Here is a 57,671-nt window from a genome sequence, read left to right as displayed (position 1 = left end):
ATCTACGGGAAATGCCCGGATTGTTTAGCTAAAGAAAAAACAGCGTAAAGCAGACTCGCTTTACGCTGTTTTCATTTGAATTGAGTAAACACTAAGAATTAAATTTATCGAATTACCTTTAAATAATGTTGTAGTTCAGCTCTATATACCATATGTGCCCACCCGCCAATAACTTTCACATCATAAAGTCCAGACTTCAAACCTCGTAAGCTAAAAGAAACTTTATAATTACCAGCACGATTAATATCAATTCGACGATAAAATTTAGGATCGCCTTTTTTGTGAAGTTCAACAGCAACTCCAACTGAGTTTGGTGATTTTCCTATTACATCAATAGTTGTCGCTTTTTTTTGAGTAAGTATTAGCATCTGTGTGAAAAGCTACTTTTGGATTTCCTTTGTAGTTCATTGCATTAGCTTTAGGTGCAAATGTTGTTGAGCTTAAAAGCTATCGATAGTAAAATGGTAAAAAAAGAATAAAAAAAATAGTTTTTTGATGTTAGTTGCATAATTCATGACGATTTTAACCTCTTTCTAAGATGTATTTTCTTGATAAACTAGCTGTATTCAAAAAAGAATACATAATACAGTTTATCATACTACTCGGAATAGAAAATGACATTTTTGTCACTTTTAACTTACAATAGTGTAAGCTAATGAGGATATTATACAATAAGTCGAAGAACAGCCATTGAAATAACGCCAACAATGACAATCGCGATCAAACTTTTGGTCAAAATAGCCGTTAAAATTGTTGGCAGGGAAGCAAGGAATGGCAACAATTTGACGCTTGGAAATTGTCCGGCTTCTTTTTGTAATAAGCTCTGTATAAAGAGGGCCGTCAAAATGGCAAGCGGAACATAGGACAAGTAACGTAGTAAGAACTCTGGCAGTTCCATTTTCCTGACTAAAAGAAACGGTAAGACACGTGGAATGAGTGTGACAAGGGCAGAGCCAAGAATCGCTAAAAGTGTATATTCATGAATCATCATTTTTCAGTCACCACTCCAATCAAGCACCCGATGAGGGTGGCGAGTAAAACAGCCAGTTCGGGGCTTAAATAGCGCATAAATAAGACGACAAGAAGAGCGACACTCGCCATGACTAGTAGTGCATGGCGTATCTTTTTGGATTTGTCGCTTATCAGCTGCAAGTAGAGCAGGCCAATAAACATAGCAGTTAAAGCGAAATCCAGACCAAAACTTTCTGGGTTTGGTAAAAAAGCACCAAGAACTGCACCAACGAAGCAAGCTAAAATCCAGGTAAGATAGGCCGTTAAATTTAAACCGTGCATCCAGGAAGCAGATATTTGATCACTTCGACTTATTTTATTCATCGCGACAGCAAAAGATTCATCCGTTAAAAGTGCTCCGATGCCGAGGTTATGTAACAAGGAATCTTTTTTGAAACTCGGTGCTGTCGCCATGCTCATCAAAAAGTGACGTGAATTAATTAGAAAAGCGGTCAAGACAATGGCAGAAATGGGAGTATGGAGAACGAGCATGCCGCAAATAATGAACTGAGCAGCGCCAGCATAAACGAGTGCGGCAAGTAGTGTGACTTCAAGAATAGAAAGTTGTGAGGCTTTTCCGACAACTCCAGCCGCGATACCAATACCAGCATAGCCAAGAACAGTCGGCAGGCATGCCTTTACTCCGGCGAGAAAGTTTTGCTGTTGATCCATCTTTTCATTCTCCTTTTTTTATTTTTTGCTAATCGTACCATAAATTGGCAAGAAAAAACAGATCGCGGCTGCGATCTGTTTCGTTTTGGCTACAGTGAATTTAATTAGCTGCTTGTTCTTCAGCAGCCTTTTTAGCAAAATATTCTTCAGCTAAAATATCAATTTCCTTCTTAAGTTCGTCAACCATAATTTCCTCAGGGACTTTTCGAACGATCTTTCCATGCCGGAAAAGCAAACCTTCTCCGCGAGCTCCAGCAATACCAATATCTGCTTCACGAGCTTCTCCGGGACCGTTTACAGCACATCCCAGTACGGCTACTTTAATTGGCGCCTTAATGCTTGAAATGTATTCTTCTACTTCATTTGCAATGCTGATCAAATCAATTTCAATTCGACCGCAAGTGGGACAAGAGATTAGCGTTGCTGCATTGGAAGATAAGCCAAATGATTTTAGTAGTTCACGTGCTACTTTTACTTCTTCAACTGGATCAGCACTAAGCGAGACACGGAGGGTATTCCCAATCCCGCGGCTTAAAATTGCTCCAAGACCTGCAGCGCTTTTAATTCCACCAGCAAATTGTGTCCCTGATTCTGTTATGCCAAGATGAAGTGGGTAATTAAATGCTCGACTTGCTTTATCATAGGCTTCGATAGCTAAGTTAACATCAGAAGCTTTAAGTGAAACGATAATATCATGGAAATCCAAGTCTTCCAAAATTTTGATATGATGGAGTGCACTTTCTACCATACCATCAGCAGTCGGATAGCCATACTTTTGAATGATTTTCTTTTCAAGGCTTCCAGCGTTAACCCCAATACGAATGGGAATTCCTTTTGCTTTAGCCGCATTCACAACTTTTTCTACGCGTTCACGACGGCCGATGTTTCCAGGATTAATCCTGATTTTGTCCACACCAGCATCAATGGCTTTTAGAGCAAGCCGGTAATCAAAATGAATATCTGCCACAAGCGGAATATGGATTCGTTTCTTTATATCACTTAAGGCATTTGCCGCGCGTTCATCTGGACAAGCCACACGAACAATTTGACAACCTGCTTCTTCCAGTCTCAAAATCTCAGCGACCGTAGCTTCGACATCATGTGTTTTCGTTGTTGCCATACTTTGAATAAATAATTCATTGCTCCCGCCAATCGTTAAGTTACCAACTTTAACTGGGCGAGTTTCAGTTCTTAAGGTTCTCTCGTTCAAGGAAATTCTCTCCTTTTACATTCACTATTCAGAATTTGTTTTCCTTAGTATCATATCACTTTTTTTTAAGGGAAAGCACTAACTCTTAGATTAAATTTTTCTAAGAAAAGAAGATGCCTCTAATTTAGTAGAGACATCTTTAACTTTTATTCAGGTTTATTTTGTGGAATCGTTCGAATCGCAAGGAAAATAACAATCAAGCTAACGGCCATATTGATTTCCATTCCAAATGGCACTTGAATTTGCAACCATTCCATAACCATGCTGAAGACTGTTGCGAGCGTGATGCCATAAGTTGCGATCATCCAGTTTTCTCGGTAGCTCACGCCGCCACGTCCAAATCCAGTCAAGATGTAGCCAAATAGACCATATATGGCAACGCGGAAGAACAGCATTCCAAGCATAATAATGAATAAAACAAGCAGAATTAAAGGAATCACATATTTAGTCACATCTGTAACGGAAGCATACATCTCTAAAAGATCATCTTTGTCGGAGATTCCAAGCGTTTTATAGCTAAAGGACTGAGAGAAACCGCCAGCAGTGATGTAGACACCATTTGATAAAAAGGCAAAAGCACTTTCATAAGAGCCAATTTTATTATCTATATCATCTTTATCAAGAGTTCCGCTTGCATCATAATAAATATGTAAGCTTCCTTCATCAATTGAAATTGGAAGATTGTCTGCTGTTTGATCTTTCGTTACTAATTTCCCGTCTTGCACATTAAAATCTGGGATTTGATTTTGCAAGGATTCTTTGCTCAGCTTAAGCACATTTTGTGTCGTTGTCGTCGTGTAGTAAGCGAGTGGTAAAAAGGCAAGAAAACCAAGCACGATAAGATAAGTTATGCTCTTGCTTATTTTATCTTTTCGGAAGGTTGCAATATCTTTCGGGGAATAAATACTTCTCCAAAAACGCTTAAAGATATTCATTTTCGTAGTCAGCACCTCACAATATTTGTTTGAAAATTTTTGAAGAGGGAAGAGAATAACGCATAGCGAATCTCAACCTTGTCTGTTCTTAATGATAGCTTGAATTTTGCTTAAAAGCAAAGAGAAATTGCTAGAAGCAGAAAAATTGCAACAGTTGTATAATCGTGTTAGGCTAAAAGGTGTAAACGATGGGACTAGAAAAGGCTTTTTTATATGTTCATGATTAGTACTATGGATGTATGTGCTGAGCCAATAGATACAGTCTTAGTTTCGCTTGCGACAATCAAATTTATTTTCGAGGAGGAATTGACAGTGGCATACGAATTACCAAAACTACCTTATACGTATGATGCGCTTGAACCAAATTTTGACAAAGAAACAATGGAAATCCATTATACGAAACATCACAATACTTATGTAACAAAATTAAATGATGCGGTGAAAGATTATCCGGAACTAGCAAGTAAATCAGTAGAAGATCTTGTAGCTGATTTAAACAGCGTTCCTGAAAGTATCCGTACAGCGGTTCGTAATAATGGTGGGGGTCATGCAAACCACAGCTTATTCTGGACGATCTTAAGTCCAAATGGCGGCGGAGAACCTGCTGGCGCTTTGAAAGAAGCGATCGACAGCACTTTCGGAAGTTTTGATGCATTTAAAGAAAAATTTGCGGCTGCAGCTGCAGCTCGTTTTGGATCAGGCTGGGCTTGGCTTGTTTTGAAAGATGGCAAACTAGAAATCATCAGCTTACCAAATCAAGATTCTCCACTTACTGAAGGTTATACACCAGTTCTTGGTCTTGACGTTTGGGAACATGCTTACTACTTGAAATTCCAAAATCGTCGTCCTGAATACATCGATACGTTTTGGAATGTTGTAAACTGGGATGAAGTAGCGCGTCGTTTTGAAGCTGCTAAATAATCCATAAAACTTTTAGAAAACCACAAGAGAGGATGAAACTCCTCTCTTGTGGTTTTCTTTTACTTTTTTTAATGAAATTCTTATTTGGATAAAGTGGAAAAGTTGATGGTTTTCAGATACAATAGGAAGAGGCATTAAACAAAGAGAGGGTTTGTGATACGTGAAACTGAATTTTAGAAAAAAGAAAGATCCAATCAAAAAGAAAAAAACGTGCCGTGATTCCACTCCGTCTCAATATTTTATTTTTTGTTATCTTCATTTTGTTTTCTGTTTTAATTTTGCGACTTGGAATTGTCCAAATTGTTCAAGGTGATACGTATAAGCGGCAACTCGAAGAAACAGATAATGTTACGGTTTCAAAAAACGTACCTCGTGGCGTTATTTTCGATCGAAATTATAATCTCTTAGTGGGAAATACTGCTGTAAAAACGATCACATACACACGCAGTGAGAAAACGAAAACATCTGAAATTTTACAGGTTGCTAAAAAGCTCGATAAAATGATTAAAGTAGAACCTGAAAAGTTAACAGAACGGGACTTGCAAGATTACTGGATTTTGACGCATGAAAAAGAGTCACTTAAACGTCTCTCTGCAAAAGAGCAGAACTTGGATTCTTCTGCGATGTACAAGAAACAAGTGGAAGATGTAACCAAAAAGGATTTAGCTGATTTATCAGTCGATGATAAACGAATCGCTACAATATATAAAAAAAATGACTAGTGGCTATGCAATGACAGAATCGATCGTCAAAGGTAAAGACGTTACTGATGAAGAAATTGCCCGTGTAAGTGAGAATTTAGAAAAATTACCTGGTGTCGATACAACAACAGACTGGAATCGTTTTTACACATACGATGAAACGCTTCGTTCTATTCTTGGCTCGGTTTCTTCTGCCAAGGAAGGTCTACCAAAAGAAAAAGCTGAGTACTATTTATCGCAAGGGTATAGTCGAAATGACCGCGTCGGGAAAAGCTATCTTGAATCTGAGTATCAAAGCATTTTAGCCGGGCAAAAATCCCAGTCTGAAAGTGTGATGGATGCGCAAGGAAATATCATTGAAACTGTACAGAAAAATGAAGGTTCCAAAGGTAAAGATCTTGTTTTATCTGTAGATGTGGACTTTCAGCGGGCTGTAGAAGAAATTCTTCGAAATAATATCAAAAAAGGGAAGGCATCGAGTGGTTCCGACTTATTAGATCGTGCTTTTGTGGTTGCGATGGATCCATATAGTGGCGAAGTTCTTTCTCTTGCTGGGCAAAAGCTAAATAGTGATGGGTCATTTGAAGATTATTCACTAGGTAGTTTTACAACGGCTTATAATATGGGTTCTGCCGTCAAAGGGGCAACCGTCCTTGGTGGTATTATGAGCGATGCGATAACAAAGAATACTTATTTTACAGATAAACCGATTAAATTTAAGGGAACAAAAGCGAAAAGTTCTTGGTTTAACCGAAATGGAGAAGGTACGCGTACACTGAGTCCAGTAGGAGCTCTTGAAATTTCATCAAACTCGTATATGTACCAAGTTTCCATGAAAATGGCTGGAGCAAAATATGTCTATGATGGACCGCTTCGGGCACCGTTATCTACTTTTGATAAGATGCGTTATTACTATAATCAATTTGGGCTGGGTGTCCAAACGGGGATTGATTTACCTGGGGAACAAATTGGATATAAAGGTTCTGACGATACTGCTGGTAAAATTCTCGACTTTGCTATCGGACAATATGATTCTTATACTCCTCTCCAACTCGCACAATATTCATCTGTCATTGCGAATGGTGGATCGCGAATTGCTCCGACGATGTTAAAAGAAATTCGCAATCCAAGTACAAGCGGGGATACGGTAGGGTCACTTGCGACGAGCACACAGCCAAAAGTTATGAACCGATTAGGTGTGTCAGAATCTGATATTGAGACAGTGCAAAAGGGCTTTTATGCAGTTACACATGGTTCTAGCGGAACGGCTCGTACAGTTTTTACTTCTTCTGATTACGATGTAGCTGGGAAAACAGGTACTGCCCAAGCGTTCTATGATGGACCAAAAGAAGGAAATAACATGGCTGATGTTTGGAATACGACTTTTGTTGGTTATGCACCTGTTAAAAAACCTGAAATTTCGATTGCTGTTGTTGTGCCTTGGGAATATCGCAATGGATACAGTGATTCGAAAATTAATATGAGCATTGCAAAAGAAGTGTTTGATAAATATTTTGAACTCAAAAAACAACGTGCGGAACAAAAGAAAGAAACCTCCCATGTGGATCAACCAGTTAATAATGTAGCGCAAGCGCGTGAAGCGCAATCTAAACAAACTGAGAAGTAAAAAGAATCTTGTCCATGATGGACAAGATTCTTTTTTGAATGACATACTAAAAGAACTGCGAAGCAAGAGCTTTTATGGTATGATAAGAAGAGTTTAAAGTGAACGAATCACTTTTCCCAAGGAGGAGGAAATAGATCATGGCAAAAAACTATCATGTAGCAGTTGTTGGAGCGACAGGAGCAGTTGGAACACAAATGGTCAAATTATTAGAAGAAGTTACTTCGTTTGAAATTGGAAAAGTTTCTTTTCTTTCGTCAGCTCGTTCAGCGGGCAAGAAAAAAACTTTTCGCGGGGAAGAAATCACAATTGAAGAAGCTAAACCTGAAAGTTTCTTGGGTGTAGATATTGCGCTTTTCAGTGCGGGAGGAACGGTTTCTAAAGCGCTTGCGAAAGAAGCGGTAAAAAGAGGTGCTATTGTAATTGATAATACGAGTGCCTTTCGGATGGATCCAGATGTCCCACTCGTTGTGCCAGAGGTGAATGAAGAGGCTCTTAAGGGGCATGAGGGCATTATTGCTAATCCGAACTGTTCGACCATGCAGATGGTCACTGCGCTTGAACCTATACGTAAAAAATTTGGGTTGAATCGCGTTATTGTTTCTACTTATCAAGCTGTTTCAGGATCGGGTGTTTCCGCGATTCGGGAACTAAAAGATCAATCGCGTGCAGTTTTAAATGGCGAAAATTTCACACCGCAGTATTTACCTGTTAAGGGGGATAAAAGACATTATCAAATTGCCTTTAATGCACTTCCTCAGATTGACGTGTTTACAGATAATGATTATACATATGAAGAAATGAAAATGATCAATGAAACGCGAAAAATCATGGAAGATGATGCTATTAAAGTAGCCGCTACTTGTGTTCGTATCCCTGTTGTAACAGGACACTCAGAATCTGTTTATATCGAAGTGGAAGAACCAGGTGTTTCTGCTAAGGCTATTCAAGAAGCTTTAAAAAATGCGCCAGGAGTTGTTTTGGAAGATGATCCAGCCAATCAAGTTTATCCGCAGGCTACTTTAGCAGAAAATAAAAAAGAGGTATTCGTAGGACGGGTAAGAAATGATCTTGATGATCCTAAGGGATTTCATATGTGGATTGTATCGGATAATCTGCTAAAAGGAGCTGCCTGGAATTCCATTCAAATTGCTGAAAGTCTTGTGAAATTAGAAATTATTTAGAGGTGTTCTTAAAAATGAATTTGATCGTGCAAAAATTTGGCGGAACTTCCGTCCAAAGTGAAGAAACACGAAAAATGGCTTTTCGCCACATTAAGCGTGCGACAGAATCTGGTTATAAAGTAGTGGTCGTTGTTTCAGCTATTGGTCGACTTGGGGATCCTTACGCAACTGATACACTACTTGAATTGATCGGCGCTAAGGAAACGAAACTTTCTAGTCGCGAAGAGGATGTGCTTCTTTCTGTTGGAGAGACGATTTCTTGCGCGGTATTTACCAATATGCTGAAAGAAGCAGGGATAAATTCTGTTGGCTTTTCTGGTGGTCAAGCAGGAATTTTTACGACAAGTGAGCACTTAAATGCGAAAATTCTCGAAGTGGACCCGAAACGAATTCTTGCTGCTTTTGATCAAGTAGATGTTGTCGTTGTAGCAGGTTTTCAGGGTGTGGATGAACAGGGAGATATAACAACACTTGGTCGCGGGGGAAGTGATACTTCGGCAGCCGCTCTTGGTGTTGCGCTACAAGCAGATTTCGTGGATATTTTTACCGATGTAGATGGAATGATGACAGCTGATCCGCGCATTGTTGAACATGCGCGTAGCCTTCCACGTGTCAGTTATGCGGAGGTCAGTAACATGGCTTACCAAGGGGCGAAAGTCATTCATCCGCGTGCTGTTGAAATTGCGATGACAGCAAAAATTCCGATGCGGATTCGTTCTACTTATTTAGACGGGGAAGGAACGCTTGTTACGTCACTTTCAAATGAAGAAAGTCATTTTGACATCAAAGAACGCCTCGTTACAGGGATCGCTCATGTGACTAATTTAACCCAGATAAATGTACGAGTGGAATCGACTGATAAGCAACAAGAAGCTTTTAACCTTTTAGCAGAACATGGAATTAGCCTCGATTTTATCAGTATAGGAACTAAAAATATTGCTTTTACTGTTCCGGAAGAAAAAATGAAACAAACGGTTGCACTTCTTGAAGACCAAGGGTTTTCGGTTTTTGTTACAGAACACTGCGCAAAAGTGTCAATTGTTGGGGCAGGTATTACTGGTGTTCCAGGTGTCACGGCCAAAATTGTTAGTGCGTTAGCAGCACGGGGGATTCAAATTTTGCAGTCGGCCGATAGTCATACAACAATTTGGGTACTGATTAGCGAAGAAGATTTAATTCAAGCAGTCAATGCTTTACATGATACTTTTTGTTTAGAAATAGACTAAAATGCGAAATCAGGAGGGAATAGATATGGATTTTGGAAAAGTGATTACAGCCATGGTGACGCCCATCCATCCAGAAAAAGATGTTGTTTGTCGTAAAAGGATCCACCGGCTAGTCAATCATTTGATTGAAACCGGGTCAGATGGATTAGTTGTTTCAGGAACAACAGGGGAATCGCCTACTTTGTCACACGACGAAAAAATCAAGTTAATGACGGAAGTAGTTAAAGCAAATGAAGGACGAGCAAAATTAATCGCTGGAACGGGATCCAATAATACAGCAGAAACGATTCGTTTTACAAAGGAAGTAGCGGATTTAGGTGGTTATGATGCAGCACTTGTTGTGACCCCTTATTACAATAAACCAAATCAGCGTGGGATTTATGAACATTTTAAAGCGGTAGCAGAAAATAGTCCGCTACCTATTATGATTTATAATATTCCTGGGCGTTCTGTTGTGAATATTGAACCGGAAACCATTATTGCACTTTCAAAATTAGAAAATATTGTCTCGGTAAAAGAATCCAGTGGGAATTTAGAAAATATCTCGCAAATCATTGAAGAAACAGCGGATGACTTCACAGTTTATAGTGGGGACGATAGCTTGACCTTACCTATTTTATCGGTTGGTGGCCGAGGTGTGGTATCTGTACTAAGCCACGTTTCTGGAAATGAAACTAAAGAAATGATTGAAGCTTACGAGAATGGGGAAGTGAAGAAAGCAGCAGAAATTCATAGAAGACTGCTTCCACTAATGCGTGGTTTATTCAGTTCACCAAACCCTGCTCCGACGAAATTTTTATTGAATGATATGGGCGTTGATGTTGGTCATGTTCGTTTGCCACTGGTTGATTTAGACGAGGAACAAGGCAAGAAACTCAAAGCGATTTATGAAGAGTCGCAAAAAAGCTAAAGGAGGTTTACGCTTTGCCACTAAAAAAAGCGAAACAGATTAAAATTATTCCGCTTGGCGGGGTAGATGAAAGCGGGAAAAATATGTATGTCGTCGAAGTTGACGATGAAATTTTTGTCTTAGATGCGGGACTGATGTTTCCAGAAGATGAACTTCTAGGCATCGACGTTGTTATTCCTGATTTCAAATATTTAGAAGAAAACAAAGATCGCGTGAAAGCAATTATTCTTTCTCATGGACATGAAGATGCTATAGGAGCTTTACCCTATTTGCTTCAAAAGGTAAAGGCTCCCGTTTATGGAACTGAATTGACCATTGCGCTTGCTAAGAATTCTGTAAAGGAATACCGAAAAGTGCGGTTTAAAAAATTTCCATGTAATTGATGAAAAAAGTGTGATCAAATTTAATAAAGTGAACATCCAATTTTTCCGGACGACTCATACCATTCCAGACTCTGTTGGAATTGTTGTAGCAACGAGTGAGGGTTCCATTGTTTATTCAGGTGATTTTAAATTTGATCAGTCTGCAAATGAAGGTTATGAAACAAGTCTTAGTGCCATTGCTGATATTGGGGAATCCGGGGTTTTAGCGCTATTATCGGATAGCTCGGAGGCTGAACATCCTGGGACAACGTCAAGTGATAGCGAGATTGAAGCAGAGGTTCGCCATGCATTTCGAACGGCTGAAGGACGGATTATTGTTGCATGTGTGGCATCCAATGTCATTCGTTTGCAGCAAGTCTTAGATGCATCTGCAGCAACGAAGCGTAAGGTTGTGATTGTCGGAAAAGAACTGGAACGCGTCGTCGAGATCACAAGCAGCTTAGATAAACTGAAAATGGAAGATGATTTGATTATTCCATTCAAAGAAATGAAAAAATATCCTGACGATGAAATTACGATCATCGAAACAGGAAATCTTGGGGAACCTATTCAGTCGCTTCAACTAATGACAAAAGGAAACCATCCGAAAGTCAACATTAAAGCAGGAGATACAGTTTACATCACAACAACACCAAGTCCTTCTTTAGAAACGATGATGGCAAAAACGATTGATATGTTATACCGTGCTGGTGCGCGCGTGCTTACGATGAGCCGTGACTTGTTTGTTTCTGGACATGCAAGCCAAGATGACTTAAAACTTTTGCTTAACTTATTGAAGCCCACTTATTTTGTGCCCGTTCACGGAGAATACCGGATGCTAATTGCTCATGCCAAATTGGCCCATAGTGTTGGTATTCCAAAATCCAATGTTTTTGTGGTTGGAAAAGGAGAAGTTGTCGAGTATAAAGCGGGAAGAATGTCGGTTGGGAACCGTGTTTATGCGGGGAACACGCTGATTGATGGACTGGGCGTTGGTGACGTTGGAAATATTGTATTAAGAGACCGTAAGCTTCTTTCAGAAGATGGTATTTTCATTGTTGTTGTCACGCTGAGTCGTCGTAGCAAAAAAATCATTTCAGGTCCAGAGATGATTTCTCGAGGTTTTGTCTACGTTCGTGAGTCGGAACGCTTAATTGAAGATTCGCAAAAACTAGTAAGTAAAATCGTGGATAAAAACTTGCAGGATAGCGAGTTTGAATGGTCGAAATTGAAGCAAGATATTCGAGATCAACTGAATCGTTTCTTGTTTGAACAAACGAAGCGACGTCCGATGATTTTGCCGATTATTATGGAAGTCTAGAAGTTTTGAGTTAGCTTTTTAGCTAACTCAAAACTTCTTTGTTTTTATCCAGCGAAATCCGGGAAAAGGGATAGAAGACAAAGAGAGAGGATGAAAATCATGGATTATCGGTTTGATGCAATTGTAATCGGAAGTGGCGTGAGTGGCACGTCAGCCGCTTATGCACTCAATGAAGCAGGCAAAAAAGTAGCTATTATTGAAGAGCGTGAATGGGGTGGCACATGTGTGCTTCGTGGATGCGATCCTAAAAAGGTGCTTGCAGGTGCGATGGAAGCTCATAATTTTTCGGAGCGGTTACGTGGAAAAGGAATTAAACAAGTTGCGGAAATAGATTGGAAAGATTTGCAAGATTTTAAGAGAAGCTTTGTTGAGCCAGTTCCAGAAAGTCGCTTAGAGGGTTTTCAAGAAGCAAAAATTGAGACGTTTAAGGGGAGTGCTGCTTTTTTGGATGCTCACACGGTGCAGGTTGATGCGGATACGTTAGCTGCTGAGGATATTATTATCGCAACTGGAGCACGACCAAGTATTCCAGACATTGAAGGAAACGAAATTTTTCTCACAAGTGACGATTTTTTGGACTTAGAAACGTTGCCAAAACGGATTGCCTTTGTTGGAGGCGGGTATATTGCTTTTGAATTTGCTGCGATTGCTCATGCGGCTGGAAGTGAAGTGCATTTGATTCATCACAATAGCCGCCCGCTAAAAGGATTTGATGAGGATCACGTGGCGATGCTTGTCAGTTCACTTAAATCAGATGGTGTTCATTTTCACTTTGATACCGATGTGGAGCGACTTACGCGAAAAGAGTCAGGGATATTGCTTTCTGCGGCAAACTTGACGCTTGAAGTGGACGCTGTTTTTGCAACGGCTGGCCGGAAGCCAAATATTGAGCGGCTTAATCTTGAAAAAGCAGGGATTAAGACGAACCGGCACGGTATTATTGTGAATCAATCGCTTGAAGCTATCCCCCATGTTCTAGCGGTGGGAGATGTTGCTATAACTCCTGGTCTTCCGCTTACACCAGTAGATAGTTTTGAAGCTGACTTTGCAGTTTCGTATATTTTGGGCAAGAAACAAGAGATTCATTATCCTGCAATTCCAAGCGTTGTCTTTTCGAGTCCCAAGCTTGCTGAAATCGGTTTGACGGCAAGAGAAGCGATGCAAGAAAAAGACGGCTATCATGTGAATGAAATAGATATGAAAAACTGGTATACGTACCGAAGAACTAATGAATATCTCAGTCATGCGAAAATTATAACCGAAAAAGGCACAGAAAAAAATTGTTGGCGCGTCTTTTATCAATGAAGAAGCAGATGTCATGATCAATTATGTTGTCCTTTTAATGAAAGCGGGACTAACGCTTGCAGATCTTGACTCAGTTATTTTTGCTTACCCATCCCAAGCATCGGACTTACCTTCATTGCGCTAACTTGTGACAAATGGTATGATTAAACCAATTATTAGCAAGAAGAAGGAGTATTTTACATGTTACTATGGATTATTTTAGGCGGCATCTTAGCCTTCATTTTGTTTGTGATTGGGCTTGTTATCTTGTTTTTCCCGAAACAAAGAAAAGTGGGTGCGATTTTAGTCGGTGCGGGGATGATACTCATGATCGCATCGATTGTCGGCGTGTTCTTTCACTTTAAACAGTTAGATGATGTGAATAATAAAGTTTTAAATTATTCGGCAGGAAAATCAACTACTGAACCTGGAACACAAGAAGCAAAAACGTATCAAGTAAATCATAAAACCACTGAAAATAATATTGACCTGCTAGTTAAAACGATCAAGGTGGAGAAAAAGCCAGTTTACTCTACGATGGAACAAAAAGAAATGCCGGGAAGTATTTCCGTTAAGCTATCTATAAAAAACAATGGGAAAGAAAAGCTTACGACTTACCCAAATCAAGGAACATTGAAAGCTTCTAACATAGAAGTTGATGGTGGGGATGTGCTACTTTCAGAATTTGATGCGAGTACGGTTGAAGCAGGGAAAACCATCGAAGGAACGCTTGTTTTTCCGTTAGAAAAGCTAAAATTTGTATCTTCCATTCATTCGGTCGCGCTTTCTTGGCTTAGCTATTTTGGATCAGATTCTGATCCCGTTAAAACCGAAACAGGCACAATCAAATTAACAAAATAAAAGAATCCGCTCAAGAGCTTGAGCGGATTCTTTTTCATTCTGCGACGTCTAGCACTTCTGCTAGGTAGCCATCATAACTAATTTCTTTATTATAAAAGTTTTCTTTTGAAAGGTTGATGATACGCGTTGCGATACTTTGCAATAATTGGTGATCGTGACTTGAAAAAATCATCGCCCCATCAAAGGCTACTAATCCATTATTCAAAGCTGTGATAGACTCTAAATCTAAGTGGTTCGTCGGTTCATCTAGTAGAAGGACATTAGAGCCAGAAAGCATCATTTTAGAAAGCATACAGCGAACTTTTTCGCCACCAGATAAAACTTTGACTTTTTTGAGCACTTCGTCTCCACTAAAGAGCATGCGCCCTAAGAAACCACGTAAGAAAGCTTCGGAATCATCTTGTGGAGAATACTGGCGTAACCACTCAACGAGGTTTAAGTTGTTGTCTTCAAAGAACTCTGAGTTATCTTTCGGGAAATAGCTTTGGCTCGTTGTGACACCCCAACGGAATGATCCAGAATCAGGTTCCATCTCACCCGCTAAAATTTGAAGAAGAGTCGTTTTTGCGACTTCATCGTCTCCGACAAGAGCAACTTTATCGTTGCGGTTAATGGTAAAGGATAGATTATCGAGCACTTTTACGCCATCAATTTCTTTAGTCAGATTTTCAACCGTTAATAAATCGTTGCCAACTTCTCGGTCAGGCTTAAACTGGATAAAAGGATAACGTCTGCTAGAAGGTTGAATATCCTCTAGCGTGATTTTATCGAGCATTTTCTTCCGACTTGTCGCTTGTTTCGATTTAGAGGCATTGGCACTAAACCGCGCAATGAAGTCTTGCAATTCTTTGATTTTTTCTTCTTTTTTCTTGTTTCGATCGCCCATCATTTGTTGCGCTAATTGACTTGATTCGTACCAGAAATCATAGTTTCCGACGTATAATTGAATTTTGCTGAAATCGAGATCGGCAATATGTGTACAAACTTTGTTTAAGAAGTGACGATCATGAGAAACGACGATAACGGTGTTTTCAAAGTTGATGAGAAATTCTTCGAGCCAGTGAATCGCACGGATATCTAAGTGGTTGGTCGGTTCATCTAGGAGCAAAATATCAGGCTTTCCGAAAAGCGCTTGTGCAAGTAAAACCTTGACTTTTTCACTTCCGGTTAAGTCTTTCATGTATTTATCATGTAAATCTTGCGAGATACCTAACCCTTTTAGTAAAACGGCTGCATCTGCTTCTGCTTCCCAACCGCCAAGTTCACCAAATTCGCCTTCAAGCTCTGCAGCCCGAATTCCGTCTTCATCACTAAAATCAGGTTTCATATAAATAGCGTTTTTCTCGGTCATAATGTCATAAAGCTTTTTGTGTCCCATAATCACAGTATTTAAAACGAGTTCATCATCATACTGGAAATGATCTTGTTGTAAAACGGCAAGTCGCTCACCGGGTGTGATATGCACACTTCCAGACTGTGAATCTACTTCCCCAGAAAGCACTTTTAAAAATGTAGATTTACCAGCGCCATTTGCTCCGATTAAGCCATAGCAGTTGCCGGGTGTAAATTTAATGGAAACATCTTCAAATAATTTTTTATCGCCATAGCGTAGTCCAACGTTACTAACAGTTAACATTTTTTTCCTCCTAAAAAGCACATTACTCTTATCATAACATGCTCTGAATTGTAAATAAAGTTTTTCTCATGTTAAAATGGGAAAGTAAGGGGGAATGGCTATGTTAGAAAAAGACCCATTTAACCTAAAGAAACGTATCGATTTTTGTTTAACGTTAAAAGGCGCAGTGGAAACATTTCCATTTGGAGAGAATTTCCATGTGATGCGCGTCGGCGAAAAAATGTTTGCGCTCATTCACTACAAAGAAGGGCAATTGCTTGTGAGTGCGAAATGTGAACCTGATAAAGCGGAGCGTCTTCGTGAAGAATATAAAGCAATTATTCCAGGGTATCATCTCAATAAAACACACTGGATTTCAGTGGTGACAACACAAGATCAACAGATCGATTTTGAATTAGAGAAAGCCATTTTAACAAATAGTTATCAGCTTGTTTTATCGAAACTTTCCAAAAAGAAACAAGCCGAAATTCGCAGTTTCTAGCTGAAAGAACTTTACTTTCTGGGGCATTCACCTTATAATAAATTTGTTCAAACTACATAAACGTTACCACAGGGGGAGCTTCTAGCTGAGATTGAGTCTTCGAGACTCTGACCCTTTGAACCTGTTCGTTAAAACGAGCGTAGGGATTGTGGCGATTGCACTTTTCTAGTTAGTTCGGAAAACTGCTTTCTTCTGGGGTACGTTTTTGACCAAAAGAAGAAGGGAGTTTATTTTTTATGGTAAGTAAACGATTATTGGTTTTGATTGAGTGCGCTATTTTTGCAGCCATTGCAATGGTGCTAAGTTTCATTCCACTTGATTTTGGCTCGAGTTTCTCTATTTCGCTTGGAATGATTCCGATGTATGTGATTGCTTTGCGGCGCGGCTTTTTTGCAGCTGGTTTCGCTGGCATACTTTGGGGATTACTCCATTTTTTAACTGGAAAAGCCTATATTCTAACTTGGAACCAAGCCTTAATTGAATATATCCTCGCTTTTGCTTTTGTTGCTTTTGCTGGAATATTTGCTAAAAATGTCCAGGCAGCGCTTAAACAAAAAAATATGAAGCAAGCTCAGTTTTATGCTTGGAGTTCCATGTTTATTGGAGGCATAGCTCGTTATTTTTGGCACTATGTTGCTGGGGTTGTTTTTTTGGGGCGCTTATGCATTTAAGGGTTGGAGCGCTCAACTCTTTTCACTTGTTATGAATGGTGCAAGTGGCTTAGCGACGATCCTTGTCGCAGGGGCTGTTGTCTCAATTATCCTCCAAATCAAACCGCAACTTTTTTTGCCTAAATAATGGAAGGATTGAAGAACGCTTCTCACTTGAGAAGCGTTCTTTTGCGTAATGGTTGAATTTCTATCTAGAAAGCATAGAATAAGAATTGTGAGAAGCGAGCGTAGAGGAGGAAGAAGAATGCACGAAGGAATTTCCATACAAGGCGCCAAAACGAATAACTTGAAAAATATTTCCGTCAGTATTCCAAAAGGACAGATTACCGTTGTAACCGGTCTTTCAGGATCGGGAAAATCTTCACTCGTGTTTGACACTTTAGCAGCTGAGTCACAGCGTCTACTAAACGAAACCTATTCGAGCTATATTCAACAAATTTTACCACACTACGAGGAACCAGATGTGGAACGCATTCAAAATTTACCGGTTTCGATTGTTATCAATCAAAAGAAAGTAGGGGGGAAATGCCCGTTCAACAGTTGGAACGATGACAGATATTTATACTGGACTAAGACTCCTTTTTTCAAGGCTTGCACAACCTTTTATTGGTTATTCTATGGTGTATTCTTTTAATAATCCTCAAGGGATGTGCAAGACGTGTCAAGGAATTGGTGAAGTGACAGATTTCAATATTTCTGCTTTGATTGACTTTGAAAAATCGTTGAATGAAGGGGCCATTCAATTTCCAACCTTTCAACCTGGAGGGTGGCGTCTTTCACGTTACACGGAATCGGGTTATTTTGATAATCATAAAAAGATCTCAGATTATTCAGCGGAGGAATTAAAGAAACTTCTTTACGATACGGGGAGTAAGCCGGAAAATCCTACAGAGCACTTTCCAAAGACTGCAGAATATGTCGGTGTGATTGAGCGAATTCGAAAATCCTTACTTGAAAAAAATGGGGCAAAATATCAAGCTGATTTGAAACGTGTAACGAACACCGTTGAATGTCCGGATTGTCACGGGACACGTGTTAACGAAACGGTTCGCTCTGCCAAAATTTTAGGTCATTCAATTGGAGATTGTGCCAAAATGTCAGCGGAGGATTTGCTTCGTTTTTTGAAGAAGATTAAAGAGGATCAAACGGCCGTTATCCAAAAAGATTTGCGAAATCGGCTTGAAAGCATGTCCGCTGTTGGGCTAGGGTATTTAACGATCGACCGGAAGACAGCTACTTTATCTGGCGGGGAATCACAGCGCTTAAAAATGACGAAACATTTAAACAGCGCTTTGTCTGATGTTCTTTACATTTTTGATGAGCCAAGTGTCGGGCTTCATCCTGAAGATTTAGTCGGAATTGGAAAGGTATTTAAACGCTTGAAGCAAAAAGGAAACACTTTGGTTCTTGTCGACCACGATCCTGACATCATTGCACTTGCAGACTCAGTTATAGAAGTGGGACCAGGCGCAGGGAAAAAAGGTGGCGAAATTACTTTTTCAGGTAACTTTTCTGAATTTGTAGCAGCAAACGTAGTAACAGCAAAAGCACTTTCAAGAAGACCGGCGCTCAATTCAAAAAGGCCACATTTTACAAAATTTTATTCTTTAGAAGAAGTCAGCGCTTTTAATATTGAAAAGCAATCTGCGAAGTTTCCTGAAAAAGCATTGACGGTTGTGACGGGACTTGCTGGTTCTGGGAAAAGCACGCTTGTGCGAAAACTATTCACGGCGAAATACCCTTATTCTGTTGTTTTTGATCAATCGGCTATTCGTGGGAGTCACCGCTCCAATTTACTGACTTATTTAGGGGTTTTTGATTTTCTTAGAAAAAAATTTGCAGAAATCTCGGGTGAAAGTGTATCGCTATTTAGTTTTAACGGAAAAGGGGCGTGCCCGGAATGTCACGGGAAAGGCTTTATTAAATATGATCTTGCTTATATGGGTAATGTAACCGAACGTTGTGAAAAATGCCACGGGAAGCGTTATAACGAAGAAGCCTTGCAAATTAAGTGGCATGGGAAAAGCATTGATGAGCTGCTAAATTTGACGGTGGAAGAAGCATTAACTTTGATTGATATTACTGAAGTTCAAGAAGCTTTGGGTGCTCTTCAAGATGCCAACTTAAACTACGTCCAGCTTGGGCAAAGTTTGGATACACTTTCAGGAGGAGAGCTGCAACGGCTTAAAATTGCGACGAAGCTACTGGAAGATACGGAAAAACAAGCCAATTTATTTATTTTAGATGAACCCAGTACAGGATTGCACGAAGAGGATGTTGCTCATTTACTGGAATTGCTCCAAAAGCTTAAAAAACAAGGGAAAACGTTGATTGTTTTGGAACACAATTTAACGATTATTAGCCAAGCTGACTGGATTATTGATATGGGGCCAAGAGGTGGGAGTCTTGGGGGCAAGGTTTTATTCCAAGGCTATCCAGCCGATCTGCTGAAAACAAAGGAATCATTTACGGGCACTCATTTTAAAAAAAATATTTGCACTTGGAATAAAATGGCTAGGCTCATTATGCTGTTAGCGCTGGTGTTTTTGTTCAGATTTGAAATAAATATTACTTATTGAAAATCTTGCTTTTAATAAGTTTTTCCTTAAAAATGTTTCATACCAGCGCAACAAGGGAAAAAACAGGATAGAGTTTCATCAAAAATGATTAACGGAGGTGCTTTTAGTGTTACGATTTGAACACGTTTCGAAAACCTATAAAGGTGGAAAAAAGGCAGTTGATGATCTCAATTTAGATATCGATAAAGGCGAATTTATTTGTTTTATCGGTCCGAGTGGCTGCGGAAAAACAACAACCATGAAGATGATTAATCGTTTGATCGATCCTACAGAAGGTAAAATATTTATTGATGATAAGGACATTTTACAAGAAGATCCAGTTAAACTAAGACGCTCGATCGGCTATGTAATCCAGCAAATTGGGTTAATGCCTCATATGACTATTCGAGATAACATTGTGTTAGTTCCCAAGCTGTTGAAATGGTCAGATGAGAAAAAGCAAGAGCGGGCGAAGGAGCTAATTAAGCTTGTTGATTTACCAGAAGAATATCTCGATCGCTATCCATATGAACTAAGTGGTGGACAGCAACAACGGATTGGGGTTTTACGTGCATTAGCTGCTGAACAAAACTTGATTTTGATGGATGAACCGTTTGGTGCACTGGATCCAATTACACGGGATTCTTTGCAAGAAGAATTTAAAAATTTGCAACAAGAGCTTGGGAAAACGATCATTTTTGTTACCCATGATATGGACGAAGCACTGAAACTTGCTGATCGGATTGTGATTATGCAAGCAGGGAAGGTCGTTCAATTTGATACGCCAGATGAAATTTTGCGGCATCCAGCAAATTCATTTGTCGAGGAATTTATAGGAAAAGATCGTTTAATCGAAGCGCAACCAGATGTCACACAAGTTCGTCAAATCATGAATACAAGTCCTGTTTCCATTACAGCAGATAAATCACTTCAAGCGGCTATTCAACTCATGAAACAAAAACGCGTAGATACACTTTTAGTTGTTGATGAAAAGCAAGTGCTAAAAGGTTATATCGATGTTGAAAAAATTGATTCTGAGCGTAGAAGAGCAACTTCTGTTGTAGATATTCTTGAACGGGATGTGTTCTATGTAAAAGAAGACGCCTTACTAAGGGATACAATTCAGCGGATCTTAAAGCGTGGATATAAGTATGTTCCAGTTGTTGATGATGAAAATCGTCTTGTCGGAATTGTTACACGCGCAAGTTTAGTAGACATGGTATACGATTCCATTTGGGGAGAAGAGCAGGAAGATACTGAGCAAACTGATACCAAAGAAACAGTCGCCACTTCTGAAGGAGGCGAATAATCAATGGATGCGATACAAAACTTTTTTCAAGAAAACGGACATAATTTGCTTGTTCAAACTTGGCAGCATTTATACATATCGCTAGCTGCAGTTATTCTAGGGATTGTTGTGGCGGTCCCACTTGGGATTGCCTTGACTCGTTCTCCGAAGATTGCAAACTTTGTCATTGGTGTGGTTGGAGTTTTGCAAACGGTTCCGTCCCTTGCCATCTTGGCTTTTATTATCCCAATCCTTGGTGTAGGGACTTTTCCAGCGATCATTGCCTTATTCATCTACGCATTACTTCCGATTCTCCGTAACACTTTCATCGGGGTAAGGGGAGTTGATCCGAACTTGATTGAGTCTGGAAAGGGGATGGGAATGACGAACTGGCAACTCATCACCAATGTTGAAATTCCGAATTCCATTTCTGTTATCATGGCAGGAATCAGACTTTCCACTGTTTATATTATTGCGTGGGCAACGCTTGCCTCTTATATTGGAGCAGGGGGACTTGGGGACTTTATCTTTAACGGCTTGAACCTTTATCGTCCAGATTTAATTCTAGGTGGAGCTATTCCAGTTACCATCCTCGCGCTCATTGTTGAGTTTTTCTTAGGTAAACTTGAAAATGCGTTGACACCAAAACCACTTCGCGACGCAAGAAATAACGGATAGGAGGAAAAATAGAATGAAGAAAAAAAACACTTGCATTACTTGCTGTGATTCTGTTATCCTTCGGTACCTTGCTTTCTGGCTGTTCGTTACCTGGACTTGGTGGAGGGTCAGAAGGGACAATCCGCGTTGGATCCCTTTCGACAACAGAATCTCAGATTGTATCAAATATTGTGAAGCAGATGATTGAACATGACACAGATTTAAAAGTGGAGCTAGTTAATAATCTCGGTTCGTCGGTTGTGCAACATCAGGCAATGGTGAATGGAGACGTTGATATTACAGCTACACGTTATACAGGAACAGATCTTGTTGGACCGCTTGGTGAAGAACCAATTAAAGACCCTAAAAAAGCTCTTGCTGCTGTAAAAAAAGGGTTTAAAGAGAAATTTCACCAAACCTGGTTTGATTCCTATGGATTTGCGAATACTTATGCCTTTATGGTTCGAGCAGATACAGCTAAAAAATATAACTTAAAAACCATAAGTGATATGCGTCCTGTTCAGGGTGAGCTTACGGCTGGAGTAGATAATTCATGGATGCAGCGGAAAGGAGACGGGTATAAAGCTTTCTCGAAAGATTACAATATTGAGTTCAAAAAAAATCTTTCCAATGCAAATCGGCTTAATTTATACTGCATTAAAGGACAAACAAATGGACGTTGCACTTGGCTATTCAACTGATGGTCGAATTCCAACTTATAACTTGAAAGTTCTCGAAGATGATAAAAAGTTCTTTCCACCGTATGATGCTTCACCGCTTGCAACCGATAAAATTTTGAAAGAGCATCCTGAAATCAAAACGACATTAAATAAACTTGTTGGAACCATTTCAACAGAGGAAATGCAGCGTCTGAACTATCAAGCTGATGGAAAACTAAAAGAACCTTCTGTCGTTGCGAAGGAATTTTTAGAGAAGCATAATTACTTTGAGGATAAAAAATAAGGAGGGAACGGACCAGTGGAAACTCTAAAACAATTAATCGACTATTACGCAACCAATGGAAGCTATGTCATGGAAGAGTTTTGGCGCCACTTTCTAATGAGTATTTATGGCGTACTCTTTGCAAGCATTGTAGCTATTCCACTTGGGGTTTATATAGCAAGAAAGAAACGACTGGCGAATTGGGTGATTCAAATTGCTAATATCATCCAAACTATTCCTGCCCTTGCTATGCTCGCTGTCCTAATGCTTGTGCTTGGTCTTGGGACAAATACCGTCGTCTTGTCACTCTTCCTTTACTCACTCCTGCCTATTCTAAAAAACACATACACAGGCATTCAAAATGTTGACGGAGCGTTGTTAGAATCAGGAAAAGCGATGGGGATGACTAAGTGGCAGATACTGCGCATGGTAGAACTTCCGCTTTCGCTTTCGGTTATCATGGCAGGGATTCGAAATGCCCTTGTGATCGCAATTGGTGTCGCTGCAATTGGGACATTCGTTGGTGCAGGTGGACTCGGTGATATCATTGTTCGTGGGACGAATGCGACTAACGGGACAGCGATTATTCTAGCAGGAGCGATTCCAACTGCTCTGATGGCGATCATTACTGACTTGCTACTCGGCTGGGTGGAAAGAGCAATTAATCCTGTGAAAAAATAAAAAAGAAAAAATTATCAGAAGCGCTATAACGTTATAACGTTGGGCGGGCAGGAGAGAACTCTCGCCCGCTCTTTCATTAGTTCAAGGAGGGAACAACGTGGCAAAGCATAAACGGGAAGCTTGGCGAGAGGAACAAACAACAGAGAGTCTGAGTGAGGTGAATAATTCCATAAAAGTCCCTAAAAATGCCTCATTTTTTCGCAAACTGCTTGCTTTTATGGGGCCTGGGGCTTTAATTGCCGTTGGGTACGTTGATCCAGGAAACTGGGCGACATCCATTGCCGGAGGCTCTGAGTTTGGGTATACACTGCTTTCAGTAATTTTGATTTCCAATTTAATGGCCATTCTCTTACAATCGTTGGCAGCCAAACTGGGCATTGCAACCGGTCGCGACTTAGCGCAAGCATCACGAGACAGCTTCTCCAAAAAGACATCATTTATTTTATGGATACTGGCCGAACTAGCGATTATTGCGACGGATTTAGCAGAAGTAATCGGGAGCGCGATCGCTTTAAATTTACTTTTTGGTTTACCGCTTATTGTCGGGGTAGTGATTACGGCGCTTGACATCTTTCTTGTGCTCTTGCTTCAACATCGCGGGTTTCGGTACATTGAAGTCATTGTCATTACTTTGATGGTTACTATCCTTGTTTGTTTTGGTGTCGAATTATTTATGAGCCGTCCCGAGATAAAAGAAGTGCTTTACGGTTTTATCCCACAAAAAGAAGTGGTGACAAATCCTACCATGTTGTATATTGCACTGGGAATTTTGGGCGCGACAGTCATGCCGCATAATTTGTATTTGCATTCTTCCATTGTACAAACAAGACAATATGAGCGCAGTCTAAAAGGGAAAAAAGAAGCAATTAAGTTTGCCTTTATTGACTCTACTTTTTCTCTAACGGTCGCGCTATTCATTAATGCAGCCATTCTTATCTTAGCTGCATCCGCATTTTATTATTCTGGACATACTGAAGTTGCGGGGATTGAAGATGCCTATAAATTGCTTAATTCCGTTTTAGGGAGCGGTATCGCTAGTGTCATTTTTGCAGTAGCCCTTCTTGCTTCTGGACAAAATTCTACATTAACTGGGACGCTCGCTGGTCAAATTGTGATGGAAGGCTTTTTGAATATTCGTCTTAAACCATGGATCAGACGACTTATTACAAGAATTCTTGCAATCATTCCTGCGGTTATTGTGACAGCACTTTATGGAGCGAGGGGCACGAATGAACTTTTGATTTTAAGTCAAGTCGTTCTCTCCATGCAGTTATCATTTGCGGTCATTCCGCTTGTTATGTTTACAAGTGATAAGCGAAAGATGGGAGTTTTTGTAAACCGTCTTTGGTTAAAAGCGCTAGCTTGGATAGTGGCTGTTTTTATTGCGATTTTGAATATTTATCTACTGATTCATACTTTTGTTTGACGATAATATGATTATGTAAACTATAAATGAAAAGAATTTTAATTATTTCCCTCGAATTTTTTATCTAGATTCGTTATAATTGAATTAGCGAATAACCGTAGTAAAGGTGTGGAGTAGGATGGAGGATAAAGCAGTAAAACAACAAAAACGATTACTTGAGCAAGAGCATCTTTTGCCTTATACAATTGAAGCTCAAAATCAATCTTTTCACGTTATGATTTATACAAAACTTGGAAAAATTTCTGGAGTTGCCGTGCTAAATGCTGATAAAAGCCTTGCAGATAGGAAAGTAGCAGAAGAAGTGGTACTTAAGTTACAGCGCTATAATTTTTACTTTGAGTATCTTTCAAAACGTTCAGATGTTGTGAAAGAACGTGATAGCATTGTAGCAGAACGAATCGAGCAAACACAGCTTATTTTAAATGACGGTGATTTATTTGATGACTTCATGCAACCAACTGTTGACAAGCTTAGCTTAGCGCTTGAAGTTTACAAACAGCAACAGCATAAAATGGATATCTATCAGGAAGATATCAGTTTACTAAATGAAAAAATCAAGGAACAAGGTCAAATTCAACCAGAAGACTGGAAATCTGCGGAAGATTTGTCCGTTTTATTTATGAGTGCTGCTTACGCGCAAACGATCTATCTTGAGGCAACTAGAAAAAATCGTCAAATGCTTGCCAAGTGGGTTCATGATCATCAAAAACAACTTCCTGCCTCTAAGCGAAAAGCTTTACTGAAACTCGTTGCGCTTTTAAGTGATACGAGTGCCGGTCTTATTTTTGATCAAATCATTTCTCTGTTACCGCTACTTGAAAAAGGTTTATTAATCGACCATGATGAGGATTTACCGAAACGCGCACAGGAATTCAACAAAGAATATGAGGCCTTATGTCGATTTTACAAACCGAAACTTGAAAAAATGGTTAAATTGATCCGAAATTAAAAAATACCCGCTGAAACGGACTTGTTTCAGCGGGTATTTTTTATTTTTTTTAATAAATCATGTTGAACAAGGTAATTTTTGGCAACGATTTCGGCAGACTTACCATCAACGTTGACTTGATAATTCATTTTTCGCATTTCTGCATCCGTAATTTTCCCGGCCAGTTTATTTAGTGGGGCTTTCAGTTCAGGATACTTTTGCAATGTCTTAGTTAACATTAGAGGAGCGCCCTGATATGGCGGAAATAATTTTTGATCGTCTTTTAGAACTTTCAAATGATATTGCTCCAGTTCACTATCTGTTGAATAGGCATCTAAAACATCGATATCGCCAGCTTGGATCGCTGTATAGCGAAGCTTAGGCTCCATTTTTTCAAGATGATTAAAGGTGATTCCATATTTTTCTTGCAGTCCCTTATAGCCATCGCCGCGATCAGCAAATTCTGCCGTAAAGCCCACTTTTACTTGTTGCTCCACTGGGCGCAGATCAGAAATCGTTTTAAGCCCGTATTCTTTAGCAAGTCGTTCGGAAACTGCGATGGCATAAGTATTATTGTATTGCATCGGTTTTAGAAGTGTCATCTTAAACTGAGAAGCCAAACCAGTTCGAGCTTGTTCGTAAACTTCGCTAGCAGAATGAGATTTTGCTGGTTCCTTCGTGAACGTTTCAAGAACGGTCCCGGTGAATTCTGGATAGATATCGATATCACCAGACTTCAGCGCATTAAATAAGAAGCTCGTTTTCCCCATGCTTGGCTTTAGTTCCACTTTCAAATCCGTCTCATCTTCAATAAGTAATTTGTACATATTAATCAGAATTTCCGGTTCTGCTCCAAGTTTACCAGCAATTGTAATGTCTTTTTTATCACTTGTAAAATGTGGAACAATCAGCAAGGCTGCAGTTAACAAGATGGCTAAAGATATCGTAATCACAGTGCTTTTAAAAGAAGCTTTTTGGAAAAAACGTAACACGAAATCAAATAGAATCGCAAGTAAAGCAGCAGGTATTGCCCCAAGCAAGATCAAACTATTATCATTGCGGTCAATTCCAAGCAATATGAGATCTCCAAGGCCACCTGCGCCAATCAATGCTGCGAGCGTGGCCGTTCCAATAATCAGCACCGTAGCCGTTCGAATTCCCGCCATGATGACTGGTAAAGCAAGTGGAAGTTGTACTTTATAAAGTCGTTTCCATTTATTCATTCCCATGGCCCGAGAAGCTTCAATCAAGGCAGGGTCTACTTCATCAATTCCTGTATAAGTATTGCGCAAAATTGGCAAGAGTGCATAAACAACGAGTGCGATAATCGCGGGCACGATGCCAATCCCAACAAGTGGAATAAGTAAGCCTAATAAGGCTAGTGATGGAATCGTTTGGAAAATGGCGGCTACTTGAATAATTGGTTCTGCGATGCGTTTATGACGCGTTAAGTAGATGCCTAGTGGTAAGGCGATTAAAACGGCGATGAAAAGAGAAATAAATGAAATTTGGATGTGCTCAATTAAAGCGGTAAGTAAATCGTCTTTTCGGTCTAGGAATGTCTCGATGAATGTATTCATGGAGTGACACCTTCTTCCAAGTTACTCGATAAGAAGGCCAGCAAATCATTCGTTGTAATAGTTGCAACTAGCAAGCCTGTTTCATTTTCGATAGAGACACTCTTAGCATCTGAGAGCGCGGTAACGAGTTTTTCGAGTGAATCGGTGATCTTTAAATGGCGGCTTTCCTCACTTGCGTTTCCTGCTTGTGCCTGAGTACAGAAATTTTTAGTGATTAAATCAGAAATCTTGATTGAACGGTCAAATAATGTTTTTGGTAAAAGATTGCCAGACTCAAGAAAATTACGAACAAAATCAGTTTCAGGATTTTTTAGTATATTCTCCGGTGTATCACATTGCACGATTTTCCCATCTTGCATGAGACAAAGGCGGTCACCAAGCGCCAAAGCTTCTTGCATGTCATGAGTAACAAAAACAATGGTTTTTTTTGATTTTCTTTTGGAGCTCAGAAATATCTTGTTGTAATTTCTGTCTAGAAATGGGGTCGAGCGCGCTGAAAGGTTCATCCATTAAAATGATGCTCGGGTCAGCTGCAAGAGCTCGAACAACGCCAACACGTTGCTGTTCGCCACCAGAAAGTTCCTTTGGCTTGCGATCACGATATAAAGCGGGGTCGAGTCCAACCATTTCAAGTAATTCGGTTGTTCGTTCGTAAATTTTTTGTTTATCCCATTTTTTTAATTCAGGAACAATCGCAATATTTTCTGCAATTGTCATATGTGGGAATAATGCAATTTGTTGAAGCACATAGCCAATATCATAGCGCAGTTCGTGAATATCATAATCACTAATGCGTTTTTCGTTGATATAAATTGTCCCTGTTGTAAGCGGGATAAGCCGATTGATCATTTTTAAGGTGGTCGTCTTGCCACATCCACTTGGACCAATAAAAACGAAAAATTCGCCATCTTCGATATTGAGGTTTAAGTGATCAACAGCGACTGAATCATTGTCATATTTCTTTGTCACGTTTTCAAAGCGAATCATATTATCCTCCCGGTTTCTATTTTTTAAGGTTGACATCTCTGTTTATATCCTATAATTTACCATTTTTTGACGACAAATAGAAATTATAATGATTTATTTTGTAAAATATTGCTATCATGTTAAAATAGAAGGTGAGATTGCAAACAATCCTAGAAGTAAGAACTGAAATGGAAAGGTTTTGAAAAGAGTGGAAAATCTAATGCAAGATTTAGGTGTTCAAATACCGGATCTTTTGATCAAACAAAATGAATCCCTAGCAAAATACACGTACACAAAAACAGGTGGGGAAGCTGATTTGTTTGCTATGCCAAAAACGATCGATGAAGCTAGAGCGCTTGTTCATTATTGTCATGAAAAAAATATTTCATTAACTGTCCTTGGAAACGGTTCAAATTTGATCATAAAAGATGGGGGTATTCGTGGTGTTGTGATGCACCTTGATTTGTTGGATGAAATCGTGAGAAATGAAACCCGCATCATCGCTGGAAGTGGAGCTAAAATTATTGATGTTTCAAGGTTTGCGCTTGAATCACAGCTAAGTGGTCTTGAGTTTGCTTGCGGAATTCCTGGTTCTGTTGGTGGGGCACTTTATATGAATGCAGGTGCTTACGGAGGGGAAATTAGTGATGTACTCGATGCAGCTACAGTTTTGACACGCTCAGGGGACTTATTACATTTGAAACGTGAAGAATTAGCAGCTAAATACCGGAAAAGCACGATTGCGGATAAGGATTATATTGTACTCAGTGCTGAGTTTACGCTTGAGCTTTCAGAAAGACAGCCTATTGAAACAAAAATGGCAGAACTTACAGAAGCGCGTGAAGCTAAACAACCGCTTGAATATCCGTCTTGTGGGAGTGTTTTCAAACGACCACCTGGTCATTTTGCTGGGAAATTAATTCAAGACAGTGACCTACAAGGATTCCAAATTGGTGGCGCGCAAGTTTCGATGAAGCATGCAGGCTTTATTGTGAACGTTGGCTCTGCAACAGCAACCGATTATATGGAAGTTATTCATCATGTTCAGGAAACGGTGAAGCGCAATTTTGATGTGGATCTGGAGACTGAAGTGAAGATCATTGGAGAAGACAAGTGATTTTAATGGCTTGTCTTTTTATGTTTGAATCAAGTTAGAATAGGAAATAATGGGTACTGAGAGATGCTTTATTCGAAAGGAAGTTGATATAATATGAAGGCTATAATTATGAATGAATACGGGGACAGCAACGTGCTTCAGTATGTAGATGATTTTCCAGATCCGATATTAAAAGATGATGATGTACTAATTGAAGTGAAGGCATCAGCTGTTAATCCCATTGATTGGAAATTACGTCAAGGTTACTTGAAACAAATGATCGATATTCCTTTTCCGTTTATTCTTGGACTCGATGTTTCGGGTATCGTGAAAGAAGTTGGAAAAGAAGTCACAATGTTTCAGCCTGGCGATGAAGTTTATGCACGTGCTGATACAAGTCGTAACGGTTCTTATGCAGAAAAAGTTGCGGTCAATCAATTATTTGTTTCTAAAAAACCTAGCAATTTGAATTTTGAAGAAGCAGCTTCTGTTCCTCTTGCAGCGTTAACTGCGTATCAAGCATTAAGGGACTTCGCTGGACTGGGTGAGGGAGAACGTGTCTTTATTTCTGCTGGCTCTGGTGGTGTGGGTAGTTTTGCTATTCAAATTGCAAAGATCCTCGGTGCCTATGTTGTGACAACGACAGGACCTAAAAATATCGATTATGTAAAAAGCCTCGGCGCGGATGAAGTGATTGATTATACAAAAAATGATAGCTTGGATACGGAACCGGTCGATGTCGTTTTCGATTTGATCGGGGGCAAAAGTCAAATAGAAAGCTTTTCGATTCTAAAAGAAGGTGGGCGAATTGGTTCTATTGCAGGAGCCCCGGATCCAAAACTTGCTAAGGAAAAGCGAGCAAATGCAAAAGGGCTTTGGGTGAAATCTAGCGGAGCCGATTTAGATGAGCTTCGTAACTATATTGAAGCTGGTAAAATAAAAACAGAGATTGCCGCAAGGTTTCCACTTGAAAAAGTGAAGGTTGCCCATGAATTAAGTGAAACGGGGCATGTGAGAGGTAAAATCGTCATCGAAGTAGCTAAATAAAATTGATGAAGCAAAACTCCCGGTTTCTTGCCGGGTTTTTTGTTGTGTTGGAACATGCAACGAACCGAGTTATTTGGTACAATGAATTTAGGCATTTTAGAATGGGAGGATTTCACCTTTTGGACAGTTTGATACAGTTTTTTTAAAAATAGAAGTGTGCGGCGTGTAGCAGTTTTCGTTCTTGTCGCTTTTGTATTGTATTTACTTCGGAGCATGATGGACATTATTTTGCTGACTTTTATTTTTTTCGTTTTTGATTACTCGACTTGAAGGTTTTATTTTACGGAGAATTTCGATTTATAGGCAAATTATTGTGTTGATTCTTTATGCGGTTATCGCACTAGCTCTTGTCTTTGTTGTCGTAAAATATGTACCATTACTTACGGAACAAATTAAACAGTTAGTGAATTTTATCAACCAATTTTTCACAACAGATGATAGTAATAACGAGTTTATTAATTATATTGTAAATCTTGCTAACCAAGTGGATGTGATGAAATATACCGAGCAAGGCGTACAAATTATCGTGACATATTTAACCAATATTGGGACTGTGTTGTTCAATGCGTTTATTGCATTAATGTTGAGCTTGTTTTTCTCTTTAGGAAAAGACCAACTAATTCGATTTACGAATCAATTTGCAACCAGTAAAATTGGATTTATCTATGAAGAAGTAAAATACTTTGGCCAAAAATTCGTAGCGACATTTGGTAAAGTTATTGAAGCGCAATTTTTAATCGCCATTGTGAACTGCGTATTAACAACGATTGCCCTGTGGATACTTGGCTTCCCACAACTTATGACGCTTTCGATCATGGTCTTTTTACTAGGGTTAATCCCTGTTGCAGGTGTCATCATTTCGATGATTCCACTTACGATTATCGCTTATACAATTGGCGGAGTTCAGTATTTGTTCTATATTATTTTGATTGTCGTCGTGATTCATGCGCTTGAATCCTATGTCCTAAATCCAAAATTAATGTCTGCAAAAACGGATCTGCCTGTTTTTTACACGTTTATCATTTTGATTTTTGGAGAACATTTCTTCGGCATTTGGGGACTGATTGTTGGAATTCCTGTTGTCATGTTTTTCCTAGATGTGCTTGGAGTCACTGATCAAGCTGAACATCTTTTAGAAAAGAAACCGAAAAAAAACACCTAAACAAGATCCAGAGAGCTGACTCTGGGTCTTGTTTTATATTAAATGAGGGGGAGAGAAGGGGAATTTTACACTTTTGCAAGAAGATTTTTAAGTTTTCTTTCTTGCTGTTTAAAACTTCTTTAACAAATTTATTTTATAATGGAAACAATCATTAGTTAAAGGAGGAATTTAAATTGAAAAAAATACTTACATGGACAGTATTACCAGTAACCTCCATTTTACTAGCCGTTTTTCTTTATTTTCATTTTTTCGAAGGCTGGATGTACTTTTATTTGAATCAACTCATGAGGAATTATAGTTTTATGGACTATATAACGATTGCTATCACAGCAGCACTTGTTTATTTAGCAGCTGTACAAATAATGAGTTTAGAATTAAACTTAAAATTATTAGTCATTTCCTATTTGATTTATTTTGGATGTTTATTCTTTTTGCTATTTGCAAAAGATTCTCATACACGTGGACTATCATTTGATACATTCGGCTTTATTAAACCTTTCGTAGAGGGGAATTTACGAGTTATTACGGTAGGGAATGTTGTAGCCTTTATCCCAATTGGGTTTCTGATGTGGAAATTAAAAGGCTATCAAGCACTAGTTCTGGCGCTAGGTTTGATTACAGGCGTGGAATCGATGCAATATTATTTCGCTGTCGGTTATTTTGATACTGGTGATATCTTCTTAAATGTATGTGGGATCATGATTGGTTATTTAGTATTGCGTTTAGCTATTTTGATTATTAACCGTAAACAAAAGCACGTTTCTAGCTGAGACGTGCTTTTGTTTAGGCAAAATATATGCTAATCTTCCATATATTTACGAATGACAAGCATTTGATCTTCCATTTTTGAAATACTAGTCGCAGCATCTTCAAGCTGTTTGAAAGCTGCAGGAGGGACTCCACCTTTGTAACGTAAGGAATGTTCGAGGCTCGCCCAAAAATCCATCGCAATCGTACGAATTTGAATTTCAACTCGAAAAACCTCGCTTTTTTCAGATAAAAATATTGGAATGGCGACGATAATATGTAAACTTCTGTATCCGCTTTCTTTTGGGTTTTTAATATAATCTTTTGCACGAATTAATTCCACATCATCTTGAGAAACAAGCATATTGACAATATCGTAGACATCATCGACATAAGAACAAGTCACACGAATACCTGCAACATCGTTAAGTTCATTTCGAATATTGTCAATAGAAATCGTTTTACCACGCTTAATTAGTTTTTCGCCAATACTTTTTTGGTTTTTTTAATTCTGGATTCAATAGTATGAATGGGACTACGTTTTTTTTTGCAGTGAGAGCTCATCAGCAAGAATTTCGAGTTTAGTTTGAACTTCTTTAATGGAACTACGATAGCACATCATCAAATATTGAAATTCCTCGAGAAAAGCCATATTTTGTTCGAATTGAGGATTATCTCCAAGCCAGCGTTGTAATTCACGCATAACTTCTTTATTTTCCATAAAAAATCAGCTCCTTAAAAACATTTAGATGCACCCATGTGTATAATTCCCGAGATAAAAGCCGCTGAAACGTCTTAGAAAATGATAATGCGTAGTATATTAGGTTTAGTATAGTTGAATATGCTATTTGAAGTAAGTCTAGTTTTTATCATTACTTCCTATAATATATATTATGTAAACTAGAAAAATTAAAACTTAAGTATAGGATAATCTGTTGCCTTCCCCAACATAAAACTTCTCTATTCTTTAATTGTTGTTTTAAGATAAGAACCTTCGTAGCTAGATATTATTTGCTTTGCTCTCCACAAGCGACTAATAAACTATAAACTGAGCCAACTGACTAATAAACCTACATTTTATCTCTTATTCTTCTAGTGAATTGATCATTTCTTGTAATTCAAGTACAGCATCTTCAACTCGCCGTGTGACTTCTTCATTCCAAAAACGGTTTCCACCAGATAATTCATTAATTAGGTTAAAGATAGATACAGCGTCTGAAACCGGTATAAAGCTATTCGATCTCCACTCCGTAAGATGCTCACCAACATAGTTTATAATCTCTGCAAAGGTTCGCTCATTAAAAGTGTTATAGAAACGTAATTCGGCCAACAATCCGTTTTCTCCCACGATCATATTAGAAAAACTCATTTTTATGCTACCTCCAAGACTTCTAATTTTTCTTTTATGGAGATTATATCAAAAATGCTTTCTTATTATAAACCAAAAGACAATTGACGCATTGTTAAGTAGAGAAAACTTTTTTTATATTTGGGGGTCAAACGTCATAAGAAGTTTAAAGAAAAAGCTGTAAAACAAACTGAACGGTTCACTAAAATTTAATTTTAATGAACCCGTTCAGTTTGAGAAGTTATCATTTTATTTTTATCAGAACTTAGCTCCTTAGTCCGCGTCCTTTGCTAATTAAGTACCAGCAAAGCGAATAAAGAACGGCAATGAAAAGGACAAGGATGAGCATGGAAACAACCGTTGACATGTCTGTTGTTCCGAGAAAGCCATATCTAAATCCTGAAATCATATAGACGATCGGATTAATTTTTGAAACAACTTGCCAGAATGGTGGCAACATGGAAATTGCATAGAAAACACCACCTAGATAAGTTAAAGGCTGCAAAACGAAAGTTGGCACGATGGACACATCATCATAAGATTGTGCAAAAATCCCGTTTAGTAATCCTGCTAATGAAAATAATATCGATGTCATTAATAGTGTGATGATGATAATCGTCCAGGAAAAAACATGAAGTGGGACGAAAAAGAGCGAAATGAGCGTCACAAGTGCACCAACTAAGATACTTCTTCCCATACCACCGATTACAAATCCCCAGATGATAACATGTGTTGGGACTGGAGCAACTAAAAGTTCTTCAATATTTTTCTGGAATTTTTGTGAGAAAAACGACGAAGAAACATTGGCGTATGAACTTGTAATGACAGACATCATGATGAGCCCAGGGACAATAAATTCCATGTAGGAAAACCCGCCGACTTCCCCGATTCGTTTTCCAATTAAATTTCCAAAAATGACGAAATATAAGGATGTTGTTATAACTGGAGGTACCAGTGTTTGCACCCAAATTCGTAAATAACGATTGGTTTCTTTGACTGCAAGACTTTTTAAAGCCGTAAAATAAAGACTAAACATTTTTCTCCTCCACTCGGTGTTCTTCTTCTGTGATTTTTAAGAACAGCTCTTCTAACCGATTTGACTTATTGCGCAAGGAAAGGACTTTTATTCCTTGTTCGGTCAACTGCTCAAAGATTTCATTCACGCCTTGGTCACGTTCAACTTCAATGGCTAAAGTCAGTTCATCTTCAAAATAACTCTTATAGCCTTTGATCTCTGGTTTTTGAGCATAAGGAGCCAGGTCAAAAATGAAAGTTTCAAATTGAAGTTTTGCAAGAAGTGCTTTCATACTGGTGTTTTCTACAAGTTCTCCAGCTTGAATAATCCCGATATTGCGGCAAAGCATTTCTGCCTCTTCTAGGTAATGAGTGGTCAAAATAATGGTTGTGCCACTTGCGTTTAATTCACGTAAAAATTCCCACATTTCACGCCTTAACTCAATATCTACCCCTGCTGTAGGTTCATCAAGAATAAGTAAACGAGGTTCATGCATTAACGCTCGAGCGATCATCAGTCGGCGTTTCATTCCACCAGAAAGCATTCGCGCTCGAACATGGCGTTTCTCCCATAAATTGGATTGCTTCAGATACTTTTCGCTGCGTTTTATGGCTTCTTTACGCGAAACACCATAATAGCCCGCTTGGTTGACCACAATTTGTTGAACCGTCTCAAATGGGTTGAAATTAAATTCTTGTGGAACTAAGCCAATTTGTTGTTTCATTCGCACTAAATCTTTATCTAGATCGTAGCCAAAAACTTTTACTTGTCCAGATGTTTTATTCACTAGAGAAGTAATAATTCCGATTGTAGTTGATTTTCCAGCACCATTTGGACCTAAAAGGGCATAAAAATCGCCTTCTTCAACATTTAAATTGATACCACGCAAAGCTTTAACTCCTGTAGCATATACTTTCTTTAAATCTTTTATTTCAAGTGCATAGGTCATTTAAATTCTTATCTCCTTATTGGTGAATTCACGGTCTGTTTCTACTTTAGGAAATTACTGATATCAAGCAGTTAAGACCCTTTTTATTCTAACATGCAAAAAGCTAAAATGTCCGATTCTGAACTTACCGAATGCGTTAAACATTATACTTGAGAAAAGAAAAACCAGCAAACTTTCTGCCTGCTGGTCGTGACTCTTATTTGTCGCCTAGTGCTGAACCGAAAACAGCTCCTGCCACATTTTTTGTTTTAATCACAAGTTTTTCTGGATCATGTTCCAAGTAAATGACTTCAATAACTTTACCAGGCTGAACTTGGTCTAAAGCCTCTTGTAATACCGTTTTCTTAATGGAAACTGGCTGTGTGGTATTATCTTTTAATGCTACTTCAAGGTCCAACCAAACATTTACCTTTGCATCTGACATGCTATTTTCGGGACGCATTCCAATGACAGTCGCGTAACTTGTGATGCCTTCTTTACTAATTTTAAGTGCTTCCGAATCCATCATCCCAGTTTTTACAGCAAACTCTTCAAACAATTCCTGCATCTCTTCTTGCGTAAGCGTCGGCTCTCCAGCTTTAGGAAGTGCTACCTTTTGCTGTTCATTTGTCACAACGGGAATAGGTGCCCCTATTTGTAGTGCGGAAAGTTGCGTGAGTGGGATGATCGCTTTTAAACTGGATTGGAAGCTCTCTCCTGTCTTTTTAATAACATCTACTTGCATTTCAACTTGAGGCTGTTGATTAATATATGTTCCCGTTTGAGCGAGGCTACGAATAATCCCAAGTGCTGCTTCACCGTTTTTTATACGCATCATGTTACCAGTTCCTACGAATGACATAATAGAGCTAATCACGAGAAGCCCAATCCCCCCATAAATGCCAATCCTGAAGATCGAGTTATCAAAGAAGTCTACACTTGTTGTATCTCGGAAAAAAATAAGATACATAATTGTTCCAAAGATCATAATAAAGCCTAATGTCCATAAGATACGAGATAAATTTTTCATTGTTTTTATCCACCTAACTTTCTTTTAATAATTGCACGATTTTTTTATACATATCAGAAGACTTTTTGTATTGCCTCTTTTGTTCTGCGCAAATGCCAAGAAGTTCATATAATGCCACTAAACGTTCTACAATTGGATTATGTTCAAAATAATCTAGGCACAATTCAGCTTGATTCTGAGCGGTTTGATAATCTTCTTTTTGAAGCGCAGCTTGTGCCTTGTAAAAATATAACGCATAGCTTTGATCATTCGTTTTAGGAGCAAGTTCGAGTTTTTGAATGAGAGATGATAAGTGTTCGAACTGTTTCCCTAAAAGCGCAATATCCGCTTGATAAAGCATAATAAGCGTGAAAAAAAGTCTCCTCAATTTGTTCTTGTTGCTCTAAAAATTCATAGAATCTTTTACTTTCTCTTTCGGCTTCAATCAATTGCTTTGTTTTAATCAGCATGACAATGCGATTATTAAAAATCATTACCTGATAGTCCCCCATCTGAGTACTATCTAGATAAATCAGATTTTCTTCTGCTTTCGATAAGCTAATGATCGCCTCTTCAAAAAGTCCCAAATAAAAGTAATAATTACTTTGCAAAATATAAAAACTTGGGAGGTGTGCTTTAAGATTTTTTAATTGGACTCGGTGCAAAGCTTTATTTAACTGTTTTTTCGCTAATTCAAAGTTTTTTTAAAGTGAGAAGAATTTCAATTTCTATTTTCTTGACAGCGATCCATGCTTCCGCATTTTCTGTGAGTAATGGAAGTAACAGATGACAATAATTACTTGCGGCTTCATAATCATTTTTTGATCTAAAAACTTGCATTTTATAAAAATAAAAAGCTTTTTTTAGAGGAGCTGGTAACTGTCCGATTGTACTGTCGGGAAATTCTTTTAAATAAAAGTTCAAATAATGAATATGTAAACGATTATAGTTTTCTTGATCTTGGGTCAATTGATAAAAACAAGCCGCCATAAGCTTCGAAGATAATTCAAGTACAAGTGCGTCCGCGCTTTTAGGAAGCGTAACTACATAAGTTTCGTCAATATCTGAAAAGGCAATCATCTGGTTCACAATTTCATCTGCGCCTTTTAAGATTTGACTAGAAACATCTTCGGCTTTGAGTAAATAATTTGTGGAAACACCTAGCTTTTCAGCAAACTTAACAGCTAAGTCCTCGGCCAGAATGTAGCGTCCTGTTAAAATATTTGAAAAATGAGGCAAAGTAATTAGTCCACTCACAAGTTCTTTTCGAGTCATCCCCTGCTTTTCTACTAGAAAATTAATTCGCTCTTTTAGCATCTCTTCCCTCCTTTTCGCTATGATTATTGGCTATACTTGTATAGTATCATAGAAAAAATTACAAATATAGTGATTAAACGTAATGCAAAAGATTTCTTTTGAAATAAACTTAAGTCATTGGATAAAAATTTATTTTGTAATAAATTACTGTTTTTAACAAAATAAAAAGAAGTTTGCCTGTTAGAGCACCCCTCTTCATTAATAAAGTGAAATCATTGAAGTAAATACTTACTTAGATCTGTGATTAAAAGATGCGTTTTCTCAACGAAGAGAAAACGCAAAAAAAATTTATTCTGTAGCTTCTACGGTTTTCGTTTGATGTTCAGGAATGATTTTTAAGAAGAGTAAAGCCATTCCTACAACTGCCAAAATAGCAGCAACGATGAACGGATAGCTTGTCCCGAACATTTCGCTGATAAGACCTGAAACAATGGGTGCAAATGCAGCGCCAAGCCAGCGAACAAAGTTATAAGCGCCACTTGTCACGCTTCTTGTATAAGGAGAATGTTCCATAACGGTTGTTGTAAATAAAGCATTGTTAATACCAAGAATAAGCCCAGAAAGAATGATTAAAACAATTCGAATCCACAAGATAGGAATAACGCCAAGTAAAACCAAAATAACGGCACAAGAAGCTAATGTAAACTTGAGAACGTGTTTCGAATTAAAACGAGCTTCCAACCCATGAGCAATTTTGGCAGAACCGAGTGCGAGACAAAGTCCCCAAGCAAAAAAAAACAAAACCAATTTGAATGGCAGATAATCCAAGAACGAGTGGCGAATACGCTAAAATCGTGAAGAAGCAATAGTAATAGAACATGCCACTAGTTGCGATTTGTAGAAAGGGCTTATAAGTAAAAAGGTGTAGCATCTGCTTAATAGGTACTTCTTTTTTGGAACTGCTTTTTTCTTTGGCTGGTGCTTTTACTTTAAACAATACAAGCAAGCATGCAATAAAAATTAATGTTGCCGTTGCGAAAAATGGATAGCGCCAAGATAAGTTTCCTAATACGCCCCCTAAAAGTGGACCAAAAGCCATTCCAAGTCCCATTGCAGATTCATAAAGTCCGATGGCATGTGAAGGTGTATGCGATAGTGCAATCAACATGGTCATAGCTGTCGCGAGAAACATAGAGTTTCCAAACCCCCATCCAGCACGGAATATTGAAAGTCCTGTAATACTGTTTGAAAATCCGCACAGTAATGCAAAAATTGTTACAATCGCGAGCCCAGCAACAATAAGTTGCTTATCGCCAACCTTACTAGCAACAATTCCAATCGGAATCATCATGATCGCCATGACAAAAATATAAGAGGTAAATAAAAGTTCTACCTGTGAGTGAGTTGCTCCGATACTTTCAGCAATGCTTGGTAAAATAGGATCAACAATCCCAATTCCCATAAAGGCAAGTAAAGATGCAGCTGCTGTAATCCATTTACCCGCTGCTTTTTGTTTTTCGGTTAACATAAATAAAGTCCACTTCTTTCCCTAATTTATCGACCTTTTTATTCTATGCCAAAAAAATATTTATGTCAATATTTACATATATAAAAAGTTACTTATGTATAAAATTGCATTTCGGTTAAATATCGTTTAGAATGTAGAGGAAATCACCATCTAGGGGAGTGAATCAGTTGACTGGATCCATCAATTTACTGGGCTATACCTTACTCGAAATGATCGCCCGAGAAGCTTCAAGCGGATATGATTTGGCCTACCGTTTAAAAATTATGCAGAATACGCACCACAGTCAAATTTATCCGATGTTAGCGAAACTCGAAGAAAATGGCTATCTCCTTTCAACTACGCAATTTCAGGAAAGAAAGCCTAATAAAAAGATCTATGCAATTACTCTTCAGGGACTTGAACTTTTGCGAGAATGGTCAAAAACGCCAGTAAAAGTCCCTGTGTCACGTGATGAATTTATCATCAAGCTACAGCTAGACTGGTTAAACCCGAGTCGAACAAGCGAATTGCTCGAAGAACGAATCCGTTACCTTGAAGAGCAACTTCGTGAGACAGAAAAAACTTTAGTCGCGATTCAAGAAACGCTTGGTCTTACTTCCACCAATGAAAAAAAAATCGAATAATGCCCTATCAGATTTATCAAAGAAAGTATCAATTGACATTAACAGAAAAAAACTGGTGCTTAAATTTGTTAGGCAAATAAAAAACGCTTCCGCATAAGCTTACACGGAAGCGTTTTTTATTTTATAGATAAGATTTTATTTTTAAAATTTCGTTGGCCATTTCAACGGTTTCCTTGTCTGGTGTTTCAATTCCTTCGAGTGGATAACGTATCCCGAGTTTTTCCCATTTATAAACGCCCATGGTATGATAAGGAAGCACTTCGACACGTTTCACATTTGGAAGCGTCGCAATAAAGTCGTGAAGCGCATGCAAATCAGTAGGATCATCCGTTTTTGTTGGAATTAGAACATGACGAACCCAAATTGGCTGGTCTTTATCCCGCAAATAATGGGCAAAATCAAGAATAGGTGCATTGGGTCTACTAGTCAATTTAAGATGCTTTTCTGGATTCATTTGCTTGATATCTAGCAAAATTAAATCTGTGAGTTCCATTAGCTGATCTAGTTTTTGAATGAATTCAGGATCTCTTGTAAAGCAACCTCCACAGCTATCAATAGTTGTATGCACGCCTGCTTCTTTACAAAGTGTAAATAATTCAATTAAAAAATCAATTTGAAGTAGTGGCTCCCCGCCACTTACTGTGATCCCCCCGCCAGTTGCATCCCAGAATTCTTTATACTTAATAGCTTCATTAAAAACCTCTTGTGCGGTGCGTTCATTTCCAATCCCAATTTTCCAAGTATCTGGATTGTGGCAAAATTGACAGCGAAGCAAGCAGCCTTGTAGAAAAACAATAAAACGAACCCCTGGACCATCTACCGTTCCCATGGTTTCCGTTGAGTGAACATGTCCGATAACCTTTTCCATTTCGCTCTTCCTTTCAAAACTTTTATTGGTATTTTAAGATAAAAAATTTGTGCATAAATGAACTTAATAATTTAAAATAATTTCTTCTACTGTTATCTTAACATATTATTGAAAAAATACTACAGTTTTGAATAAAAAAAATTAAAACGCTACCAAAGGCTTAGATGAGGGAATCAAGCAAATAAAATAGTAGTCATCCTGTACTACTAAAAACACTTTATTCTGTTATAAAACAATAGATACATGACTGCGCTTTGTACTAAAAAAGGATGCTTCTAATGGAAAGCACCCCTTTTATAGACTTTATTAACATTAGCCAAGCCACAATTTCTTATCAGAAGTAGTAATTGCAGTGGCTCCTGCCAGAAGTGCCTGTTGAACCTGCTCTTCTCGTTCAATTAACCCACCAGCAATAACCGGAATCTTCATTTCGCGAATCATGTTCTCTATTTGTTCTGGAAGTATCCCAGGCAAAAGTTCAATCGCATCCGGTTGTACTTTTTGAATTAGCGCTTTCCCTTTTGTATTGGCACTGGAATCAATCATGAATAATCGCTGGATGGCGAGCACTTTATGCTGCTTAGCCTTTAAGATGACGTTTCCACGAGTCGAAATGATACCAGCTGGACGAATTTCCTGACAAAGAAAATCAATCGCATAGTCGTCATTTTTAAGTCCATTAATTAAATCAGCGTGAAGTAATACCTTTTTTCCTGTGGAGGATGCAAAAGTGACGAGTGATTTAAGCTGAGCAACATGCGTTTCGAGCATAACCATATAATGCCCACTGTTTTTTAGTTCTGCGATTTTTTCAATATCCTTTTGATTATGTGCCGCAGGAATAATTCGCTGGCGAGCAAATAATTCTATCATAATTGTTGTTCGCTCCCTTTTGTTTACATCACTCGTTTAAACATTTTTTCGAGTTCATAAGTCGTATATTTAATAATTACAGGCCGACCATGCGGACAAGTAAACGGATCACTTGCTTCACGCAAAGTATCCAGCAAAGCTTCCATATCTTGCATCGTCAAATAGTGATTCGCTTTAATAGATTTTTTACAGCTCATCATAATAGCCGTATCTTCACGAAGCTTATGAATGCTGATATTTGGCTCATGAAGAGCCTCATCAACAATTTCACGTAAAGTCTCCTCTTCTTCTCCCTTTGGAAACCAAGTAGGATGAGCGCGGATAATAAAGCTATTTTGACCAAATGGTTCCATGAACACGCCCACTTCTTCAAGTTTTTCGCGTTGTTCAGTGAGCCTTACATATTCATCATTTGAAAATTCAAGTACGATGGGTACAAGTAATTCTTGAAGTTCACGGCTTACTTCACCGATTTTTTCACGGAAAAACTCATATTTGATTCGTTCCTGAGCAGCATGCTGATCAATAATATAGAGCCCTTCTTCATTTTGAGCAAGAATGTATGTCGCATGCATTTGTCCAATGGGATACATTTTTGGAATTCGAACTTTTCTTTCCTCAGCAACAGGTGTGCTATCGTTAACCTCATAACCGACTGTTTCTTCTTCGATCATAGCTTCAGAGTCAAACATTTCCTCTTCAGGAGAAGAAACATATTCCGGAACAGAAGGTTTCTCAAACAGAGTAGGCGGATTTTCTTGTGCCTGTGTCTCCTCGTAATCTGGAGAGTCTGATCTCTTCGGTATATTCTGATTGGAGTCAAAGGACATTTGCAACTGTTCAGATTGAAGCTTTTCTCGCTTAGAAATCGCTCCATCTGGAATCAACTGCAACTTATGGAAAGCTTCTTTAAGAGCTGCTGCAATGAGTTCACCGAGTTCTTTTTCCTTACTCAAACGAACTTCAAGCTTAGCTGGGTGAACATTGACGTCCACAATAATTGGATCCATTTTTATTTCGAGAACAATGATTGGAAACCGTCCAATAGGAAGAAGTGTATGATAACCATTTAAAATCGCCTTGACAAGTGCAAAATTTTTAATGTAGCGACCGTTGATAATAGTCGAGATATAGTTTCGATTTGACCGATTTACTTCTGGAAGAACAGCATAACCGCTAATTTTAAAATCAAGGGATTCTGCTTGAACAGGCACTGTTTTCTTAGCAATTTGAACACCATAAATGGCTGCTATTACTTGGCGCAAGTCGCCGTTTCCACTTGTTGAAAGAAGAGATTTTCCGTTGTGAGATAAACGAAAACTGATATCTGGATGTGAAAGAGCCAATCGATTCATTACATCCGTGATATTTCCAAGCTCAGTTGGTAAAGTTTTTAAATATTTCAAACGAGCGGGTGTATTATAAAATAAATCTGTGACGGTAATTTCTGTACCACGACGAGCAGAGTCACTGTGCTTTTCGATCTCTTTTCCGCCTTCAATAACAATCGTTGTACCCGTGTCTCCAGCAGAAGTCGTTAATTTCACTTTTGCAACAGAAGCAATACTTGGAAGTGCCTCACCCCGAAACCCAAGTGTGTGGACACGAAACAGATCTTTTTCTGTTTTGATTTTACTTGTGGCATGGCGCCTAAACGCAGTTGAAACATCTTCAGGTTCAATCCCTGCTCCATTATCTATTACCGTCATTTTTGTCATTCCTGCTTCTTCAATCAGAACATCAATAATCGTACTTTTGGCATCGATAGCATTTTCCACTAGTTCTTTAATGACGGAAGCGGGTCGCTCAACAACTTCACCCGCTGCAATTTTATTTGAGAGATTATCCGTTAATTCGATAATTTGTGCCACAGCTTATCACATCCTTTAGTGCAATTTGCTTTGTAATTCAAATAATTTATTCATGGCATCAAGTGGCGTCATTTGCATCAAATTCAGTTTTTTGATTTCCGCTTCCACGTCACTTTGCCTTGCTTTTGTTTGTTTAGGTTTTTCTTCGATCTCAAAAAGTGGTAATTGCATATCATCAGATTCCACATTTTGCACCGATTCCCGCACAATCACACTTTCTTCTTCCCGCTCGAGCTTGGTGGGCGTCGCATCAGGCAATTTTTTCTCTCCTGTTTCTAGCGTCTTTAAAATCTCGTCCGCTCGTGTGATCAATTCTTTTGGCAAGCGTGCGAGTTCAGCTACATGGATCCCATAACTCTTATCAGCAGGACCTTCTTTGATTTTATGAAGGAAAACAACCTTGCCATTTTCCTCAATTGCACTTACATGAACATTTTCAAGATGCGGTAATTCTTTATCTAGCACCGTAAGTTCATGATAGTGAGTAGAAAATAGCGTTTTCGCTTGTACGTTTTCATGAATATATTCGATAATAGCCTGTGCGAGTGCCATGCCGTCATAAGTAGCAGTACCTCGTCCAATTTCATCAAATAAAATTAAACTGTTTTTTGTGGCATGGACGATTGCATTTCTTGCTTCAAGCATTTCCACCATGAAAGTACTTTGGCCAGCGATCAAGTCGTCTGCAGCTCCAATACGTGTAAATACCCGATCAAAAATAGGTAAAACGGCTTCTTTTGCAGGAACAAAACACCCGACCTGCGCACAAATCGCAGTTAGGGCTACTTGCCTCATATACGTACTTTTACCCGACATGTTGGGCCCGGTAATTAAAAGAATTTCACGATCTTCTGACATGTTGCAATCATTAGCGACATAGCTTTGCGAACCCATAACGCGTTCGACAACAGGATGACGGCCTTCCGTAATGGCAAGCGTCCCATCTTCACTAAGTGCTGGTTTTACAAAATGATTTCGCTCACTCACTTCAGCAAAGCTTTGCAAGCAGTCAATTTCACTAATAGCTTTCGCTAATTTTTGTAATCGTTCAATATAACTTTTTACTTGTTCGCGAACTTCAGTAAACAATCGATATTCAAGTTCAACAGATTTTTCTTCGGCATCCAGAATAAGGCGCTCTTTTTCCTTTAATTCTGGTGTAATAAAACGTTCAGCATTCGTTAGGGTTTGTTTACGTTCGTAACGCCCCTCTTCTAGTAAATGCGTATTGGCGCGTGTCACTTCAATGTAGTAACCAAAGACACGATTAAATCCAACCTTAAGCGATTTAATCCCTGTAATTTGCCGTTCTTTTTGTTCGAGCTCAGCAATCCAAGTTTTTCCATTTCGGCTCGCATCACGATACTGATCAAGCTGATTATCATAACAGTCCTTGATAATTCCGCCTTCACGAATGGAAAGTGGCGGAGAATCAATGATTGCTTGCTCTAACAAATCAGCAAGTTCCGTACATGGATCAAGTTTTTCTCCAAGTTGATTCAAATTGTTAGCCCCCGAAAGTGAGCCAAGGTTAGCTTTGATTTTGGGGATTTGAAACAATGAATTTCGTAGTTGAACAAGATCCCTTGCATTCACATTTCCGTAAGCTACACGGCCAGATAAACGTTCTAAATCATAAACATTTTTTAGATTTTCAGCAAGTTCCACGCGTTCAAAGAAATGTTTCATAAGCTCTTCCACATCAGCTTGTCGCGTTTCAATCATTTCCCTGTCAATAAGAGGGCGATCAATCCACTGTTTTAAAAGGCGTCCGCCCATCGCCGTTTTAGTTTGATCTAAAAGCCAAAGCAAAGTACCCGTTCGCCCTTTCCCACGAATTGATTCAGAAAGTTCGAGATTTCGCTTCGAATAGTAGTCCATTTTCATATATTGGCTTGTTTCATAATGGATGGATTTTTGTAAATGACCTAAATCGCGCTTTTGCGTTTCAGATAAATAATGCAACAATAAAGTAACCGCTTTTCGTTCAGAAAGTGCTGTACTACGATCAAGCAATTTTTCGCTTTCAGCAGTGGGCTCTACTTCATCATGAAGCGAAACAACGAGTCCAAGCTGCTCACGAACGGTTTCTGTAATGAAACTGGCATCGCTTGAACGCGTCACGACTTCCTTTGCAGAAAGCGTGGACAATTCATTGATAAGGCGGTCGTCTTGAAGTGAAAGCACCGTAGATTTCAGTTCTCCAGTTGAAAGATCGGAGTACGCAAAGCCAAATTCCTTATCTTCATAGACATAAAAAGCCGCAATGTAATTATTTTCCTTCTCTTTTAAGCCCTTCTCATCCATCACAGTTCCAGGAGAAATGAGCTGGACAACTTCACGCTTCACCATGCCTTTAGTGGTTTTAGGATCTTCAACTTGCTCGCAAATGGCTACCTTATAGCCTTTTTCGATCAATGTATCAATATAGCCACTGGCAGAATGATAAGGCACGCCACACATCGGAATGCGTTCGGTTCCGCCTCCTTCTCTTCCAGTAAGCGTAATTTCAAGAATTTGCGATGCCTTTAAAGCATCATCAAAAAACATTTCATAAAAATCGCCCAGACGAAAGAATAAAAAGGCATCCTGGTAATTTTCTTTAATCGCTAAATATTGTTTCATCATTGGTGTGTATTCAACCATTTTGTTCACTCAACCCCTATTTCCAGCAATTTTGCCCTTCTTTATTATAACATACCTAAAAACAGCTTTCCCGTGAAAAAAGGCTTGATCAGTCTCTCGTTTCTAATTTTCGCGTAACATTTTGATCAATTTCACGCGTAATTGATTGCAAAAGATCATTTGCATCCACTTGTGCTCGTCTAAAGTCTCGCACAACCGGTAGATCATCGATTTCTTGCTTCAACCGTTCAATCTGAGCTTCCGTTTCTTTCATCGCTTCAAACTTCCCATAATGCTCCAAATTCACAGACTGTTTTTGAAGTAGTTTGATTTTCGCAATTTTTTCTTGAACTTTCGAATTTGCATCAATCGTCTCTTCCGCCTTCTTGTAAAAAGAAATCTCTTCAGTAGCCGAAAGCGCATCTCGAAGCTCCGCTGCTTTTTGCATAATTTCATCCCGACTAGTTGTCAAAATTTCGTCCTCCTTTATTCATAAAACGGATGATCATCATTAATTAAAATCCGATCGATATGTGTTGCTGCTCCCGTATCTGGATTTAGTGTTATAAGACATCCAGACAGCACAGTTCGCCCAGACTTTGGCACCTCAAAGCGAGTAGGAAGTTGCGTCTTAAAGCGTCTTAATACAGCTTCTCTTTCCATCCCGAGAATGGCATCATACGGCCCTGTCATTCCTGCATCAGTTAAATAAGCCGTTCCTTCCGGTAAAACGCGATTATCAGCGGTTTGTACGTGAGTATGTGTTCCAACAACAGCTGTCACGCGACCATCTAAGTGCCACCCCATCGCTTGCTTTTCGCTAGTCGTTTCCGCATGAAAATCAACAAAAATAAGTGATGTTTTTTCGCGTGCTTCAAAAACGAGATCATTTACAACATCAAAAGGATCCCGTAAATCTTGCCCCATGAATGTCCGCCCTTGCAAGTTGATCACAGCAAGCAGATACTGATTAGACTTTACATAAACGATGCCTTGGCCAGGCGTTGCTTCAGGAAAATTTGCGGGTCGCGCTAGATATTTTGCATCCTCAATAAATTCAAAAATATCTCGATTATCAAAACCGTGGTTCCCCAAAGTCACCGCGTTTGCTCCAAGCTCCAAAAAACCTTTATAGATTTTTTCTGTGATCCCTCGACCAGCGGCAGCATTTTCTCCATTAATAATCGTCATTGTGGGCTTATATTTCTGTTTCAATTTAGGAAGATATTCCGTTACCATGTCTCTTCCAGGGGAGCCGACAACATCCCCAATAAATAAAATTTTCATTCTTTTTCTTACTCCATTCTATTACAAATTTAAGTCTCTCATCAAAACTTAGAACTGCGACGTTCAAGACGTGCGACATCACGGAAAACTCCATCCATTTTTCCGAGTTTCTCATGGATACAAAGCGTTTTAAAACCAAAAGCATGATGCAATGCAAGGCTACCTTCATTTTCCGGAAAAATAAGGGATTGTAACGTCCAAAATCCAGCTTTTTCGCTTACTTGGATCAGCTCTTCCATCAAAAATTTACCAACTCCACATCCGCGTGCAGCTTCTGCTACATAAAGACTGAGTTCAGCCACCCCGCAGTAACTTTCCATAGCAGAAACCGGGAGAAGCGCAGCCCATCCGACTACTTCCCTTTTTCGTTCGTCAAATGCTACAAGTCGACAAGCTTCTAAATATTTGGAATCAAAACTTTTAAAATCAAGTGCGTTTTTTTGGAAACTTGCATTGCGAGTATCAATACCTTGCTGATAGATTTTTTGAACTTGCTCATAGTTTTGTTTATTAATTTCCCCAAGCTTGATATTTTTCTTATTCACATTGATTCAACCCTCTCCGGTGTTTTTTTAAAATTCGAAAAACATGATAAGTACCAAGGACTTTGGTTTCGCCACCAAGTAAATTAATTTCTGAAAGAGCATTTTTCACGAGCTCTGTTTTTTCGGAAGAATAAAGATCGATCAAAAAGAAATATTCTCCAAGTGATGTTTTTAGTGGACGGGATTCAATTTTACTCAAGTCAATATTTCGCCAAGCAAAAGCAGAAAGCACTTTATGTAAGGCACCTGGAAGGTTATTCGGTAAAATTACACTAATCGAAGTTTTTTCCTCTTCAGCAGGAAGCGCGAGTTTGGGTTTCTTCCGACTTAAGACAGCAAATCTCGTTTGATTCAGCTCAATATCTTGTGCATTAGCTTGGACGGTTTTAAGACCGTATTGAGCCGCCGCTAGGTCAGGTGCAATTGCTGCTGCAAGTTCATCTGGATGCTCTTTGACCCATTTTGCAGCGTATGCAGTTGAAGGGGTTGCAATTTGTTCCACGCCATACAAATGTTCATGAAGAAACTTCGCGCACTGAGCAAGCCCCTGCGGATGACTAAGAACTTTTTGAACTGACTTCCATACCGCTTCATTTTGGGGATGAACCATTACATGCTGTGCGATTGGAAGAACAATCTCTGCTTGAATCGGAACATCCGCAAAATGGAATAAGTAATCAAGCGTTGTATTGACACCGCCTTCAATTGTATTTTCGATCGGTACAACAGCAGCGTCTACTTCCCCTCTTTGGATTGCCATAATAGCGTCTGGAATCGTTCCAAGAGGCACGAGATTTTCATCTGGGAAAGCATATTGGGCTGCGCTATGAGTAAAAGAAGCCACTGGCCCCAAGTAAGCAATATCCATTTTTACACCAAGCTCCTTTTAAATGAAAAAAGGGGTCAGGAAATTTCCTCAAAACACATGAAAAAATTTCCAGTCCCCCTCCTATTATTCTTGAAATTCAAATTCAAAATCAAGCAGACGGACGACATCGCCATCTTCTGCCCCACGTTTTCTAAGTGCTTCATCAACGCCCATTGCACGAAGTTGACGAGCGAAACGATTAATCGAAGCATCACGTTCGAAATTCGTCATCGCAAATAAACGTTCCACTTTGTCTCCGCTCAGCACAAAAGCACCGTCTGGATCACGAGTGATCTCAAATTCAGGTTCCTCTGCATGGAATTTATAAAGAACCGTATTTTGTTCTTCCTGCTCCAACACTTCCTCAAGGGGAAATTCAGGAGTTTCTTCTAGTTCATCAGCAATTTTAATTAACAACGGCTTTAAACCGCTTTGCGTTAATGCAGAAATAGGGTAAATCGCAATTTCTGGTCCAACCTTTTCAGAAAAAGCTTGAAGGGCTTCTTCTGCTTCTGGCATATCCATCTTATTTGCCACAATAATTTGTGGTCGTTCCATTAAACGAAGATTATAGGCTTCAAGCTCTTTATTAATAGTTAGATAATCCTCATAAGGATCTCTCCCTTCAGAGCCAGACATATCAATCACATGGACAATGACACGCGTCCGCTCAATGTGACGCAAGAACTGGTGCCCAAGTCCAACCCCTTGACTTGCTCCTTCAATCAGACCAGGCAAGTCTGCCATTACAAAGCTACGACCATCCCCAACGTCCACCATTCCGAGATTCGGAACAAGCGTTGTGAAGTGATAGGCTGCAATTTTAGGTCGCGCCGCGGAAACGATTGACAACAAGGTTGATTTACCAACACTTGGGAAACCCACAAGTCCGACATCAGCTAATACTTTTAATTCCAGTTGAACCGTACGTTCGACACCAGGTTCCCCGTTCTCAGAAAGCTCAGGAGCCGGGTTAGCGGGCGTTGCAAATCTTTTGTTACCACGACCCCCACGACCTCCTTTTGCGATGACAGCGCGTTGTCCATCTGCGACAAGATCAGCGATCACTTCCCCTGTTTCTAAGTCTTTAACAACAGTACCAGGTGGAACCATAACTACTAAGTCATTCGCACCTCGTCCGTGCATGCTTTTACTCATGCCGTTTTCCCCGTGCGGAGCTTTAAATTTCCGCTTATAACGAAAATCAATCAGCGTTCGTAAGCCCTCGTCAACTTCAAACACGACATCGGCTCCTTTTCCACCATCACCACCAGCTGGTCCACCATTTGGAACAAACTTTTCGCGACGAAATGCCACCATTCCATCGCCACCATTCCCAGCTTTTACATCTATTTTCACTCGATCTACAAACATCTTTAATCTCCGTTCTATCAAAGTCTTACCTTTCATTATAACAATAAACCCTGATTCCGCAAGCGATTTTTCTCAAGAATTTTAAGACAGTTTTTCATAAATTGAATGGGGATTTCAAACTTTACTCTTCTTTTCTTTTCAAAAATAACAAAAAAGAAAAAACCAAAAAAGCGTCTTAGACGATAAAAAAGTCTAAAACGCTTTTTTGAGTTTTTTTTCTTTTATTCAAATGCTTGAGCTGCTTTAACCGCTTTATGCCAACCTTTATAAAGATTTTCACGTGTGTCGTTATCCATTTCTACATCGAATTGTTTATTTAACTTCCAGTTTTTAACAATTTCATTTTTATCTTCCCAAACTCCAACAGCAAGTCCAGCGAGATAAGCTGCTCCGAGAACAGTTGTTTCTAGATTTTCAGGGCGTTCAACTGGAACATTTAAAATGTCAGCTTGAAATTGCATCAAGAAGTCATTGGCAGAAGCACCACCATCAACACGAAGAGTTTTAAGCTCAATTTTGGAATCTTGTTCCATTGCATGAAGTACATCACGTGTTTGATATGCAAGAGACTCAAGCGTTGCCCGAATAAAGTGTTCTTTTTCGGTTCCGCGAGTGATACCAAAAACAGCCCCACGCACATCAGAATCCCAGTAAGGTGCTCCGAGCCCAACAAATGCTGGTACTACATAAACACCATCTGTTGACGCGATTTTTTCTGCATAGCCTTCTGAATCACTTGATTTGCGAACCATACGTAACCCATCTCGTAGCCACTGAATAGCCGATCCGGCAACGAAAATACTTCCTTCAAGCGCATAGTTCACCTTGTCATCAATTCCCCACGCAAGCGTAGTTAACAGCCCGTTTTCAGAGCGAACGGCTTTTTCACCAGTATTCATAAGCAAGAAACAGCCGGTGCCATAAGTATTTTTTGCCATTCCACTTTCGAAACAGCCTTGACCAAATAATGCTGCTTGTTGGTCACCAGCGATTCCAGCAACAGGGACTTCTTCGCCAAAGAAGTGATATGGTGCTGTTGTTTCATAAATTTCAGAAGAAGGACGCACTTCGGGGAGCATCGCTTTTGGAACATTTAACATTTCGAGTAAATCATCATCCCATTTTAAATCATAGATGTTATAAAGCAAGGTACGAGAAGCGTTGGAATAATCGGTAATATGCGCTTTTCCACCTGTTAGTTTCCAAACAAGCCAGCTATCAATGGTTCCAAAAAGTAATTCTCCATTTTCTGCGCGTTTTTGCGCCCCCTCCACATGATCCAAAATCCAGCGAATTTTAGTTCCAGCGAAGTAAGGGTCAATTAACAAGCCAGTTTTTTCACGAATCATGTCTTCCTTACCAGCTTCACGCAACTTACGGCAAATTTCATCTGTTTGGCGTGATTGCCAAACTACAGCATTATAAATTGGCTTCCCTGTTTCTTTATCCCAAACAACTGTTGTTTCACGTTGATTTGTAATCCCGATCCCAGAGATTTGATTCGTTTCAATATTCGTTTTAATAAGTACACCGGAAATAACGGCTAAAATGGATGCCCAAATATCATTCGCATTGTGCTCGACCCAACCTGGATGCGGAAAAATTTGTTCAAATTCTTGTTGTTCAACCCCGATTACATCTCCGTCACCATCAATAATCATCGCACGCGAACTTGTTGTTCCTTGATCTAAGGCTAAGATATATTTTTTATCCATATTTACACTTCCTCCTTAAACAAAATCCTTTTTGTATCGCTTATGTTATACAAGTTGTTTTTTCTTATCAAGCATCATCGAAAGAATCAACACAAGAATGAAAAGCACGAGTACAAGCCAGAACCAGATTCCAAAATCTTGATTAACAATAGCATTGTATGTCAAAGCTCCAAGTCCGCCTCCGAGGAATGGTCCAATTACAGGTACCCAAGAATAGCTCCAATCAGAACCACCTTTTCCTGAAATAGGCCAAACAAAATGAGCGATCCGTGGTCCAAGATCCCGTGCAGGGTTGATCGCATAACCTGTTGTTCCACCAAGACTCATCCCAATAGCAATAATTAAGATCCCTACTGCAATCGGATTTAATCCCTCTGAAAATTTATTAGCACCGAAAGCTATCAAACCAAATACTAAAACAAAGGTTCCAAGGGCTTCTCCAAAAACGTTCGACGTATAATGACGAATGGCTGGAGCAGTCGAGAAAACGCCAAGTTTTGCCGCTTTATCTTCTGTCACTTTCCAGTGTGGATAGTAATGGAGCCATACAAGCGTCGCTCCGATAAAGGCTCCGATAAACTGAGCAATAATATAAGGCAATACGTAACTCCAAGGAAATGTTCCAGCTAATGCCATACCAAGCGTAACCGCTGGATTAAGATGGGCCATACTCATGAAACCGGAAACATAAATACCCATTGTAACAGCAAATCCCCAAGCAAAAGCGACAAGAACCCATCCCGTGTTTTCCGCTTTTGAAGATTTTAAAGAAACTCCGGCAACAACACCGCCACCTAAAAGAACTAAAACGGCCGTGCCAATTACTTCACCCAAAAATTGAATCCCCAAACTTGTATCAATCATGGACCAACAACTCCTTTTGATTTTTGTATGAACGTTCCTTTCATTATTCCTCAAATTGAGGAACGTCAAACTTTTTTATTCAAAAAAAGAATGACGAACAAAACGAAGGCGCAAATTCCCCTTGCTGCCGTTTTGGTCGTCATCTCTTCTCCTGACAAATTCATTAACTTGATTTCATTAAAACACAATAAGTAAACGCTGTCAATGAAATAGTATGCAATTTTTTCACAAATTGAATGTCACTAATCCATTAAATTTCAAGGGGCTAGCATTTTCAAGTTATTTTTTTCACAAAAAAAAAGCCGAGACCCAAAAGGTCCCAGCTTTAACTTATGCTTCTTGAGCTTCAGGATAAACGCTAACTTTTTTTCTTGTCGCGTCCCATGCGTTCAAAACGAACAACGCCATCAACTTTAGCGAAAAGCGTATCATCGCCGCCGCGTCCAACGTTAGTTCCTGGATAGATCTTCGTTCCGCGTTGACGATAAAGGATAGAACCACCAGTTACGAACTGACCGTCAGCACGTTTTGCACCTAGACGTTTTGATTCTGAATCACGACCATTGGAAGTGGAACCACCGCCTTTTTTGTGGGCAAAATGTTGAATATCAAATTTTAACATGACATACACCTCCTATTTGGAGTTAATTTTAATATGATCAGGATAGCTGTACGCTAGTGATCGTAATTGATTCACCATTCCCGTCAATAAAATTTGAACCGCCTCTTTTTTAATGAACTCAGCTGGAACCGAATAATGAAGATACCCTTCATCTTCTTCAACAACTGGATCGAATCCTTCTGCTTCTGAAATCGCATTTATCATTCCATAAGCAATAGAAGAAGCTCCCGCACATACAAGATCACTGCCTCTTTCGGCAAAATCGGCATGCCCGTCCATTGTAAAAGAAGTAATCAATTCATTTTTTTTATCAACATTCACGTAAATCATTGTTTCGTCCCTTCAAATTAAGCATTGATTGCATCAACTGTTAATTTTGTATAAGGTTGACGATGACCTTGTTTTTTGTGGTAGTTCTTTTTCGGTTTATATTTGAAAACCGTAAGTTTCTTGGCACGACCTTGTTTTTCAACTTTTGCAGTAACCGTTGCTCCTTCAACAAAAGGAGTTCCGACTTTTGCAGCATCGCCACCAACGAAAAGAACCTTATCAAAAGTAACCACATCGCCAACTTCACCAGCTAATTTCTCAACATAGATTTCTTGACCAGCTTCTACTTTGATTTGTTTCCCACCTGTTTCAATAATTGCGTACATACTTGCACCTCCTCATATACTAAGACTCGCCATCACAGGGGGCTCGGAAAATGAACACTTAACCCAGATCTGAGCGGTTGTAGCGTGGTGCGCTACAAACATAACATTAAAATCATAGCACACGCACTCCCCTCTGTCAATCACTCACACGCGTTTCTCTTAAGAAAAGATACGACGAATTTGATAAAATGGAACAGGTTCATCTGCAATTTCCCAGTCCACTTGTATATTGAACGCTGTTTCAAGCTCTAAAAATTGGTCTAAAACGGCTTCAGTCACGATGATGACCGCTTGTTCGACGTCTTTTAAAGCACTTAGCTCACGCTCTAGTTCATAAGCAACCGAAATGGCCGTCTTGACGTGCCCGGTTCCACCACAAGACGGACAAGTCTCCGTTACCTGTTCAAGAAGCGAAACTTCTTTTTTCTTCCGCGTAAGTTGCATTAGACCTGACTTTGAAAAGCCGGCAATTTGCGTAGTCATAAGTTCCTTTTGCACCAGTTTTTCCATTTCTGCTTCTATTTTTCCGTGTTGAGTTTCCGTCATTCCTCCGATAAAATCAATTACAATAAAACCACTAATTTGACGCAGACGCAACTGCCTTATAATTTCAGATAAAACGGACTGATTCACACGAAAAACCGTTTCTGGCTTATCAGAAGTCGCCGAAAAGTGTCCAGAATTTACGTCTATCACCCACATAGCCTCAGTTTTTTCAATAACAAGTGAAGCCCCACTATCCACATGTACGAATTCATTTAAACACTTCTCAAGCTCAGTTTCCACCCCGTAATCTGTAAATAGTGTCCGTGAGTTTGACTGTCTTGTTGCAAGCGCGAAAGCTCCGTCTGAAACGACTTCACTGATATCATAGTGCTGCTTAAAACGTTCGACTTGCCTTGTGAGTGCGTTTTTTTGATCTACTAAAAGACCAGGTTTTTTTTCTTTTTTCTACTCTGGAAACGGAGATCTGCGAGAAACTGCCTTTTTTCCTCCAGTTCAGCAAGGATCGACTCCGCCGAACTCGTTTCAGCTCGTGAGCGAAGAATCACAGCTTCCGCTTCTTCTAAGTGCGGCTTGATAGACTGAATAAGCTCTTTTTTTTCGTCCATCTGGAATACGCTTTGAAACAGAAAAATAGGACTTCCCGAAGATATAGACGAGCGTTTCACCAGAAATCTCGATCATCCCAGTAACGAGAGGCAATTTGGTTTTTGTGCCCATTCGCGTGACTTCAACTAAAAGCCGAGCGCCTTGATGACGCTCCGCTTCTTCTGGAATGTCATCCAAATGGAGAAACCCCTTTTCAGATCCAAGCGAGACAAAGCAAGCTTGGATTTTTCGATCAATTTTTTCAATTTGTGCTAAATAAATTTGACCTGGCTGCACCATTTCCGTAGGACGAAAAAGGTTAAAATCAATAACTTTTTTACCATCTAAAACTGCAATTCGTTTTTCTGTTGTACGTGTGTTGACAAGTATCTGCCGCATAACTAGCAAATCTCCTTTATAAAAAGCCTCCACAAAAGTGAAGGCTTTTTCTCTTAGTTTCTACTGAATAATTGTTTAAGGCGCTGGAAAAAGCCTTTCTTTGGTTGCTCGATCGACATTAATGGAATGGACTCGCCAAGTAATCTTCTGGCAATGTTCCGATATCCTTGTGACGCTCGACTATTTGGAAGCATCACAACGGGATTTCCATTATTGGATGAACGAATAACTTCATCGTCGTCAATAATGATCCCAAGAAGTTCAATGGAAAGGTGAGACGTGATTTCATCAATGTCCATCACATCTCCGTTTTGCATCATTTGTGTACGAATCCGGTTGATGACAAGCTTTGGAGGCTCAATTTCTTCTTGCTCTAGAAGACCAATAATCCGGTCCGCATCACGAACTGCAGAAATTTCCGGTGTCGTCACAACAATTGCTCGATCTGCCCCAGCAACCGCATTTTTATAACCTGTTTCAATCCCCGCCGGCGAATCAATTAAAATAAAGTCATAATCCGGTCTAAGATCACTGATTAATTCTTTCATTTGTTCAGCAGTAACCGCAGATTTATCCGTAGTTTGAGCTGCAGGAAGCAAGAATAATAAATCATCAAAACGTTTATCTTTTATTAATGCTTGATGAATTTTACATCTGCCTTCAACGACATCAACTAAATCATAAATAATTCGGTTTTCAAGCCCAAGCACAACATCAAGATTACGGAGGCCGATATCCATATCTACTAAGCAAACTTTTTTGCCTTGGAGTGCAAGAGCAGTTCCAAGATTAGCAGTCGAAGTGGTTTTTCCAACTCCGCCTTTTCCAGAAGTGATAACGATTGCTTCACCCATCTTTTATCGTCCTCCTTCAAAATTTGTAATTTCAGGTCTGATTTTCCTGATTGTATGTACATCGTCAACAACTAACTTGTTTTCATCATTAATATAAGCAGAAAAAAGTTCAGTATCCTCAATGTTTTTGTAATCTTCACTATCAAAACCAAATGACTGATCTGCGATTCGTATTTGTGAAGGATACAGGAATTTTCCAGCAACAACAGCTTTTTCATCGCCTTCAAAACCGGCGTGAACAATTCCCTTAATGGAACCAAGCACAAAAATATTACCGCTCGATCGAATTTGTCCACCAGGGTTAATATCTCCAATCAAAAGAAGATCTCCTGAAACTTGAATAACCTGCCCAGAACGAACAATCGTTGCAAGCGAGAAGATTTGATCCTGTTCTTTCCATTTTTTAGCATCTTCTTTTGTCATCACATCACTATAAAAAGCGTTGATCTCCATTTGACTTTGCTCTTTAATAATACTTTCAATCCTATTTTCTTCTTCTTCTGAAAACAGTCGGTTTCCAATTTGGACCTGAACCGGAAGTTTTTCTCCTGAATAAGGTGCAGCTTTTTGATCTTTCAAAAGTGCGAGGAGTTCAGTTTCAAGTTCTTCAATACTTGCAGTATCTTTCAATACAATTTGAATACCATTCTTTGTTCCTTTAATTTGCACGTTTTTCTTCATCCAGTTTTCACCTCATCACCGCGCTTAAAGTAGAATATTTCATATATCAGCGCCATTTTTTATTATACCAGAAAAAAATCGCTTTATATAGAAAAAACAGCCCGATCGCTTTAAACAGCCTAAAACTACCAGCTGCTCGATAAAATCTAAGCGATTCAAGCTGTTTTTTACAAGCGATCTTCCGACTTTTTCAATTTTACAAGGAAATGTCGAAATGGGAAAAAGACAACTAAGTAAAAAGCAAAGTTCAAAAGAATTGTTGTCCAAAGTCGCTTATCAATAAATGTCGCAACATCCATTGAAGTCGAATCAATCAGTACGTAAAAAGCGTAAACAAGTGATTCGGTTAAAATAATGTTGAACACAGTAATTAAACCAACTAATACCATGCTATTTTGCAATACTTTTAGAAGTTTATCTGTGATATATACGATACACGGAAATAGCGCGAAATAAATGCCCATAATACCTGTATAATAAATATCAAAAGTTAGTCCAAAAATAAAAGCGTAAATAAGCGTTGTATTCCTACGATAAAAAGCAGTCATCAAAATAAGTAAAACAAGTATAAAATGAGGGATGAACATTCTACTCTCGCCAAAAAGTGGCTTTGCAAATATTAAGCTGATAACGCCCTCTAGAATGAAAGTTAAAATCATGATTAGAGGAAGCCAAATGGTT

The 57,671-nt window shown here is 39.1% G+C and carries 48 protein-coding genes, 12 pseudogenes, 1 riboswitch and 1 other annotated feature (2 of these 62 running past the window's edge); of the genes and pseudogenes, 24 read left to right on the top strand and 36 right to left on the bottom strand.

Translation table 11 applies throughout. The features are described from left to right. A protein-coding gene (locus MAQA_RS10430; RefSeq protein ID WP_036073694.1) for a Fur family transcriptional regulator crosses the window boundary here: on the top strand, positions 1-48 show its 3' portion. Its footprint begins 387 nt before the window's first position; only the last 48 of its 435 coding nucleotides appear in the window; its start codon lies off the left edge, out of view; it ends in the stop codon at positions 46-48. 56 nt (positions 49-104) lie between these two features. Here the strand turns inward: MAQA_RS10430 and MAQA_RS10425 are convergent, their stop codons facing one another. From MAQA_RS10425 to MAQA_RS10405, 5 genes are all read right to left on the bottom strand, one after another. Next, positions 105-368, bottom strand: coding sequence for a hypothetical protein (locus tag MAQA_RS10425; protein WP_052008571.1), 264 nt, complete (start codon positions 366-368; stop codon positions 105-107). A gap of 296 nt (positions 369-664) precedes the next feature. Further along, positions 665-991: an AzlD domain-containing protein gene (locus MAQA_RS10420; protein ID WP_036073692.1), complete on the bottom strand. Its 327-nt coding sequence runs from the start codon at positions 989-991 to the stop codon at positions 665-667. Then, a complete protein-coding gene (locus MAQA_RS10415; protein ID WP_036073689.1) occupies positions 988-1,683 on the bottom strand; it encodes an AzlC family ABC transporter permease in 696 nt (231 codons plus the stop codon). The genes MAQA_RS10420 and MAQA_RS10415 overlap by 4 nt, the downstream gene beginning before the upstream one ends. Before the next feature lie 100 nt (positions 1,684-1,783). Next, a complete protein-coding gene (gene ispG / locus MAQA_RS10410) occupies positions 1,784-2,893 on the bottom strand; it encodes a flavodoxin-dependent (E)-4-hydroxy-3-methylbut-2-enyl-diphosphate synthase (RefSeq protein WP_036073687.1) in 1,110 nt (369 codons plus the stop codon). Between the two features lie 146 nt (positions 2,894-3,039). Next, on the bottom strand, positions 3,040-3,828 hold the full coding sequence (locus MAQA_RS10405; protein ID WP_036073685.1) for a DUF1189 domain-containing protein: 789 nt from the start codon (positions 3,826-3,828) through the stop codon (positions 3,040-3,042). A 312-nt stretch (positions 3,829-4,140) separates the two neighbouring features. On the opposite strand from MAQA_RS10405, the gene MAQA_RS10400 reads away from it, so the two are divergent. The 8 genes and pseudogenes from MAQA_RS10400 to MAQA_RS10365 all read left to right on the top strand — a co-directional run bounded on the left by MAQA_RS10400 (position 4,141) and on the right by MAQA_RS10365 (position 14,222). Further along, positions 4,141-4,749: a superoxide dismutase gene (locus tag MAQA_RS10400; protein ID WP_036073760.1), complete on the top strand. Its 609-nt coding sequence runs from the start codon at positions 4,141-4,143 to the stop codon at positions 4,747-4,749. A 160-nt stretch (positions 4,750-4,909) separates the two neighbouring features. Then, positions 4,910-7,077 (top strand): annotated as a pseudogene (locus tag MAQA_RS10395) (peptidoglycan D,D-transpeptidase FtsI family protein). A gap of 137 nt (positions 7,078-7,214) precedes the next feature. Continuing rightward, on the top strand, positions 7,215-8,258 hold the full coding sequence (locus MAQA_RS10390; protein ID WP_036073682.1) for an aspartate-semialdehyde dehydrogenase: 1,044 nt from the start codon (positions 7,215-7,217) through the stop codon (positions 8,256-8,258). A 14-nt stretch (positions 8,259-8,272) separates the two neighbouring features. Further along, positions 8,273-9,484: an aspartate kinase gene (gene dapG, locus MAQA_RS10385; RefSeq protein ID WP_036073679.1), complete on the top strand. Its 1,212-nt coding sequence runs from the start codon at positions 8,273-8,275 to the stop codon at positions 9,482-9,484. A 25-nt stretch (positions 9,485-9,509) separates the two neighbouring features. After that, complete coding sequence (dapA, locus tag MAQA_RS10380; RefSeq protein WP_036073677.1) at positions 9,510-10,394, top strand: 4-hydroxy-tetrahydrodipicolinate synthase; 885 nt, start codon at positions 9,510-9,512, stop codon at positions 10,392-10,394. A 14-nt stretch (positions 10,395-10,408) separates the two neighbouring features. Continuing rightward, positions 10,409-12,077: pseudogene (locus tag MAQA_RS10375) on the top strand (ribonuclease J). Between the two features lie 96 nt (positions 12,078-12,173). Further along, positions 12,174-13,506, top strand: a pseudogene (locus tag MAQA_RS10370) (dihydrolipoyl dehydrogenase family protein). Positions 13,507-13,562: 56 nt separating this feature from the next. Continuing rightward, positions 13,563-14,222, top strand: coding sequence for a DUF4352 domain-containing protein (locus MAQA_RS10365; RefSeq protein ID WP_036073675.1), 660 nt, complete (start codon positions 13,563-13,565; stop codon positions 14,220-14,222). Between the two features lie 34 nt (positions 14,223-14,256). Here the strand turns inward: MAQA_RS10365 and MAQA_RS10360 are convergent, their stop codons facing one another. Beyond that, entirely contained in the window at positions 14,257-15,858 is a 1,602-nt protein-coding gene (locus tag MAQA_RS10360) for an ABC-F family ATP-binding cassette domain-containing protein (RefSeq protein ID WP_036073671.1), read from the bottom strand. 100 nt (positions 15,859-15,958) lie between these two features. On the opposite strand from MAQA_RS10360, the gene MAQA_RS10355 reads away from it, so the two are divergent. The 10 genes and pseudogenes from MAQA_RS10355 to MAQA_RS10315 all read left to right on the top strand — a co-directional run bounded on the left by MAQA_RS10355 (position 15,959) and on the right by MAQA_RS10315 (position 25,511). Next, the gene (locus MAQA_RS10355; protein ID WP_036073668.1) at positions 15,959-16,339 is read left to right on the top strand and encodes an MmcQ/YjbR family DNA-binding protein; all 381 of its coding nucleotides are present in this window, start codon (positions 15,959-15,961) and stop codon (positions 16,337-16,339) included. Between the two features lie 61 nt (positions 16,340-16,400). Continuing rightward, positions 16,401-16,503, top strand: a riboswitch (TPP riboswitch). Positions 16,504-16,575: 72 nt separating this feature from the next. Beyond that, positions 16,576-17,137 (top strand): annotated as a pseudogene (gene thiT, locus MAQA_RS10350) (energy-coupled thiamine transporter ThiT). Positions 17,138-17,254: 117 nt separating this feature from the next. Next, positions 17,255-17,644: an ATP-binding cassette domain-containing protein gene (locus tag MAQA_RS16450; protein WP_338151628.1), complete on the top strand. Its 390-nt coding sequence runs from the start codon at positions 17,255-17,257 to the stop codon at positions 17,642-17,644. A gap of 43 nt (positions 17,645-17,687) precedes the next feature. Next, on the top strand, positions 17,688-19,589 hold the full coding sequence (locus MAQA_RS10345; RefSeq protein WP_338151627.1) for an ATP-binding cassette domain-containing protein: 1,902 nt from the start codon (positions 17,688-17,690) through the stop codon (positions 19,587-19,589). 106 nt (positions 19,590-19,695) lie between these two features. Further along, a complete protein-coding gene (locus MAQA_RS10340) occupies positions 19,696-20,877 on the top strand; it encodes a betaine/proline/choline family ABC transporter ATP-binding protein (protein ID WP_036073666.1) in 1,182 nt (393 codons plus the stop codon). Positions 20,878-20,880: 3 nt separating this feature from the next. Next, a complete protein-coding gene (locus MAQA_RS10335) occupies positions 20,881-21,534 on the top strand; it encodes an ABC transporter permease (protein ID WP_036073664.1) in 654 nt (217 codons plus the stop codon). Positions 21,535-21,578: 44 nt separating this feature from the next. After that, positions 21,579-22,476: pseudogene (locus MAQA_RS10330) on the top strand (osmoprotectant ABC transporter substrate-binding protein). Positions 22,477-22,491: 15 nt separating this feature from the next. Further along, positions 22,492-23,165: pseudogene (locus MAQA_RS10325) on the top strand (ABC transporter permease). 68 nt (positions 23,166-23,233) lie between these two features. Further along, positions 23,234-24,562: an Nramp family divalent metal transporter gene (locus MAQA_RS10320; RefSeq protein WP_036073659.1), complete on the top strand. Its 1,329-nt coding sequence runs from the start codon at positions 23,234-23,236 to the stop codon at positions 24,560-24,562. Positions 24,563-24,680: 118 nt separating this feature from the next. Next, positions 24,681-25,511: a hypothetical protein gene (locus MAQA_RS10315; RefSeq protein ID WP_036073657.1), complete on the top strand. Its 831-nt coding sequence runs from the start codon at positions 24,681-24,683 to the stop codon at positions 25,509-25,511. A 26-nt stretch (positions 25,512-25,537) separates the two neighbouring features. Here the strand turns inward: MAQA_RS10315 and MAQA_RS10310 are convergent, their stop codons facing one another. Together MAQA_RS10310 and MAQA_RS10305 are read right to left on the bottom strand one after the other, a co-directional pair. Beyond that, positions 25,538-27,070 (bottom strand): ABC transporter permease/substrate-binding protein, encoded by a 1,533-nt coding sequence (locus MAQA_RS10310; RefSeq protein ID WP_036073654.1) that lies wholly within the window; start codon positions 27,068-27,070, stop codon positions 25,538-25,540. Then, positions 27,067-28,057, bottom strand: a pseudogene (locus MAQA_RS10305) (ABC transporter ATP-binding protein). The gene MAQA_RS10310 and the pseudogene MAQA_RS10305 overlap by 4 nt, the downstream one beginning before the upstream one ends. A gap of 199 nt (positions 28,058-28,256) precedes the next feature. Between MAQA_RS10305 and murB the strand changes: the two are divergent. From murB to MAQA_RS10285, 4 genes and pseudogenes are all read left to right on the top strand, one after another. Further along, positions 28,257-29,153 (top strand): UDP-N-acetylmuramate dehydrogenase, encoded by an 897-nt coding sequence (gene murB, locus MAQA_RS10300; RefSeq protein WP_036073651.1) that lies wholly within the window; start codon positions 28,257-28,259, stop codon positions 29,151-29,153. Between the two features lie 93 nt (positions 29,154-29,246). Beyond that, complete coding sequence (locus MAQA_RS10295; RefSeq protein ID WP_036073648.1) at positions 29,247-30,179, top strand: NADP-dependent oxidoreductase; 933 nt, start codon at positions 29,247-29,249, stop codon at positions 30,177-30,179. Positions 30,180-30,335: 156 nt separating this feature from the next. Beyond that, positions 30,336-31,341: pseudogene (locus tag MAQA_RS10290) on the top strand (AI-2E family transporter). Positions 31,342-31,514: 173 nt separating this feature from the next. Continuing rightward, positions 31,515-32,111 (top strand): VanZ family protein, encoded by a 597-nt coding sequence (locus MAQA_RS10285; RefSeq protein ID WP_036073645.1) that lies wholly within the window; start codon positions 31,515-31,517, stop codon positions 32,109-32,111. A gap of 29 nt (positions 32,112-32,140) precedes the next feature. Here the strand turns inward: MAQA_RS10285 and MAQA_RS10280 are convergent. From MAQA_RS10280 to MAQA_RS10245, 9 genes and pseudogenes are all read right to left on the bottom strand, one after another. Beyond that, positions 32,141-32,581 (bottom strand): annotated as a pseudogene (locus tag MAQA_RS10280) (GTP pyrophosphokinase); the annotation flags it as partial. A 42-nt stretch (positions 32,582-32,623) separates the two neighbouring features. Continuing rightward, complete coding sequence (locus MAQA_RS14915; protein WP_206537548.1) at positions 32,624-32,809, bottom strand: hypothetical protein; 186 nt, start codon at positions 32,807-32,809, stop codon at positions 32,624-32,626. Positions 32,810-33,172: 363 nt separating this feature from the next. Further along, positions 33,173-33,418, bottom strand: coding sequence for a hypothetical protein (locus tag MAQA_RS10275; RefSeq protein ID WP_149023354.1), 246 nt, complete (start codon positions 33,416-33,418; stop codon positions 33,173-33,175). 283 nt (positions 33,419-33,701) lie between these two features. Continuing rightward, positions 33,702-34,472, bottom strand: a complete 771-nt coding sequence (locus MAQA_RS10270; protein WP_036073641.1) for an ABC transporter permease — start codon at positions 34,470-34,472, stop codon at positions 33,702-33,704. Then, on the bottom strand, positions 34,465-35,400 hold the full coding sequence (locus MAQA_RS10265; protein ID WP_036073638.1) for an ABC transporter ATP-binding protein: 936 nt from the start codon (positions 35,398-35,400) through the stop codon (positions 34,465-34,467). The genes MAQA_RS10270 and MAQA_RS10265 overlap by 8 nt, the downstream gene beginning before the upstream one ends. Before the next feature lie 196 nt (positions 35,401-35,596). Beyond that, positions 35,597-36,409 carry a hypothetical protein gene (locus tag MAQA_RS10260; RefSeq protein ID WP_036073636.1) on the bottom strand — a complete coding sequence of 271 codons (813 nt, stop codon included), beginning with the start codon at positions 36,407-36,409 and terminating at the stop codon, positions 35,597-35,599. A 13-nt stretch (positions 36,410-36,422) separates the two neighbouring features. Beyond that, positions 36,423-36,776, bottom strand: coding sequence for a hypothetical protein (locus MAQA_RS10255; protein ID WP_149023353.1), 354 nt, complete (start codon positions 36,774-36,776; stop codon positions 36,423-36,425). Positions 36,777-37,081: 305 nt separating this feature from the next. Further along, positions 37,082-37,705 carry a helix-turn-helix domain-containing protein gene (locus tag MAQA_RS10250; RefSeq protein WP_036073631.1) on the bottom strand — a complete coding sequence of 208 codons (624 nt, stop codon included), beginning with the start codon at positions 37,703-37,705 and terminating at the stop codon, positions 37,082-37,084. Positions 37,706-37,993: 288 nt separating this feature from the next. Then, a pseudogene (locus tag MAQA_RS10245) lies at positions 37,994-39,173 on the bottom strand (MFS transporter). Positions 39,174-39,382: 209 nt separating this feature from the next. Between MAQA_RS10245 and MAQA_RS10240 the strand changes: the two are divergent. Continuing rightward, a pseudogene (locus MAQA_RS10240) lies at positions 39,383-39,876 on the top strand (PadR family transcriptional regulator). Between the two features lie 41 nt (positions 39,877-39,917). Here the strand turns inward: MAQA_RS10240 and pflA are convergent. The 19 genes and pseudogenes from pflA to mreD all read right to left on the bottom strand — a co-directional run. Further along, entirely contained in the window at positions 39,918-40,664 is a 747-nt protein-coding gene (gene pflA, locus MAQA_RS10235; RefSeq protein WP_036073628.1) for a pyruvate formate-lyase-activating protein, read from the bottom strand. 312 nt (positions 40,665-40,976) lie between these two features. Then, positions 40,977-41,534, bottom strand: coding sequence for a glycerol-3-phosphate responsive antiterminator (locus tag MAQA_RS10230; RefSeq protein ID WP_149023356.1), 558 nt, complete (start codon positions 41,532-41,534; stop codon positions 40,977-40,979). 26 nt (positions 41,535-41,560) lie between these two features. Further along, positions 41,561-43,408, bottom strand: a complete 1,848-nt coding sequence (gene mutL / locus MAQA_RS10225; RefSeq protein ID WP_036073623.1) for a DNA mismatch repair endonuclease MutL — start codon at positions 43,406-43,408, stop codon at positions 41,561-41,563. Between the two features lie 15 nt (positions 43,409-43,423). Next, positions 43,424-46,054: a DNA mismatch repair protein MutS gene (mutS, locus tag MAQA_RS10220; RefSeq protein ID WP_036073620.1), complete on the bottom strand. Its 2,631-nt coding sequence runs from the start codon at positions 46,052-46,054 to the stop codon at positions 43,424-43,426. A gap of 88 nt (positions 46,055-46,142) precedes the next feature. Continuing rightward, positions 46,143-46,505: a YlbF/YmcA family competence regulator gene (locus tag MAQA_RS10215; RefSeq protein WP_036073617.1), complete on the bottom strand. Its 363-nt coding sequence runs from the start codon at positions 46,503-46,505 to the stop codon at positions 46,143-46,145. Positions 46,506-46,519: 14 nt separating this feature from the next. Beyond that, the gene (locus MAQA_RS10210; protein WP_036073615.1) at positions 46,520-47,320 is read right to left on the bottom strand and encodes a TIGR00282 family metallophosphoesterase; all 801 of its coding nucleotides are present in this window, start codon (positions 47,318-47,320) and stop codon (positions 46,520-46,522) included. A 41-nt stretch (positions 47,321-47,361) separates the two neighbouring features. Continuing rightward, entirely contained in the window at positions 47,362-47,835 is a 474-nt protein-coding gene (locus MAQA_RS10205; protein ID WP_036073757.1) for a GNAT family N-acetyltransferase, read from the bottom strand. 22 nt (positions 47,836-47,857) lie between these two features. Then, positions 47,858-48,733, bottom strand: a complete 876-nt coding sequence (gene pheA / locus MAQA_RS10200; protein WP_036073610.1) for a prephenate dehydratase — start codon at positions 48,731-48,733, stop codon at positions 47,858-47,860. A gap of 84 nt (positions 48,734-48,817) precedes the next feature. Then, complete coding sequence (obgE, locus tag MAQA_RS10195) at positions 48,818-50,107, bottom strand: GTPase ObgE (RefSeq protein ID WP_036073608.1); 1,290 nt, start codon at positions 50,105-50,107, stop codon at positions 48,818-48,820. Between the two features lie 221 nt (positions 50,108-50,328). Continuing rightward, complete coding sequence (gene glpK, locus MAQA_RS10190; RefSeq protein ID WP_036073604.1) at positions 50,329-51,822, bottom strand: glycerol kinase GlpK; 1,494 nt, start codon at positions 51,820-51,822, stop codon at positions 50,329-50,331. Between the two features lie 45 nt (positions 51,823-51,867). Next, positions 51,868-52,686: an MIP/aquaporin family protein gene (locus MAQA_RS10185; protein WP_036073602.1), complete on the bottom strand. Its 819-nt coding sequence runs from the start codon at positions 52,684-52,686 to the stop codon at positions 51,868-51,870. Between the two features lie 330 nt (positions 52,687-53,016). After that, positions 53,017-53,308, bottom strand: a pseudogene (rpmA, locus tag MAQA_RS10180) (50S ribosomal protein L27). Positions 53,309-53,320: 12 nt separating this feature from the next. After that, the gene (locus MAQA_RS10175) at positions 53,321-53,638 is read right to left on the bottom strand and encodes a ribosomal-processing cysteine protease Prp (protein WP_036073599.1); all 318 of its coding nucleotides are present in this window, start codon (positions 53,636-53,638) and stop codon (positions 53,321-53,323) included. Between the two features lie 17 nt (positions 53,639-53,655). Beyond that, positions 53,656-53,964 carry a 50S ribosomal protein L21 gene (gene rplU, locus MAQA_RS10170; protein WP_036073597.1) on the bottom strand — a complete coding sequence of 103 codons (309 nt, stop codon included), beginning with the start codon at positions 53,962-53,964 and terminating at the stop codon, positions 53,656-53,658. Positions 53,965-53,976: 12 nt separating this feature from the next. Continuing rightward, positions 53,977-54,053: a sequence feature (ribosomal protein L21 leader region), on the bottom strand. A 70-nt stretch (positions 54,054-54,123) separates the two neighbouring features. Then, positions 54,124-54,831, bottom strand: a complete 708-nt coding sequence (locus tag MAQA_RS13830) for a ribonuclease E/G (RefSeq protein ID WP_077913602.1) — start codon at positions 54,829-54,831, stop codon at positions 54,124-54,126. A 162-nt stretch (positions 54,832-54,993) separates the two neighbouring features. Continuing rightward, positions 54,994-55,455 (bottom strand): ribonuclease E/G family protein, encoded by a 462-nt coding sequence (locus tag MAQA_RS13825; RefSeq protein ID WP_052008569.1) that lies wholly within the window; start codon positions 55,453-55,455, stop codon positions 54,994-54,996. A 53-nt stretch (positions 55,456-55,508) separates the two neighbouring features. Next, on the bottom strand, positions 55,509-56,309 hold the full coding sequence (gene minD / locus MAQA_RS10160) for a septum site-determining protein MinD (protein WP_036073594.1): 801 nt from the start codon (positions 56,307-56,309) through the stop codon (positions 55,509-55,511). Between the two features lie 3 nt (positions 56,310-56,312). Beyond that, entirely contained in the window at positions 56,313-56,990 is a 678-nt protein-coding gene (gene minC, locus MAQA_RS10155) for a septum site-determining protein MinC (RefSeq protein ID WP_036073591.1), read from the bottom strand. A 167-nt stretch (positions 56,991-57,157) separates the two neighbouring features. Beyond that, positions 57,158-57,671: the 3' portion of a rod shape-determining protein MreD gene (mreD, locus tag MAQA_RS10150; protein WP_036073590.1), read on the bottom strand. Its footprint extends 14 nt past the window's final position; the window shows 514 of its 528 coding nt (coding positions 15-528); its start codon lies off the right edge, out of view — the gene reads right to left on this strand; its stop codon occupies positions 57,158-57,160.

Source organism: Listeria aquatica FSL S10-1188 (assembly GCF_000525795.1).
GTDB lineage: Bacteria > Bacillota > Bacilli > Lactobacillales > Listeriaceae > Listeria > Listeria aquatica.
Note: the sequence above shows the minus strand (reverse complement) of the source record. Positions and strands in the feature narration are given on the sequence as shown.

Coding starts and splice junctions, on each gene's coding strand:
- MAQA_RS10425 (WP_052008571.1), bottom strand. CDS start 368: ATGCTAATACTTACTCAAAAAAAAGCGACAACTATTGATGTAATAGGA.
- minC (WP_036073591.1), bottom strand. CDS start 56,990: ATGAAGAAAAACGTGCAAATTAAAGGAACAAAGAATGGTATTCAAATT.
- MAQA_RS10310 (WP_036073654.1), bottom strand. CDS start 27,070: ATGAATACATTCATCGAGACATTCCTAGACCGAAAAGACGATTTACTT.
- MAQA_RS10260 (WP_036073636.1), bottom strand. CDS start 36,409: ATGAAAAATTTATCTCGTATCTTATGGACATTAGGCTTTATTATGATC.
- MAQA_RS10355 (WP_036073668.1), top strand. CDS start 15,959: ATGTTAGAAAAAGACCCATTTAACCTAAAGAAACGTATCGATTTTTGT.
- MAQA_RS10210 (WP_036073615.1), bottom strand. CDS start 47,320: ATGAAAATTTTATTTATTGGGGATGTTGTCGGCTCCCCTGGAAGAGAC.
- MAQA_RS10295 (WP_036073648.1), top strand. CDS start 29,247: ATGAAGGCTATAATTATGAATGAATACGGGGACAGCAACGTGCTTCAG.
- MAQA_RS10415 (WP_036073689.1), bottom strand. CDS start 1,683: ATGGATCAACAGCAAAACTTTCTCGCCGGAGTAAAGGCATGCCTGCCG.
- dapA (WP_036073677.1), top strand. CDS start 9,510: ATGGATTTTGGAAAAGTGATTACAGCCATGGTGACGCCCATCCATCCA.
- MAQA_RS10185 (WP_036073602.1), bottom strand. CDS start 52,686: ATGATTGATACAAGTTTGGGGATTCAATTTTTGGGTGAAGTAATTGGC.
- dapG (WP_036073679.1), top strand. CDS start 8,273: ATGAATTTGATCGTGCAAAAATTTGGCGGAACTTCCGTCCAAAGTGAA.
- rplU (WP_036073597.1), bottom strand. CDS start 53,964: ATGTACGCAATTATTGAAACAGGTGGGAAACAAATCAAAGTAGAAGCT.
- MAQA_RS13825 (WP_052008569.1), bottom strand. CDS start 55,455: ATGCGGCAGATACTTGTCAACACACGTACAACAGAAAAACGAATTGCA.
- MAQA_RS10175 (WP_036073599.1), bottom strand. CDS start 53,638: ATGATTTACGTGAATGTTGATAAAAAAAATGAATTGATTACTTCTTTT.
- MAQA_RS10270 (WP_036073641.1), bottom strand. CDS start 34,472: ATGTTTAGTCTTTATTTTACGGCTTTAAAAAGTCTTGCAGTCAAAGAA.
- pflA (WP_036073628.1), bottom strand. CDS start 40,664: ATGGAAAAGGTTATCGGACATGTTCACTCAACGGAAACCATGGGAACG.
- murB (WP_036073651.1), top strand. CDS start 28,257: ATGCAAGATTTAGGTGTTCAAATACCGGATCTTTTGATCAAACAAAAT.
- MAQA_RS10360 (WP_036073671.1), bottom strand. CDS start 15,858: ATGTTAACTGTTAGTAACGTTGGACTACGCTATGGCGATAAAAAATTA.
- mutS (WP_036073620.1), bottom strand. CDS start 46,054: ATGGTTGAATACACACCAATGATGAAACAATATTTAGCGATTAAAGAA.
- MAQA_RS10265 (WP_036073638.1), bottom strand. CDS start 35,400: ATGACCTATGCACTTGAAATAAAAGATTTAAAGAAAGTATATGCTACA.
- glpK (WP_036073604.1), bottom strand. CDS start 51,822: ATGGATAAAAAATATATCTTAGCCTTAGATCAAGGAACAACAAGTTCG.
- MAQA_RS10390 (WP_036073682.1), top strand. CDS start 7,215: ATGGCAAAAAACTATCATGTAGCAGTTGTTGGAGCGACAGGAGCAGTT.
- pheA (WP_036073610.1), bottom strand. CDS start 48,733: ATGGATATTGCTTACTTGGGGCCAGTGGCTTCTTTTACTCATAGCGCA.
- MAQA_RS16450 (WP_338151628.1), top strand. CDS start 17,255: ATGCACGAAGGAATTTCCATACAAGGCGCCAAAACGAATAACTTGAAA.
- MAQA_RS10250 (WP_036073631.1), bottom strand. CDS start 37,705: ATGCTAAAAGAGCGAATTAATTTTCTAGTAGAAAAGCAGGGGATGACT.
- MAQA_RS10365 (WP_036073675.1), top strand. CDS start 13,563: ATGTTACTATGGATTATTTTAGGCGGCATCTTAGCCTTCATTTTGTTT.
- obgE (WP_036073608.1), bottom strand. CDS start 50,107: ATGTTTGTAGATCGAGTGAAAATAGATGTAAAAGCTGGGAATGGTGGC.
- minD (WP_036073594.1), bottom strand. CDS start 56,309: ATGGGTGAAGCAATCGTTATCACTTCTGGAAAAGGCGGAGTTGGAAAA.
- MAQA_RS10420 (WP_036073692.1), bottom strand. CDS start 991: ATGATGATTCATGAATATACACTTTTAGCGATTCTTGGCTCTGCCCTT.
- MAQA_RS14915 (WP_206537548.1), bottom strand. CDS start 32,809: ATGGAAAATAAAGAAGTTATGCGTGAATTACAACGCTGGCTTGGAGAT.
- MAQA_RS10405 (WP_036073685.1), bottom strand. CDS start 3,828: ATGAATATCTTTAAGCGTTTTTGGAGAAGTATTTATTCCCCGAAAGAT.
- MAQA_RS10335 (WP_036073664.1), top strand. CDS start 20,881: ATGGATGCGATACAAAACTTTTTTCAAGAAAACGGACATAATTTGCTT.
- MAQA_RS10315 (WP_036073657.1), top strand. CDS start 24,681: ATGGAGGATAAAGCAGTAAAACAACAAAAACGATTACTTGAGCAAGAG.